The organism is Acinetobacter sp. BZX-2 (assembly GCF_055179795.1).
On sequence record NZ_CM143686.1, the window covers coordinates 1 to 57,671 of the forward strand.

The following is a 57,671-nucleotide window of genomic DNA, read 5'->3' on the forward strand; positions in this document are numbered from 1 at the left end:
ATGCTTTGGACGGACTGCTTAACTCGCTTGCGACAAGAGCTCTCTGATAATGTCTTTGCCATGTGGATTCGTCCTTTGGTTGCAGAAGAAGTAGCAGATACTTTAAGACTGTATGCACCTAATCCATATTGGACACGGTATATTCAAGAACATCATTTAGAATTGATTTCAATTCTTGCTGAACAATTGTCTGAAGGCCGTATTCGTAAAGTAGAAATACACGTCGATTCTCGACCTGGCGCTATACTTTCAGTGTCTGAGCAACCTGCGACTACAACGGCAGCATTAGATCATTCTGCACATCAACAAACGCCGCAAAGAGTTAAAAAAGAGAAAGAACCTGATGTTGTTACAGCAAAGAACATCAAAAAACGCCAACTGAACCCTTTATTTAATTTCGCTTTATTTGTTGAAGGTCGTTCAAACCAGATGGCAGCGGAAACTTGCCGAAAAGTTTTAACACAACTGGGTGAATCTCAACATAATCCACTGTTTTTATATGGTCCTACAGGTTTAGGTAAAACGCATTTAATGCAAGCGGTAGGCAATGCTTTATTACAAGCTAAGCCAAATGCACGTGTGATGTATATGACGGCTGAAAGCTTTGTCCAAGACTTTGTTAGTTCATTGCAAAAAGGTAAGGTTGAAGAGTTTAAAAAGAACTGTCGATCTTTAGATTTATTGTTGGTGGATGATATTCACTTATTGGCAGGTAAAGAAGCAAGTTTGGTGGAGTTTTTCTATACATTCAATGCTTTACTGGATGAATCAAAACAAATTATTTTAACATCAGACCGTTATCCAAAAGAATTAACAGAGTTAGATCCTCGTTTAGTATCACGTTTTTCGTGGGGATTATCTGTTGGGGTAGAACCTCCTGATATTGAAACTCGTATTGAAATTTTATTGAAAAAAGCAGAAAGCAGTGGCATCGATTTGCCACGCAATTGTGCTTTATTTATTGCGCAACAAGTGGTTGCCAATGTTCGTGAATTAGAAGGTGCATTGAATAAGGTTGTTGCTATTTCAAGATTTAAAGGTTCTGCAATTGATTTAGACGTGGTTCGTGAATCATTGAAAGATGTCTTGGCAATTCGTGCACGCACCATTAGCACGGAAAATATTCAGCGTGTGGTCAGTGAATACTTTAGAATCCCGTTAAAAGAATTGGTTGGTCCGAAACGGACACGTATTTATGCAAGACCTCGCCAACTGGCAATGGGTTTGGCTCGTGAATTAACGGGTGATAGCTTCCCTGAAATTGGTATGGCTTTTGGTGGACGAGACCACAGTACCGTGATGCATGCTTGTGAAAAAGTGCAAAGCTTACGTGATGAAGATCCAATTTTTAATGAGGATTATAAAAACCTCATGCGTTTGTTACAAAGCTAAATTTTGAACAAATTATACACTTGCAATGCGGCATAAACTGCCGCATAGTACGTCATTAAAAAAATTTATTATCCCCGTTTTAGTTAAATTTAGTTTAGAGGAATTCCACCGTGCGTTTGAAAATCGCGAAAGAGAGCTTACTCAATGTTTTATCCCATGTGGTTGGAGCAGTTGAACGTCGCCATACTTTAAATATTCTTTCAAACGTTAAAATTCAAGCTACGAATCAATTACTTACTATTACTGGTTCAGATTTGGAAGTGGAATTAGTTGCAAGTACAACGTTGTCTGATGGAGCCTGCTTACAGGCAGGGGAGACGACAGTTCCTGCACGTAAATTGGTCGATATTTGTAAATCACTGCCAACAGCGGCATTAATTGATTTGCAAATTACTGAAGATCAACGTTGTATTTTAAAATCTGGAAATAGCCGTTTTGTATTGGGTACTTTACCTGCCGAAGACTATCCATTATTGACCAATGAAAATAGTCAGGGTACTCAGGTTCAAGTGACAGAGCGTGAACTTAAACGTTTATTTGAAAAAACAGCATTTGCCATGGCTGTTCAAGATGTACGTTTTTATTTAACGGGAACATTGTTGGAAATTGATGCCAATCAATTACGTGCAGTGACGACAGATGGTCATCGCTTAGCACTTTGTGAAACCTTAGCATCTTCAACGACGACACAGCCTGTTCAAGCCATTGTTCCACGTAAAGCTGTAGGTGAATTACAGCGTTTATTGAGTATTGAAGACGAACAATTAACATTGCTTATTGGTCGTGAGTTATTGAATGTCACAATCCAAACGCATAGCAAAGATAAAGAACAAGCAGATATTACTGTTCGTTTCACGACAAAATTGATTGATGGCAAGTTCCCTGATTATCGCCGTGTCATTCCACGTGGTGGTGATAAAGTGGTTACCATTCCGCATGATGTATTCAAACAATCTTTGCAACGTGTTGCAATTTTAAGTAATGAAAAGCTACGTGGTGTTTTCCTTAATTTTAATGCAGATTCATTACAATTACGCGCCAATAACCCAGAACAAGATGAGGCGATTGAAGACTTAGCGATTCAATATGCAAGTGCGCCTCTAGAAATGTCTTTCAACGCACAGTATATTTTGGATGTATTGAGTGTCTTGGATGGGGACGATATGGCAATGACCATGTCAGAAGCAAACCAATCGGTGTTGGTACAAGATCCTACACAGCCAAATCAAACTTATGTTGTGATGCCAATGCGTGTTTAATTGATTGAATATTTAAATCTTTTGTTATGCATATCACGCGTTTAAACATACAACGTGTTCGAAACTTGAAAGCGGTTGCACTCCATGAGTTGCAACCGTTTAATGTTTTTTATGGACAAAATGGTTCAGGAAAAACCTCTATATTAGAAGCCATTCATTTATTGGCGACAGGACGTTCTTTTCGTACACATATCCCTAAAAATTACATTCAAAGCAATCAAACGGATGCAATTGTTTTTGCTCAATCAATCTCAGAAAAGATTGGTATGCAAAAAATGCAAAGTGGTGAACAGCTTATAAAAGTAAATGGTGATACTGTTGCAACACAGGGACAACTTGCAAAAATTTTGCCTTTACAACTGATTGATCCTTTAAGTACTGATATTATTGATCATGGTGCCAAGCCAAGAAGACAGTTATTAGATTGGCTCATGTTTCACGTGGAACCCGATTTTTACCATGCATGGCAATATTACTCACGTGCTCTTAAGCAGCGTAACAGTCTACTTAAAACACGACGTAATCTGAGCTTGATAGACTTGGAACCGTGGAACAAAATGCTGAGTGAATATGGTGAAATACTGCATTCTCAGCGTGTAGAAATCGTAGAACAATGGAAACAATATTTGCAGGAAGACTTAGTACAACTGTTGCCTCATTTAAGCATCGAAATGGAATATAGCGCAGGGTTCCACGTGGAACAAGGTTTGGCGAATGATTTGATTCAATACCATCAAAAAGATGTAGATCGGCGTTATACAGAATATGGGCCACATCGTGCTGACATCCGTTTAAAAACCCCAATGGGGGATGCTGATGTTGTGCTTTCTAGAGGGCAAAAAAAGTTATTAATAATGGCTTTAAAACTATCACAAATCGCGATGTTACACGCCTGTAATAAGGAAACTGTGGTATTATTAGATGATGTGACAGCAGAATTAGATTTAAGTGCACAGCAACGTTTAATTGAGCGATTGAGCCAACTTGGTAGTCAAGTTTTTATTACCACACTAGACCATGAATCAGTAAAAAAACATTTACATGATTTGTCTATTTCATACCAGTTATTCAATGTAGATCAAGGTCAAGTAAGTGTAGTTGTGCCATGATTTTAGATTTTAACCAATTTTGGAAAGACCTATTTTTCACTAGGGAGAAACCATGAGTTCAGAAGATCAAGCAGCTTCTCAAACAGAACAAACCACTGAAAAGGCTTATGATTCCTCTAGTATCAAAGTATTACGTGGTCTAGATGCAGTTCGTAAACGTCCAGGGATGTATATTGGTGATACAGATGATGGTTCAGGTCTACACCATATGGTATTTGAGGTGGTGGATAACGCCATTGATGAAGCCTTAGCTGGACATTGTGATGAAATTTTTGTGAATATTCACGAAGATGAATCTGTAAGTGTGACTGATAATGGCCGTGGAATTCCAACAGACATTCACCCTGAAGAAGGTGTATCTGCGGCTGAAGTTATTTTGACTATTTTGCATGCGGGCGGAAAGTTCGATGACAATAGTTATAAAGTTTCTGGTGGTTTACATGGTGTAGGTGTTTCTGTTGTTAATGCGCTTTCAAGTAAATTAGAGCTTACGATCCACCGTGCTGGACATATTCACCAACAAGAATATAAACACGGCGATCCTGTATATCCATTGAAAGTTATTGGTGATACAACCACAACAGGAACGACTGTACGTTTTTGGCCAAGTGCCGACACGTTTAGTCAAACGATTTTTAATGTTGATATTTTGGCACGTCGTTTACGTGAACTTTCATTCTTAAATGCCGGTGTACGTATTGTTTTGCGTGATGAGCGTGTTGCTTTAGAACATATCTTTGATTATGAAGGTGGTTTATCTGAATTTGTAAGATATATCAATCAGGGTAAAACTCACCTAAACGATATTTTTCATTTCACAACACAAGCAGATAACGGTATCGGTGTTGAAGTTGCATTGCAATGGAATGATACCTATCAAGAAAATGTACGTTGTTTTACCAATAATATTCCACAAAAAGATGGTGGTACACATTTAGCTGGTTTCCGTGCGGCATTAACCCGCGGTTTGAATAGCTACATGGAAAACGAAAATCTACTGAAAAAAGAGAAAGTCGCAGTCACAGGTGATGATGCACGTGAAGGCTTAACAGCGATTGTTTCAGTGAAAGTACCAGATCCTAAGTTTTCTTCACAAACGAAAGAAAAATTAGTATCGAGTGAGGTTAAACCTGCTGTTGAACAAGCAATGAATAAAGCATTTGCTGAATATCTTTTAGAGAATCCGCAAGCTGCCAAATCGATTGCTGGGAAAATTATTGATGCTGCACGTGCACGTGATGCGGCTCGTAAAGCACGTGAAATGACACGTCGTAAGAGTGCTTTAGATATTGCAGGTCTTCCAGGTAAATTGGCAGATTGTCAGGAAAAAGATCCAGCACTTTCTGAATTATACTTAGTCGAGGGTGACTCGGCGGGTGGTTCTGCAAAACAGGGTCGTAACCGTAAGATGCAAGCGATTCTTCCATTGAAAGGCAAAATCCTGAATGTGGAACGTGCTCGTTTTGATAAGATGATTTCATCGCAGGAAGTCGGAACACTCATCACAGCATTAGGTTGTGGTATTGGTCGTGAAGAATACAATCCCGATAAATTACGTTATCACAAAATCATTATCATGACCGATGCCGATGTTGATGGTTCGCATATTCGTACTTTATTGCTTACGTTCTTCTTCCGTCAAATGCCTGAACTTGTAGAGCGTGGTTACATTTATATTGCTCAACCACCTTTATACAAATTGAAGAAAGGTAAGCAAGAACAATATATTAAAGATAATGATGCACTTGAAACATATCTGATTTCAAATGCCATTGATGAATTGGAATTACATGTAAGTGCAGATGCACCAGCGATTCGTGGTGATGCATTAGCAAAAGTGATTGCAGATTATCAAACATCTCAGAAAAGTTTGGCTCGTTTAACGGTTCGTTATCCTGCAACATTGTTGGATGGTCTGATTAGTTTAGATGCTTATAAATTTGATCATAATCATGATGTAGATTATGTACAAGAATGGGGTGAAAAACTTCGTGCAGCAGTTGAAAATACTCAGCCAAGTCTACGTCCTGAATTAAGTTTAGAAGCTTTTGAAAAAGACAATGCTGATGGAAGTAAAGTTACGGTTTATTTCCCACGCATTACGATCTATGTACATAATTTGCCACATAGTTATTTATTGGATGCGGGATTATTGGCGTCGAATGAATATAAGCGTTTATTGCATAATTCGAAGAGTTGGTTCACTTTACTCGAAGAAGGTGCATATTTACAGAAAGGTGATCGTAAGATCAATGTTTCTACTTTCCACCAAGTATGGCAGCAGATTCTGACCGATTCTCGTCGTGGCATGATGATCCAACGCTATAAAGGTTTGGGTGAGATGAATGCTGAACAGCTTTGGGAAACCACAATGGATCCTGAAAACCGTAATATGCTACAAGTGACGATTGATGATGCAATTGAAGCAGATCGTATGTTCTCTTGTTTGATGGGAGATGATGTGGAACCACGTCGTGCTTTCATTGAAGAAAATGCACTGAATGCAGATATTGATGCTTAATTAAAATCCATTCAAGAAAAAGGGAAACGCTGAAAAGTGTTTCCCTTTTTATTTGGGTCAAATATTGAGTGGAAAACTCAGACATAAAAATACCAGTTCAATGAACTGGTATTTTTAGTATCAACTTATGGATGAAATAAGATTTAAATCTTATTCACCACCAAGTGAACATTCAAAGTTTGCTTTATCAACAGAACAACGTGCTTTTTTCAAAACAGACATCATTGATGCATCATAAATACCCATTTTGGTTAATTCAAGACGACCGTCACGCATTAACTTTTGGTATTTTAATTTATCTTCAGCAGATAGATTCATCTTGAATTTTGCAGGGATACCCGCTTCAAGACGATTAATCATTGCAAAACCTTTTGGTAAGTTTTTGATGAAATAATCACGAGATTTTTGACCAAAACCAGCAGAGAATTTTTCAGGGCGAATGACTAAATCAGCAGTTACTTGTAAAACTGGGAAGTTAAACATTGCACCATTGGTACCCAAACCTTTATAAATTTCTAATGGTTTATAGGCATAAGCAGGCGCACCAACCATATCCACTTGGCCGTTGTTGAATTTAGCGACAAAGTTGGTTACATCAGAAGGTACAGCTTGTGCACCAACGCGTTGTACCAAAATTTTCTGAGCATTGTCATAGCTCAACACAGCGAATTTTTTACCCGCTGCTTTTTCAATCGAGCTGATGCTTTTATCGCGAACAAAAATGAACGCTGAACCTAATGGAGCAATACCAGCAACTTCATATTTTTTACCACCTAGATTTGTGGTCATTTTCGCTGCATTACGAGAATCAAGCGCGAATGTAATTGCTTTCTGAGCAATAGCATTGCTTGGCACGCCACCGATAGAATCGATAGAGCCTGCAAATTTATTATACTGACGTGCACGCATAGCAGTCATGAATACGCCATCACATTTACCAGCTTTAAAATCATTATCAGCTACAGATTCATCTTGCTTTGGTAGCAAAACAACTTCTGTTCCCCAAGATTTAGCTGCAAGCGCCCATTCTTGAGCCATTTGAAATGATTCACCTGATTTACCAAGTAAATCAAATACGCAGATATTTACAGCAGCTTGAGTTGTTGCACTTACTCCAAAGATTGAAGTAGCAGCAATAGCGAGTGCAATTTTTTTCATTTTTCGTCCTTATCTATTTTGTTCATCACGAGGAACTTTCCATATGCGCAATATTAATCAGCTTTCTTTAAAAAAAATAGAGTATTTACTCCAAATATCGTTATTTTTTTGAAAAATATTGAGATATAGGTCTTCAATGTAAATCGAAAATTAAAAATTACATAGAAAAATCAAAAAATTAAGCAGAAGTTATTATATTTTATTTAAAAATGTTTAAATATTGAGCAAATGTGTAAGTGCATATATTTTCAGTTGCTGTTGTATTTTTAAACGACAGTGCGAAAAGGGTAACAATAAAAACAGCCGTTGTATTAAAAATAAGCTTGAATTTTGATGTTTTATTGATCAAAATAATGTGTGTAACTTTGTGGATAAGTGAAGGTTGTAGTTATTCGCAGCTTTATTTTTTGTGAAAAAAATACACTTTTTTGCCCTAATATTTAAATGAAAAGATGAAAACAATATTTAACTTTCAACGCCAAAAGCATGTTTATTGTTGAACTTATCCACAAAAAAACTTAGAAAATTTTTAAATTTTAAAAACAAAACTTTAATTTTTTGCATAAATTACCTAGAAAATGAATTGTGTAGTTAATTTAATATGTTCCACGCACCTCATTTTAAATCATAAATAAAAGTTATGTGTTGTTTTTTAATATAAATTACAGTCGGTTACGGAGTAACTGAGTCGCTATGTATTGATTTCAATATCGATTGATCAGATAGAAATAAATGTACTTGAGGTGCTTTGATCAACGGCTAAAATGATTTTTATTACTAATTTATTGTTATTTAATGCTATTTTAGCGTAACAACAGCTATATCAATTATGTAAGGTTTATGCAGTGCTTCAATATAATAAAAAGATAAGTATGAGCGTTGATTTAATGATCTAACTTTGAAAGTTATTGGAATATAAATTAGAAAACTCTTATTAAATTACTGTTTTAATTGTTAATTTAAAATAAAAAAATAGGTTGAAAATACAATAAAGCACTTCCAACCTATTTTTAAACGATTTTATTCAAATGAATTTTCTAATTCTTCAAGCTGCATCATCAGCTCAAGCATTTGTTCTTCTACTTGCTCTAATTTTGCTTTTAGATCAGTTTGTTCATTCATCAGCTTTAGTAAATCATCTTTACGGTTTGCTTCGTAAAGTGCAGTATCGGCCAACAAGCCCTCAATTTCGATTAAACGAGGCTGAATTTTATTGATTAAACCTTCATTTTTTTCAATATTTTTACGGATAGGGCGGCTTAAGTCACGTTGGCGAGCCAATTCTTTACGCTGAGCTTCTTTATCCAGTTTGGAAATCGTTGGTTTTACTTCAACTTGTGACTTGATTGGCGCAGCAGGTTTTTGCCCATTTTTGATCATATCGATACGTGCTTGACGTAACCATTCAGCATAAGCTGTTAAGTCACCATCAAATTCACGGCTTTGACTGTTATGCACTAAAATCAGTTCATCACAGACACTTGCGATTAATTGGCGTTCGTGAGAAACCAAAACCACAGCCCCTTGGAAATCGGTCAATGCCATCGTTAGTGCATGACGCATATCTAAATCTAAATGGTTGGTTGGTTCGTCGAGAATGAGTACATTAGGACGTTGCCATACAATTAAAGCCAATGCTAAACGTGCTCGTTCGCCACCAGAGAAGCTTTCGCTTGGTGTATCCATACGTTCACCACTAAAGCCAAAGCTACCTAGGAATGAGCGTAAGCTGGCTTCACTGATCTTTTTATCAGCAATTCGCGCTAACTGTAGCATTGGGCTGGCATTTCCATCCAATGCGTCCATTTGATGCTGTGCAAAGTAACCGATGTTTAATAATTCAGAATCTTTGCGCTGACCTTGTAAGAGTTTTAAATCACCGACCAATGATTTGATCAAAGTTGACTTACCTGCGCCATTCATACCCAATAAACCAATACGGCTATTGGGTGTGATCTGTAGATTAACATTAGTGACAATCAGCTTTTCACCATAGCCAATATCAGCACTTTCAAGCTCTAGTAATGGTGAACTCATTTTGGTCGGTTCACGGAAACTAAAAGTAAAAGGTGTATCCACATGCGCAGCAGAGAGCTCTTGCATGCGTTCAAGTTGTTTAATACGGCTCTGTGCTTGTTTGGCTTTGGTTGCTTGCGCTTTAAAGCGATCAATATACTTTTGTAAATGTGCTCGTGTTTCTAATTGTTTTTCATAAGCTTGTTGTTGCTGTGCTAAACGTTCGCTACGGGTACGTTCAAAAGTTGAATAGTTACCTGTATATAAAATCAATTCTTGATTTTCGATATGTAAAATATGGTCGGTAATCGCATCTAAGAAATCACGGTCATGTGAAATAAGTACCAAAGTACCTTCATACGCTTTTAACCAATCTTCTAACCATAAAATAGCATCTAAGTCTAAATGGTTGGTTGGTTCATCAAGAAGCAATAAGTCAGAACGGCTCATGAGTGTACGGGCAAGGTTTAAGCGCATACGCCAACCACCAGAGAAGCTCGATACATCTAATTGCGATTGATGCTCAAAAAAGCCTAAGCCAGCCATAAGTTGAGATGCTTTTGATGGCGCAGAATAACCATTAATTTCATCAAAACGACCATATAAATGAGCAAGCTCATCATCATTTAAATTTTCAGGATGATTAAGTTTATTTTGAATATCCCAAAATTCTTCATCGCCAGAAAGGACGAAATCAATGGCTTTCATATGTAGCGCTTTAATTTCTTGCGCCATATGCGCAACAGTCCAAACAGCAGGGCGTGTTAATGAACCACCATCGGATTCCATACCGCCAAGCAAGGCAGAAAAGAGGGTTGACTTACCTGCACCATTAACACCCGTTAAACCAATTTTCCAACCTGGATGAAGTTGCATAGACGCTTTTTGAAATAAAATACGTCCGCCACGGCGAATTGAAAGTTGGTCAAGCTGGATCATAGTGAATTAACTATTGAATATTTGGTGGGGTATTCTAAAGGAAAAATGGCAGAGTTCAAAAATTCTCAGTCAAACTAATATCAGTTAAAAATATTTAAATTTGATGAATGGATCAAATTTAGAAAAAGCACCAATCAATTAAAGCGTTTTTACAGGGAATGTAAGGGTGAGATTTTCACTAGGCTGATCGAAGTGTGATATTGTTTTAACAGTATTAAGTGTTTTATTTTTATCATTATTTATCCAATAAAAGAAAGCCATCACTGCGATGGCTTTCTCTATTTTATACCAAGCAATTAGTCAACAAATGTGACTTTAGCAATCGCTTTTTTACTGGCCTGAATAATTAAAGTGACGTTTTCTTTGACCATAAAGCCTGCATCAACAACTTCCCAATCAACTTTAACGGCTCCACGTGAAACAGCATCTTTAGATTGAGCTGAGTTTTTGGTTAGCCCTGCTGCACGCAAAATCGATACGATTGAAACCTCTCCACCATATTCACCACGAGAAATCGTCACTTCTGGTGTACCTTCTGGTAATTCACCTTCAGTAATTAAATTCCCCGCACCTTTGTGTGCATGTTCAGCTGCTTCAGCACCGTGGAAACGCTCAACCAACTCAAGTGCAAGAATTTTCTTAATGTCTTGAGGGTTACGACCTTCAGCCATTTCTTTTAATAGAACAGCAATGTCTTCAAGTGATTTGAAGCTTAATAATTCGAAATAGCGTTCAATCAAGCTGTCAGGCATAGACAATACTTTTTGGTACATTGCTCCAGGCGCATCGAATACACCAATATAATTGCCTAAAGATTTAGACATTTTATTGACGCCATCTAAACCTTCAAGAATAGGAACAGTAATACAGACTTGAGCTTCTTGGTCATAACGACCTTGCAGTGTTCGACCCATTAATAAATTAAAAGTTTGGTCAGTTCCACCAAGTTCTACATCGGCTTCAAGTGCAATCGAGTCATAACCCTGAACCAATGGATACAAAAACTCATGAATTGCAATTGGTTGGTGATTGTTATAACGCTTAGTAAAGTCATCGCGTTCTAACATACGAGCAACAGTTTGCTGTGAAGCCAATTGAATTAAATCAGCGGCGGTTTTTGTTGCAAACCATTCAGAGTTAAAGCGAACTTTGGTTTTATTTGGATCAAGAATTTTAAACACTTGTTCTTGATAAGTCTTGGCATTTTCTAAAACTTGTTCACGCGACAGTGGTGGACGAGTGGCACTTTTACCTGTTGGATCACCAATCATCGCCGTATAGTCACCAATCAAGAAAGTCACATCATGACCTAGGTCTTGAAAGACTTTTAATTTGTTGATTAAGACTGTGTGACCTAAATGCAAATCTGGTGCAGTTGGGTCAAAACCTGCTTTAATTTTTAAAGGGCGATTTTCTTTAAGTTTCTTTAACAGATCCTCTTCAGAAATAATCTCGTGTGTGCCTCGTTGAATGAGGGCAAGTTGTTCTTCCGCGGGCAGGAAATTTGACATCACAAAATCCAATACATCAGTTATCTCATTTGTGCGATATACTAACATTTTTTCAGCGAAATGCAGGCGAAGAATATCTCATGACAACAATCTATATTGGCGTAATGACTGGAACCAGCATGGACGGCGTCGATTTTGTTGCTGCTTCATTTGATCCTCTACACATTCATGCGACTTTGACTGTGCCATTTGATCCCGATTTACGAGATGAATTAATGGCATTGACCCTACCTGATGACAATGAAATTGATCGAATGGGTAAAGCAGATGTGTCGCTTGCAACGATGATTGGACATGGGATTAACCAACTGATTCAAGATAATCATTTAGATCGCAGTCAAATTAAAGCGATTGGTTCGCATGGGCAAACCATTCGACATCGTCCTGAACATGGTTTTACATTACAAATTGGTGATCCCAATATTATTACTGAAATGACTCAGATTCCTGTCATTTCAGATTTTCGTCGTCGAGATATGGCGGCAGGTGGGCAGGGAGCACCCTTAGTTCCAGCTTTTCATCAAGCGCTTTTTCAACATCCAACCATTCATCGCGTGATTCTCAATTTAGGCGGCATTGCCAATGTGAGTATGTTGCCAGCAGGAAATCCTCAAGCTGTTTATGGTTTTGACACTGGGCCTGCCAATATTTTAATGGATGCATGGTGTCAGCGTTATACAGGGCAACCTTATGATGAGAATGGCAATTGGGCGGCTTATGGACAACCGATTCGTTCATTATTAGAACGCTTGCAAGCACATGAATATTTTTCTAAAGAACCGCCGAAAAGTACAGGTCGTGAAGACTTTAATTTGGAATGGTTAGATGAACAAATTGCGGATTGGCGAAATGACCTTGAATATGATGAATTAGAAGATACGCCTGAAAATATTCAAGCAACATTAATGAAATTGACGACACGTGCAATTAAAAAAGCCATTTATCGTTCACCTTTAGATACAGGTGAGGTCTATGTCTGTGGTGGTGGTGCTTATAATTCACATTTACTTGAACAATTACGTTGGCGCTTACGTAAGCATAATTGGTCAGTACAAACAACTTCTGCATTAGGTTTAGCACCGACTTGGGTAGAAGCGACTGCTTTTGCTTGGTTGGCCATGTGTTTTGATCAAAAACTGAGTGGTAATTTACCTGCAGTAACTGGTGCGACTGGCGATCGTATTCTAGGTACGATTACCGTGGTTTAGTGCTCAAACGAATTTCCCTTAAATGAAGATATCATTTTTCATTTGAAAATAGGGGCGTGTTTTTATTTTTTAATGGGCTTGAAGATTGTTCTACAATATTCGGCCCTAAAACCTAGTGAAATGTCCTCATCTGCTGTTCATCAATACGTATTAAACTTACAAGATAGATAAAATTTCATCGAGACAAGAATGAATATAATTCCAAATATATTGACGCAACGCATCAAAACCTTTCAAAGAGAAAGTTTAACTTTTGATGTGATTGACTTAGGCCCTTTAGATGGGCAAATTTTTGTTTTATTGCATGGTTTTCCTGAAACCAATAAAAGCTGGCAGGAAACATCTGAAATTTTGAATCAGCAAGGCTACCGTACATTTGCGGTCAATCAACGTGGTTATAGTTTGGGTGCTCAGCCTCAGAAACGCCGTGACTATCGTAATTCTGCTTTGGTTGAGGATGTGAATGCTCTCTTGGACATTGTTCAACAACCTGTGTATTTGGTGGGGCATGATTGGGGCGCTGTCGTTGCATGGGAAGTCGCACAACGTTATCCGCACAAAGTAAAACACCTCATTACCATTTCAGTACCGCATAAAGCTGCTTTTATGAAAGCAATGTTGAGTAGCAATCAACTGTTGAAATCTTATTATATTGGTTTGTTCCAATTACCCAAAATTCCAGAATTTTTATTTGAAAAATTTCCTAAAATTGGTTTGGCACTTTTAAAAGATTCAGGCATGACCAGCAAGCAGCTAGAGGATTTTCAACAGGATATTGTTGCTGAAAAGCGTTTAAGTTCAGCTTTAAATTGGTATCGTGGTGTGCCTTTTAGTTCAAATAAAAATTTAACCCAGCCAGTTCAAGTACCAACTTTATTTATTTGGGGTAAGCATGACTCAGCGATTGGTGCTAAAGGTGTTGAACTGAATAAACATTATGTCAAAGCGCCTTACAAAGAAGTGATTATGGACGCAACCCATTGGATACCTGTGCAGAATGCAAAGGAATTAAGCCAATCTATTTTAGAAACCATTGCATGAGCTTAATGACCTAAAAGCTAAGCATATAAAAATGCCCTCAATATTGAGGGCATTTTCAAATATTTTTTGAGATTAGATTGAGAATGAAGACCCGCAACCACAGGTTGTTGTTGCATTTGGATTTTCAACAATAAAACGAGAACCTTCCAAACCTTCAATATAATCTACTTTTGAACCCACTAAATATTGGTAGCTTAAAGAGTCAACCAACATTTTGACATCGCCATTGATAAATTCTGCATCATCTTCATTGGTGCTTTCAGCAAAATTAAAACCGTAAGAAAAACCTGAACAGCCACCACCCGTTACATATACACGTAACATAAGATCTTGATTACCTTCGCTATCACGAAGTTGGCGAACTTTATTTGCAGCGTTGTCAGTCAGCTCTAATACTTGGGCATTCATGGTGATGTTCCTCAGTTTCAAATGGCTTAAATAAAAAGACCACATATTCAGTATAGCATACTCAATATATGGTCAGTGAATGAACTTTAAAGTAAATTCAGACTAAATCTATCGGATTTAGTACAGACTTATTTATAGTTCTCATCTTGTAATGCGCATTCAAAGTTTTTTGGATCATTTTTACAACGGAATTGCCAAAGAATTTTCATCATTGTTTTGTTGTAAATGCCTTGTTTGGTCAAACTGATGCGTGATTCACGCATTAATTTTTGATAACCAGGTTTATCTCCAGCAGGGACTTGCATCCAATATTTGGCTGGAATATCTGCTTTCATTTTACCAATAATGCTATTGGCACGTGGTAATTGAGATTTGACCCAATCACGAGATTTTTGACCATAGCCCGCAGGGAATTTATCTGGTCGGATGATGATATTACCTGTAACTTGTAACAGTGGGTAATTCACAATCGCGCCCTTAGTGCCCAAACCTTTATGTAATTCTAAAGGTTTAAATACTGCAGCAGGTGCGCCAATGATATCCACTTGGCCATTGTTAAACTTACTACTAAAATTTGTGACATCAGCACTTACAGCCTGAGCGCCGATTTGCTGAACCATGATTTTTTGAGCTTGGTCATAGTCGAGTACAGCAATCTTTTTACCCGCAGCTTTAGCGACGGTATTAATATTACGGTCATTGACCATCAGGAATGCATCGCCCACAGGAATGACGCCAACCACTTCATATTGACCACTGGTCATGTATTTTGCGAAATTTGGATTAGCTAAACCTTGCATCACTTTAACTGCTAAACCAAGATCTGGAATCGCACCAATTGCATCTAATGATCCTGTAAAACTGTTAAATTGGCGACCACGCATACCTGTGATACTGACCGCATCACATTTTCCTGCTTTAAAATCTTCGGCAATAACAGCTTCGTTACTGTTTACCTTTAACTCTAAATCTGCACCCCAGTTTTTAGCTGCAAGTTGGTAATCTTTCATTAGTGTAAAAACATCACCATTTTTACCAACTAAATCAAATACACACATGACTTGTTTTGCTTGAGTTGTTGAAGTAGCAACCAATAGACCAGCAGCAACAAAAAGCGCATTAGACCATTTCATTATTTTTTTCCTTTCCATGATCAATATTATTGATATTCATACTATCTAAATTTTTTAAATTAAATGATTTGATAGCTGAACTTTTTACATCAAAAGATTGAATTAATTGAGAACCAAAGAGGTGCTAAATCAGATTTAATCTATATATGAACAACTTATTTTTCAAAGCCACTATTCATGTTCGCGATGAATTGATGTTGTAAAAATGATCACTTGAAATAAGTTTGAGTACAATGACTTAAATGACAAAAATATAAGCTTAATTTAAAAAGTAACTAAGCAATGAAAAACATTATAAATCAAATACCTTTTATATAGCTTCAGTAAAAACATTACCTAAAAGACAAAAGAATCTGAGTATCTTCAGATTCTTTTTAAATTAATTCCTACCATTCTCTCTATTTTTACGATCATCACGCTTTTTTTCATGCTGCTTATCGTGACGTTGATGTTGCTGCCATTGTTTTTGATTGGCATTATGATTCCAACCAGAATTAGAATCAGGTTTTTTACCCCAAGCACCACGCTTAGGATGATCAAATTGCTGTTTTTTGGCTTGATCACGTTTTGTTTGTTGATATTCCCAATGCTGTTTTTTAATTTGGTATTGGCGTCGTTCTTGCTCTTTTCGAGCCTGTTGCAAACGATAAGCGCGTTCTTGTTCCCAGCGTTGACGATCGTCATAACGTCTATCGTATCTACGATCATAACGGTCATCATATCTACGGTTATTTGGATAAGCATAACCGCCGTTGGTTCGATAATCATAACCCCGAGCGTCGTAATGATCTTCTGGAAATACCACACAGCCTACAGCCATCAAAGATGTTATTAATGAAATAAATAATGCTTTTAGCGCCATGGTGATCTCCTTATCAAGAAAAGGAATAGCAAAAAAAATTCTGAGAAATAGCGAAATAGTCAATGACAACTGAGATAACTCAGCTTAGCGTATCTAAAATTAATATTTGTATATCGACTGCTAGATTTGTATAAGAATATGGTCAGCTAACTTATGATCATGTAGAAAATATGAAGAATCTGGATACTAGGGAAGGAAAATAAATGGGCGCTTTGCAACATAATCTTCAAGAGCTTATCGAAAAAGGGCAAGGGTCGGCGGGCAGAACCTTAGATCGTTTACCTGCATTTGCTCAAGAGTCTTTAGCTAAAATACTTGGCTATCCTTACCAGTATCCTCAATTAGATAGCTTCACTAAATGTTTAATGGCTGCTCAGTTAAAGCAAGGGAAGTCAGGATTTATTGGTGACGATGTAGAGCGTTCAAGAAAGCAATTTGAATCGCAAATGCAGTCGATTATTCATAAACCTACACATGTTCAATGTGTTGAAGATATTCGTTTACCACTACAAAGTGGCAGTATTTATGCACGCCATTATCACCCAGCCCCAAGTAAGAAACTTCCTATGGTTGTATTTTATCATGGGGGTGGCTTTGTTGTAGGAAGTGTAGATACGCATGATGAAGTTTGTCGATTGATTGCAATACATGCAAAAGTACAAGTTTTAAGTATTGAATATCCACTTGCACCAGAAGTTGGGCCTCGTGAACTGATTCAGTCTTGCGAAGATGCCTTGGCTTGGGTTTATCAAAATCGTCGTCAATTTAAAATTCTTAAAAACAGAATTGCGGTAGCTGGAGATAGTGCAGGAGGTAATATTAGTACAGTCGTGGCACAAAGAGCAGTAAATACGGCTTATGCTCCTCATGCACAATTTTTAATTTATCCAGCGGTAGACTTTAAAAGTCGCCATCCATCATTTTTTGCGTATAAAGATGGATTGGTTTTAACGGGTATTGATATTGATCATGTAACAGAGTTCTATGCAAATAAGTTCAACATTGCTTTAGATGATGTCATTATTTCGCCAACAAATGGTCATTTGAAAAAATTAGCACCGACCTTTTTGATTACAGCAGGTCATGATCTACTACACGATGAAGGTAAGATCTATGCATATAAATTACGCCAAAATGGTGTAAAAGTGCATTATCACGATTATGAAGATCAAACACATGGCTTTATCAACCTGACTCCTATTTCCAAAAAAGCCAAAAAAAATGTGATCGAAATGAGTAAAGAATTTCGTAAGTTTTGGGATAAGCAATAATCGTTATTTCTATTCTATAAAAAGCTTTAGTTTCACGTGAAACTAAAGCTTTTTATTTGACTAATTATTGATCAAATATGTGTGGTTGAAAAATACACAAATCCATTTGATCAATCTGCATCAAGTACATTGAAATATTTGAATCTGATTCATAAATAATAAATGGACTTATTTCAAAAACGAAGTGAAAGCACTTTAAAGAGAAAAGACTCTTTCCTGAATTGCTCAACAGAGATTCATTTGTTTTATTGACGAGCCTGCTCATGTTTACTAAATGGCTAACAATGTTATCTTTATTCTTGTTAAAAGCAGACTAATATAAGACATTATCAATTTTAAAATATTTTAGGAAAATACAATGATCAAAAAAATAGGATTCAGTCTTGCTTTGGTACTGTTGGCTAATCAAGCTTTTGCCAATACAGATATGCAAATTAAAACCAATTTAGGCAATATCAAAATAGAACTCTATGATGATAAAGCACCAGTTACGGTTAAAAACTTTAAAAGTTATGTAAATAGTCAATTTTATAATGGCACCATTTTCCATCGCGTCATTCCAGGCTTTATGATTCAGGGTGGCGGTTTTGATAGCAATATGAAAGAAAAAGCAACCCAACCTTCTATCGTGAATGAAGCAAGCAATGGCCTAAAGAATTCTAGAGGAACTTTGGCTATGGCACGTACCAATGATCCAAACTCAGCTTCTAGCCAATTCTTTATTAATGTTGCGAACAATGACTTTTTAAATAAGGCAGCTGGGAACCCTGGATACGCCGTGTTCGGTAAGGTTACTGAAGGCTTAGATATAGTCGATAAAATCGTGAATACACCGACTGGAACAGTGGGTATGTATCAAGACGTACCTAAACAAGCTGTAAAAATAATCAGCATTCAAACAGTCAATGTAAAAACAAAAAAATAATTAAAAAATAAAGCAGAAATATTTTCTTCATATTTCTGCTTTAATATTATGGGTTTATATATGTCTTAGTATAAAAATGAACCAAATTAGTGCATAAAAATACAACACTCAATAAAACAACCAGTTAAAAGCGCTTGCATGCCTAAGAAATTGCCCTATAATGAGCTCATCCCGACGCGATACAGCAAACGAACTTAGCTTAGAGGGTTAAGTTGTTAAATGTTTATTGCGTTTTATTTATCACTGATGAAGTGATAAATTACTCATTAAGAGAATATGAAGAACAACTTGTGTGGATTTTTACTGATTGATTGATCGAAAATATTTCATTGATTGAAAGGTTTAAATTACTCGAAGTTTATTTGAGAGAATTTGTCAGGAAATTGATGAGCCAGAATTGTGACCTTAAGTCACTAATGATTTTAACTGAAGAGTTTGATCATGGCTCAGATTGAACGCTGGCGGCAGGCTTAACACATGCAAGTCGAGCGGGGGATGTAGCTTCGGTTATATCTCTAGCGGCGGACGGGTGAGTAATGCTTAGGAATCTGCCATTTAGTGGGGGACAACATTCCGAAAGGAATGCTAATACCGCATACGTCCTACGGGAGAAAGCAGGGGATCTTCGGACCTTGCGCTAAATGATGAGCCTAAGTCGGATTAGCTAGTTGGTGGGGTAAAGGCCTACCAAGGCGACGATCTGTAGCGGGTCTGAGAGGATGATCCGCCACACTGGGACTGAGACACGGCCCAGACTCCTACGGGAGGCAGCAGTGGGGAATATTGGACAATGGGGGGAACCCTGATCCAGCCATGCCGCGTGTGTGAAGAAGGCCTTATGGTTGTAAAGCACTTTAAGCGAGGAGGAGGAGCTCTAGGCTAATATCCTAGATGCTTGGACGTTACTCGCAGAATAAGCACCGGCTAACTCTGTGCCAGCAGCCGCGGTAATACAGAGGGTGCGAGCGTTAATCGGATTTACTGGGCGTAAAGCGTACGTAGGCGGCTTTTTAAGTCGGATGTGAAATCCCTGAGCTTAACTTAGGAATTGCATTCGATACTGGGAAGCTAGAGTATGGGAGAGGATGGTAGAATTCCAGGTGTAGCGGTGAAATGCGTAGAGATCTGGAGGAATACCGATGGCGAAGGCAGCCATCTGGCCTAATACTGACGCTGAGGTACGAAAGCATGGGGAGCAAACAGGATTAGATACCCTGGTAGTCCATGCCGTAAACGATGTCTACTAGCCGTTGGGGCCTTTGAGGCTTTAGTGGCGCAGCTAACGCGATAAGTAGACCGCCTGGGGAGTACGGTCGCAAGACTAAAACTCAAATGAATTGACGGGGGCCCGCACAAGCGGTGGAGCATGTGGTTTAATTCGATGCAACGCGAAGAACCTTACCTGGTCTTGACATAGTAAGAACTTTCCAGAGATGGATTGGTGCCTTCGGGAACTTACATACAGGTGCTGCATGGCTGTCGTCAGCTCGTGTCGTGAGATGTTGGGTTAAGTCCCGCAACGAGCGCAACCCTTTTCCTTATTTGCCAGCACTTCGGGTGGGAACTTTAAGGATACTGCCAGTGACAAACTGGAGGAAGGCGGGGACGACGTCAAGTCATCATGGCCCTTACGACCAGGGCTACACACGTGCTACAATGGTCGGTACAAAGGGTTGCTACCTAGCGATAGGATGCTAATCTCAAAAAGCCGATCGTAGTCCGGATTGGAGTCTGCAACTCGACTCCATGAAGTCGGAATCGCTAGTAATCGCGGATCAGAATGCCGCGGTGAATACGTTCCCGGGCCTTGTACACACCGCCCGTCACACCATGGGAGTTTGTTGCACCAGAAGTAGGTAGTCTAACCTTAGGGAGGACGCTTACCACGGTGTGGCCGACGACTGGGGTGAAGTCGTAACAAGGTAGCCGTAGGGGAACCTGCGGCTGGATCACCTCCTTAACGAAAGATTGGTTATTGGTAAGAATCCACAACAAGTTGTTCTTCATTGATGTATCTGAGGGTCTGTAGCTCAGTTGGTTAGAGCACACGCTTGATAAGCGTGGGGTCACAAGTTCAAGTCTTGTCAGACCCACCAAGTCTACTGATTGAAATTGAAGAAATTCAAGATTACAGAGAAACAGATATATTAAGATCTTAAGCTGGGGACTTAGCTTAGTTGGTAGAGCGCCTGCTTTGCACGCAGGAGGTCAGGAGTTCGACTCTCCTAGTCTCCACCATACATTACGAAGTAATGTGAAAACGAAAGTTAAATCCTAAAGATAGTTTATAGAAATTAATGAATAAGAAGATCACATGGTCTTGATTTATTAACTTCTGTGATTTATCACAGTGAACTACTTGCTGACGAGGCGGTAGTGAATCATTAACAGAATAAATTTGAGTTGAAATAATTGTTTAACTCGTTTCAAGCAAATTAACAAGCAATTGTTAATGTTGAATGAAATGAGCACTAGCGATAAAACTGAATCAAGCGTTTTGGTATATGAATTAAATTGAAGCTGTACAGTGCTTAAGTGCACGAACAACAGATAGTAGCAATTAAGTTTGCAACGATAACACTCACTTGTATGTGTTAGCGACTGTTTGGGGTTGTATAGTCAAGTAATTAAGTGCATGTGGTGGATGCCTTGGCAGTCAGAGGCGAAGAAAGACGTAATAGCCTGCGATAAGCTTCGGGGAGGCGGCAAATATCCTGTGATCCGGAGATTTCTGAATGGGGAAACCCACTTACCATAAGGTAGGTATCGCATGATGAATACATAGTCATGCGAGGCGAACGAGGGGAAGTGAAACATCTCAGTACCCTTAGGAAAAGAAATCAATTGAGATTCCGTCAGTAGCGGCGAGCGAACGCGGATCAGCCCATTAAGTTATATGTGTATTAGCGGAACGCTCTGGGAAGTGCGACCGTAGAGGGTGATAGTCCCGTACACGAAAGTGCACATATAATGATGACGAGTAGGGCGAGGCACGTGAAACCTTGTCTGAATATGGGGGGACCATCCTCCAAGGCTAAATACTCCTGACTGACCGATAGTGAACCAGTACCGTGAGGGAAAGGCGAAAAGAACCCCTGTGAGGGGAGTGAAATAGATCCTGAAACCGCATGCATACAAGCAGTGGGAGCCGACTTGTTCGGTGACTGCGTACCTTTTGTATAATGGGTCAGCGACTTATATTCAGTAGCAAGGTTAACCGTATAGGGGAGCCGTAGAGAAATCGAGTCTTAATAGGGCGTTTAGTTGCTGGGTATAGACCCGAAACCGGGTGATCTATCCATGAGCAGGTTGAAGGTTGGGTAACACTAACTGGAGGACCGAACCCACTGTCGTTGAAAAGCCAGGGGATGACTTGTGGATAGGGGTGAAAGGCTAATCAAACTCGGTGATAGCTGGTTCTCCCCGAAAGCTATTTAGGTAGCGCCTCGGACGAATACCATAGGGGGTAGAGCACTGTTTCGGCTAGGGGGTCATCCCGACTTACCAAACCGATGCAAACTCCGAATACCTATGAGTACTATCCGGGAGACAGACTGCGGGTGCTAACGTCCGTAGTCAAGAGGAAAACAATCCAGACCGCCAGCTAAGGCCCCAAAATTATAGTTAAGTGGGAAACGATGTGGGAAGGCATAGACAGCTAGGAGGTTGGCTTAGAAGCAGCCACCCTTTAAAGAAAGCGTAATAGCTCACTAGTCGAGTCGGCCTGCGCGGAAGATGTAACGGGGCTAAAACTATATGCCGAAGCTGCGGATGTGCACTAAGTGCACGTGGTAGGGGAGCGTTCTGTAAGCCGATGAAGGTGTGTTGAGAAGCATGCTGGAGGTATCAGAAGTGCGAATGCTGACGTGAGTAACGACAAAACGGGTGAAAAACCCGTTCGCTGAAAGACCAAGGGTTCCAGTCCAACGTTAATCGGGGCTGGGTGAGTCGACCCCTAAGGCGAGGCCGAGAGGCGTAGTCGATGGGAAATTGGTTAATATTCCAATACTTCTGTGTAATGCGATGAGAGGACGGAGAAGGTTAAGTCAGCCTGGCGTTGGTTGTCCAGGTGAAAGGTTGTAGGCATGTATCTTAGGCAAATCCGGGGTACTCTATGCTGAGAACTGATAACAAGCTAGTTTACTAGCGAAGTGGCTGATACCAAGCTTCCAGGAAAAGTCTCTAAGCTTCAGTTACACAGGAATCGTACCCGAAACCGACACAGGTGGTCAGGTCGAGTAGACCAAAGCGCTTGAGAGAACTCTGCTGAAGGAACTAGGCAAAATGGTACCGTAACTTCGGGAGAAGGTACGCTGCTGACGGTGATAGGACTTGCTCCTTGAGCTATTGGCAGCCACAGAAACCAGGCCCCTGCAACTGTTTATTAAAAACATAGCACTCTGCAAACACGAAAGTGGACGTATAGGGTGTGATGCCTGCCCGGTGCTGGAAGGTTAATTGATGGGGTTAGCGTAAGCGAAGCTCTTGATCGAAGCCCCAGTAAACGGCGGCCGTAACTATAACGGTCCTAAGGTAGCGAAATTCCTTGTCGGGTAAGTTCCGACCTGCACGAATGGCATAATGATGGGGGCGCTGTCTCCAGCAGAGGCTCAGTGAAATCGAAATCGCCGTGAAGATGCGGTGTACCCGCGGCTAGACGGAAAGACCCCGTGAACCTTTACTGCAGCTTGACATTGAACTTTGATCTTACTTGTGTAGGATAGGTGGGAGGCTATGAAATTGGGACGCCAGTTCCAATGGAGCCATCCTTGAAATACCACCCTGGTAATATTGAGGTTCTAACTCTGTCCCGTTATCCGGGACGAGGACCATGTCTGGTGGGTAGTTTGACTGGGGCGGTCTCCTCCTAAAGAGTAACGGAGGAGTACGAAGGTGCGCTCAGCGTGGTCGGAAATCACGCGTAGAGTATAAAGGCAAAAGCGCGCTTAACTGCGAGACCCACAAGTCGAGCAGGTACGAAAGTAGGTCTTAGTGATCCGGTGGTTCTGTATGGAAGGGCCATCGCTCAACGGATAAAAGGTACTCTGGGGATAACAGGCTGATACCGCCCAAGAGTTCATATCGACGGCGGTGTTTGGCACCTCGATGTCGGCTCATCTCATCCTGGGGCTGAAGCAGGTCCCAAGGGTATGGCTGTTCGCCATTTAAAGAGGTACGCGAGCTGGGTTTAGAACGTCGTGAGACAGTTCGGTCCCTATCTACCGTGGGCGTTGGAAATTTGAGAGGATCTGCTCCTAGTACGAGAGGACCAGAGTGGACGAACCTCTGGTGTACCGGTTGTGACGCCAGTCGCATCGCCGGGTAGCTATGTTCGGAAGGGATAACCGCTGAAAGCATCTAAGCGGGAAGCCTACCTCAAGATAAGATTTCCCCGAGGCTTTATGCCTCCTAAAGAGCCGTTGAAGACTACGACGTTGATAGGTTGGATGTGGAAGTACGGTGACGTATGAAGCTGACCAATACTAATTGCTCGTGAGGCTTGACTATACAACACCCAAACAGTTGTATATAGAGCATCATTTGATTCATAAAAGATCAATCATACTTGATTTAGTTGTAAAGCTAGTTACAATACCCAACTCAAATGTTCTGTTAAACTCATTTGGTACCAAGTAAGGCATTTAAATAAGACCCGAACAAGTCCATAACAGTTTGCTGGCGACAATAGCAAGAGTGAACCACCTGATCCCTTCCCGAACTCAGAAGTGAAACCTCTTAGCGCTGATGGTAGTGTGGGGTTACCCATGTGAGAGTAAGTCATCGCCAGCTTTTAAATTCAAAACACCCCCAACTCGATAGTTGGGGGTGTTTTTTTTTGCTTGGGGGTTGTCGACAAAAGAATTATTTCGATGCAATATCTACACATCAGTCTTATTATATCTGGGTGAAAGGGGATCAAACTTTTTGATTGCTTATAGTTATATAAATCAATTAGTTAAATTAATATTATTCACCCATAAGCCCTTGGCCTTGTGCTTCAGCAATTAAACGTTCTGCTGATTCACGATTTTTTCTTAAACCTGGCATGCGAAATTCAGTATGACCATAGTCATGAATTCTTGTCCAACGCCCACCCCAAGTTAAACCAACTGACTCAGCAACGACACCATAAAGTTGGTAGCCTTTCCAAGCCCATGGATCTCGCTCAGAAATGACAACTTTTCCGTCTCTTTTAAAGGCAGTATCTGCAGCTAAACCAAATTGATGGTAACTTTGGTAGGCCTTTGCCAAAGTAGTGGCTGTATTACCAGATAATCGTGTTTGACGTTCAGGGCTACGATAGCCTTCTAAAAGTACCATTTCATAACCGTGTTGTTCTTTCATGATTTTAAAAACCATAAGTAAACGTTGTTTATAACTCGGATGCATTTTGTCCCATTTACGGTCAACCATAGTCGTATCAAAACTACTCCGCCGATCTCCAAACTCTTCATGGTCAATACTTGATGGACTAATCGTTGGAAATTGATGATTTTGATTAGAATCTTCTCTTTCCAATATTTGTGCTTGAACAATTGCTGCATCAATTAAGCTGTCTTCTACTGCAGGTGGTGGGCTCAAAACTTCACCATTCAGTAAAGAGTAAATTTGTGGATCAGTCTTTCTTAAATATTCTGCTTCAATCTGGGTAGGGTCGACTGGACGTGTAACAGCAAAAACTAGAATACTTGAAAGCAAAAAAAAACCTGCAATCAAGATCCACCATTGTTGTAAATGCCAATGGGTTTGCGTTTGTTTGGCTGAAGCTGCTTGATTCATTTGCTCGGCAAAATTTCGTGCAGAAACAAATTTCTTTTTACCTTGGGGGAGGAGTCGTTTAACGTAGTTTAGTGCTTTATTTCTAAGTTCATAAGACATTAAAAAAGCTAAACAAAACGCCAAAAAAATAAAGCATAAAATGATTAAAAAAATCATGGTTTATTTTCTATTTGTCGACGATCAATTGAAACCTTAACAGAACCTACGGGACTTATGTCTTCAAGCTCTTGGCTGGTAGTACTGATTTGTTTTTCTTCAGCCTTTGCAGCAGGTATTGTTTTTATTTTGGATTCAATAGCCCGCTCTTTTACAATCGGTTTAGTAACAGGAGGTTGTGTTGGTTTTAGGTTCTTCTTTTCCGATCCATTGATCTGCTCAAATGGTGATGTTTTGTTTAGGCTATTCGTATCTAGGTTTTTATTTTCATGTTTAAAAAGATTCTTTAGATCCTTTTCATTAACATGCTGTCTATACGTTATGGAATCATCATCTTCATGGTTCGGCTCAGAAGGAAAGCTATTCACTTTTTCTGATTCATTTTGGTGAAGTATTTCAGATGAATTTTCCTCCACTTTAATCGATTGGTTGGTGTTAAAGAATATTAAAAATAAAATAGAAGAAATAATAAAACCAATAAATAAACCAAGCAGAAAAACAATTGATTTGTTCAGGCTTTTTTTAGCTGGTTTATTTTGTAATATACGGATCGAGTTTTGTTTTTCTTGAGTCATAGTTTTACCTGATTAAGGCAAGTGAATTGTAATATGAGCTTGTTCGGCTGGTGTAGAAATTACATTATTAAATTTTGCCAAGGATGTGTTTTGATTTTTATTGAGTAATATTTTTAACCCTGAAAATGTAAGTAAAGCGAAAAGTAATAAGAAAAACAAAATCCAAGTAAAAGGCAACTCTTTGTGAATAATATTCTTAATTTGATCAGGTAAAGCCGAAAATGGAGAAAATGCAGTTTTCTTTCCTTTTAGAAAATCAATTTCATCACCAATACGTGCAACGAGATGATTTAAACTTTCAATTGACTCAATACGATATTTGCCTTGGAACCCAAGTAATAAGCAGTAATGATAAACCTCTAAAGAGGCTAATCGTTCTTTTCCACGACTACGTATTTTTTCTAAAAATTCAAAGAATCGATAGCCTGCTAATTGTGAACCAAAGATACTTAATTGTAATGGGCTAATTAACCACTGATTTTGAAGGTTAAAAAATGAAGAGTCTTGCTGTGTAACAATGGTTTCATCGAGTAAGGCACAATACGCATATTTTGCATCATGTATGTCTTCCGCAGAAAATTGAAGCTTTTTGGCTTGATTCTCAAAACGATTAAGTAAATCTAAAATTTTTTCTTTGAAATTTTCAGCGTTATCTGGAACATATTGGTTTCTTAATAGAAAAACGATATAAAAACCATCATGTAAAAGATCAACTAAATTAGTCGTTTGATTAATTTTAGATTGTTGTGGTAAAGAACCGATTCCAATTTGTCCATCATCAAACAGTGATGGGGCGATATTATTTTGACTCATTTATTATTCTCTATTTTATCCATTCATTACTGCAATTAGTTCGATACTGATATCTTGGAAACCAGCGGGAATATAAATACAAATCGTTTCTGAATCGAGCATACGTTGGTACATTTCATGGTGGGGTTCTATTTCAAAATAACTCACCCCTGAACGTACAGGAATTGCGGTCGGAATCTGCACCAAGTGATGAATTGGAATGGCGGGTAATGCAGCAACAACTCGTTGTTCCACATCTACCGTATTTCCAACTTTAAAGCGAAGCGGAACGATTTGGATGAGCTCGTGTGTTTGCATCATGCTGCTTGAAACAGCGATGTATAGACGTGTTTCCTTTGTGATTTTGTCTGTTTCCAAACTTCCAACCCAATAAGATGGACGAATTTCTTTGAGTGTAATACTGATATAACGACTGGAAATAATCGTATCTAATAATTCTCTTAGGATTTTATCTAGCTGGCTAAAACTATTTTGAAGATTATGGTGTTGGTATTGCGGTAAATTCTCTACCTCATAGGCAGTTGAAAATGTCAGCAAAGAGCCAGTTAAACGTAATAATTCAAAAAATAATTTTTCTGGATGGATTTGAGGATTTTGTAATAGATGATTCAATGTCGCATGAGCTGTATTTAATGCATTAACTAACCAAAAAGATACAATATCACCAGAACGGAATTCGATAAGTTTTTGCTCATTTTCACGATTATTTGATTGAATTGTCTGAATTTTTGCTCGAATAACGTTTAATGTCCGCTTGAGATTAGCCAGTAATGTTTCATTGGATTGAATATGCAAGATTGGTGGAATAAATTTTGAATCAATTTCAAAATGACCAGAACTTAGTCGTCTAATCTTACCAATGTTTAAATATAAAAAACCATTTAAATCCTGATTAGGCTCAGTTTGAGTATCAAATAGCTTAAACTCGGTACAACGTTTTAGAAGCGTAATTTCCGTAGGCGTCGCATCTGTATAGAGGTCGTGTATTTCGTTGAGATAAGAATGATAGCGGGTCGGTTGTTTATTTTGGTCATCTGAAAGATTTTTTCTGTTCGGTTGCAAAATAGGAAGTGCCAAGTAAATGAGCATTTCACCACGTAAATTTAATTCATCCAATAGAATGGGATTAGGAAGCAAATCTTTAGCTGGCGCTTGGTAGATTTCCCCATCTTGCCAAATCATATCAATTTGTTCTAATGCTAAAATATGTGTGCTCAGTTGCGTTTCGTCAAAGCGTATATTTTTAATACCATAAGGATAAGGAACAGTTGAACGAATTGTATGGTTTAATCGTTGTTCTTGATAAGTATCTTGTAGTTGGAAGTGTTGTGGTCTTAAAAATAAGCCTTCACCCCAAAGCACTTTTTCGGCTTTAAACATTAATGGTTACCATTCTGAAGATTCATTATTTTGATTTGACCCCAATAATTCTTGAATAGATTCAAGGGGATTTTCATTTTTAATCACTTGAGCAAGCCATTCATGTAATGGCATCTGACTCCATTTAATCGTTTTCTGTAGCATATAACTTACGGGGCTATGTGGTTCATTGGTTTGAAAATAATCAGCGATGTCTTGTAAAACTTGCATTGCTTGTTCACGATTTTGCACATGGCTTTGCGGTTGAGGCTGAAAAGATTTTGTTTGATTAATACTAGATGGATCCGTACTCGGAGTGATTGGAACAGATGGCGGTACAGTTACTTCGATATTCGATACACTCAAATTTGTACTAAATAAATCTGCTTTATAAATTTTTTTGAGATTCATTTGAATATCTTCAAGCTGAGAATCTATGGCTGCAAAGCTGGGTGCTTCAAGTTCCATCAGTGAATCTAAAACTTGCTTGATAATGTTCCAGTGTTCCAGTATCTCTTTAAAATATTGAAAATGTTGGTACTGAAAATCCCGAGATGTATTGAATAAAGCTTGATTGAATTGCTCTAATTCTAAAGAAGCTTCAACGCTTTCCGTATCTTCGGCTTGTTTACGTCGATTATTTTGTGTATGTAAAAGTTTTTCATATTGAGCTAGAGAATAAAAAGGCTGAATATTAATTAAGGGTACACTTTTGATCAGCTTTGGGAGTTGCGAGGTAAAACCTTGTAATAGACCTAAGCGTTGGTCGAGGTCATCATCTTCAATTTCAGGATGAATTTTCAGCCAAAATTGTTCTAACATTTTATGGCATAGTTCAAGTCCTTTTACTAAACCTTCGAAGCCATAAACATTAGACCAAGCTTCTGTTAACCATGTTAATAAACGGATATCTTTGGTTTTGGTGGTGAGTAATTGTACTGATTTTTCAGCAATAAACGACCAATCTGCTTGTTTATGTTCAGAAACCCAATCTCCCTGATCTAACAGCGGATCATCATGAATTCTTGCTTTCTTAATTTCATGAAATTCTGTAGAAAATGATAAATCTTCACCGCAAGGGGAGTCATTTGAAATTGGCTCAAGTAAAGCTTCTAAATTTATATCCATTTTTATGCTCATTAAAAATACTTATGCTTCTACAGCTTTTGATTTCTTCGCTGTTTTTTTCTTTACTTGCTTAGGTTCAGGATCCAAAAGATAGGTAATTTGATCGTCATTTACATCTATATGAATGGTTTTCGGTATTTTTTGTTCAGCTAATGCAACCAATATTTCCGTGGCTAAAGCAGGGAGAACAGAGGCATTTAAAATATTGTCAATGTTACGTGCACCACTATCAACTTCAATGCAACGACTCAGTATAAGTTCAATTAAATCATCATTATAAGTAACTTGAGTTTCATATTGATGCTTTAAACGGTCGGTGATTTTTCTTAATTTATGGTCAATAATCCGAACCAAAAGATCATCGTGCAAAGGGTAATAAGGAACGATTCGCATACGGCCAAGAAACGCAGGTTTAAACTGTTTATATAAGCTAGGTTTGAGTTGTTCAATCAACTGTTCTGCACTTGGCCACTCATCTAAAGGTTGGTTAATACAAGCTTGCATAATGGCTGTTGAACCAGTATTTGAAGTGAGTAATATGGTGGTATTTTTAAAGTCTATGATGCGTCCTTCGCCATCTTCAAGCATCCCTCTATCAAAAACTTGATAAAATAACTCTTGAACATCACTGTGTGCTTTTTCAATTTCATCCAATAAAACAACACTATATGGATTACGTCGAACAGCCTCAGTCAACACGCCGCCTTGCCCATAGCCGACATATCCAGGAGGTGCTCCTTTCAGAGATGAAACAGTATGAGCCTCTTGGTATTCAGACATATTAATCGTAATTAAATGTGATTCTCCACCATAGAGTTCATTGGCAAGTGCAAGTGCTGTTTCTGTTTTACCGACCCCACTTGGACCAACTAACATGAATACACCTTGGGGTTTATTGGGATCTTCTAAACGTGCTTTTGCTGTTTTAATACCTTGCACCAATTGATGTAACGCATAGTCTTGCCCCATTACACGTTGTTCAAGTTTATCTTCTAAACTTAAAACGTGTTTAATTTCATCATGAACCATTTTGCCGACTGGGATACCAGTCCAGTCGGAGATAATTTCATTGATAATCTGTGCATTTACTCGTTCAAAAACTAAAGCATCTTGATTTTGAAATGAAATTAATTGATCTCGAAGGGTGTGGATTTCTGTTTTTATTGATTGTTCATGAGCGTTTTCAAGATTTTCAAGTTCTTGAATTTTTTGTACTAAAGCGAGTTCTTTTTGCCATTGTTGTTCGGTATTTTTAATATCTCGATTAAGGGTTTCCAAAGATAAATTTAATAGCTCTAATCGATCTGTATGGATCGGATTGTAATGTTGTTCATTTTCTAAAATATTGAGTTCTAAAATTAAATTATGTTGCTGTGCTTTGAGTTGATCTAGTTTTACAGGTTGAGCATTCTGCGTGAGCGCGACTCGTGCTGCGGCAGTGTCTAAAACACTAATTGCCTTGTCAGGAAGTTGGCGTCCACTAATATAGCGGTGAGACGCGTGAACAGCTGTGATAATTGCTTCATCATCGATACGTAAATTGAAATGATTTTCCATGGCTGGAATCATGGCACGAAGCATATCAATCGCGACTTTTTCAGTTGGCTCTTCAACTTTAACCACTTGGAAACGACGGCTTAAAGCGGCATCTTTTTCAAAATATTGTTTATATTCAGCCCAAGTCGTTGCTGCAATTGTACGCAATTCGCCACGTGCGAGTGCTGGTTTTAAAAGATTTGCTGCATCATTTTGCCCAGCTTGTCCTCCTGCACCAATCATCGTATGCGCTTCATCTATAAAGAGAATAATCGGGTGAACGGATTGCTGTACTTCCTGAATAACCTGTTTTAAACGGTTTTCGAATTCGCCTTTGACGCTCGCCCCAGCTTGTAATAAACCCATATCGAGAGAATGAATTTGCACATTTTTTAAAGCATCAGGCACCTGATTTTGTGAAATCTTTAATGCTAATCCTTCTACCACAGCTGTCTTTCCGACCCCTGGTTCACCAGTCAAAATAGGATTGTTTTGACGACGTCGCATTAAAATATCGAGCATTAGACGAATTTCATACTCACGACCAATGACAGGATCGATTCCACCATCTAACGCTTTTTTTGTCAGGTTAATGGTAAATTGATCAAGAGCAGGTGTTTTTTGTAAAGAAGCTAGACGATCCACAGAGTTCAAATGTTGATCCAAATTTGGCTCAACATGGCTGTTTACAGGTGGAATATTTTCAGAACTTTTACTACAAATATCGAGAAACTTATGTTTCATCGTATCGATAGGAAATAGATCAAATAGCTTTGATGCACGGATAGCAATTTGATAAAGATCCGAGGAGATTAATAGCGCAACCAGTAAATGACTACTTCGAATTAACGGATTTTGTTCTGCTGAAGCTAAGAGCCATGCTTGTTCTAGCAGTCGAACGATAGATTTTGAAAAAATGGGAGTTCGAGTATTTCCTTTCGGCAATTGAGAAATACATTCCAATAAATCTGATAATAGAGCATCTTTGGAAATGTTGTATTTATTAAGTTAAATTTCAATATCATTAATGGGGTGTTGTTCTAGTAATTTGACAAAAAAATGCTCAATCTCAATTTCAAAATTGTGATGAGTTACACACAAGTTGGCAGATTGTTCTAGAGAAGTCCGCGAAGGAGTCGATAGTTTCTTAATTAAAACCTTTAAATCTGTCATCTTTAATCTCTCAGTAATATGTGTTTAATCACATGTACTTTAATTTGTATTTTAAATTAGTATATTAAAATCAAATACTTATTTATTTTGTTAAAATATATATTAAATATTTTACATAAAAAAAAAGATTTGTGAAGGTTGATGTTATTTAGATTTAATAAATAAAAAAAATATCCATATAAATTAGTAAATTATAATGAGAATTAAAAAACAAACTTGACATGGTTTTGATTCTTTAGTCTTATTATTAAAATTTTCTAAATTATAAACAGTTAAGATTTTTGAAAATTAAACTCTAATCTATCAAAGAAACGTAGCTATATTCAGAAAAGTGAATCAAGAAAATATTGAGGTTGGATTTTGAAAAAGTTAATTTTGTGTGGTTTCGTTTTCATGGCATCTGTTACAAGTTTGAGCCATGCTGGAGATGAAATAAAGCTTAAAAAGTCATGTTTAAAGGATTATCCAGAAGTGGTTGGTGAATCTAATCCTGAGCTTTTATCAATTTATTCACAACTTTGTGATAAAAAAAATAAAGATAATAAGAACAGCATTCTGATTTTAGCAGCACAGAAATTTCAACAAATGGGTAAAAATAATAAAGCAATCCAAGTAGTGAGTTATTTGGAAACACAGAACATACAAAGTAATGAGCTGACAGATGTGAAGCTTTTATCTGGTATTGGTTTGGCTCATGATGCATTGAATAAAATGAGAAATAACGAAATGCGTTATTTGTCAGAGGATGGGACTTACCCTGTTGCAAAAAGTCTTTCTGATGCAATCAAACAAGCAGCCCCATCAAGTGTTTTGATCGAGAAGCAACAAGAAGTAAGTACGACGACTGTGAAAACGAGTAAATCAACTCGGCCAGTTCGATCAACTCGTTCTACAAAATCCGTACGTAAAGTAGCAGTACCTGCAAAATCTAAAACGTCGGTGAAGTCTAAATCAACAACGAACTCAACCAATCAAAATCCATTTGGAAAATTATAAAGAATTAAAAATTCAACTCATACTTGGTCAAGGATAAAAAATGTCTAAACGTGAAAGTGTACAAAAGAAATTACAACGAATCAGACCACCACGCGTTCAACTTACCTATGATGTTGAAATTGGTGATGGTAAAGAAGTCAAAGAATTACCCTTTGTTGTCGGGGTGTTAGGTGATTTTTCTGCTGCATCTGAATTAGAAAAAACCAAGCTTAAAGATAAGAAATTTGTCAATGTGGATCTTGATAACATTGATGAAGTCATGGAGTCTTTGTCTCCTCGCGCTGCGTATCAAGTTGCCAATACATTGACTGAAGACGGTGGATATATGTCTGTCGATCTAACCTTCAAAGCAATGGAAGATTTTAGACCTGAGCAAGTTGTACAGCAAGTAGAACCTTTGAAAAAGCTGGTTGAGGCACGTGGGCGTTTAACCGATTTAAGAAATAAAATTTCGAATAGTGAACGTTTGGAGGATTTGCTAGATGAGGTATTACAAAATACAGATCAGATACGCAAATTAAGTGCTGAGGTGGGTTCTGAAAATGAATAATTTACAAACCAACTCAACCCCTAATGTTGTTGCCGAAGAAGTAAATTTACTGGATTCAATTGTTGAACGCAGTCGAATTGCAAGAAATGATGAAGAGCATGCCCGCGCTAGAAACTTAATTGGTGAATTAGCAAAAGAAGTCATGGCTGGAACAATTACTGTTTCAGAAAATATGTCTTTGTCTATTGATAAGCGGATTGCTGAAATAGATGCTTTGATTTCGACTCAACTGAGTAAAATCATGCATCATGAACAATTTCAGAAAATTGAATCGACTTGGCGTGGTTTACATTACTTTTGTCAGGAGTCTCCATCAAACCCTTTAATTAAAATTCGTATGTTAAATACGACAAAAAAAGAGTTGGTAAAAGATTTTCAAGGCGCAACTGATTTTGATCAAAGCACCTTGTTTAAGAAAATTTATGAAGAAGAATATGGTTCTTTTGGTGGTGCGCCATATGCAACTTTGATTGGTGATTTTGAGTTTGACCGTACACCATCTGATATGTACCTCTTAGAACAAATTTCACATGTCGCAGCTGCTTCACATGCACCTTTTATTTCTGCGGCAAGCAGTAATATGTTAGGACTAGAGTCTTTTACGGATATTGATCGCCCGCGTGATGTATCTAAAGTATTTGAAACTGCTGAATATGCGCAATGGCGTTCATTCCGTGAAAGTGATGATGCTCGTTATGTCGCTTTGACCATGCCACGTGTACTGGGACGTTTGCCTTATGATCCTAAAGAGGGTTGGTCAACCGAAGGCTTCAATTTTGTCGAAGAAGTTTCTGGTGAAAACCATGATGAATATCTATGGATGAATGCAGCTTACGCTTTTGGCACACGTCTAACCAATGCTTTTGATATGCATGGTTGGTGTGCTGCAATTCGTGGTGTAGAAGGTGGTGGCATGGTTGAAGGTTTACCAGTCCACACATTTAAGACCAATGATGGCGAAGTTGTATTTAAGTGTCCAACAGAAATCGCGATTACAGATCGTCGTGAAAAAGAACTCAGTGATTTAGGTTTTATTCCTCTAGTTCATTGTAAAAATACAGATTACGCTGCATTTTTTGGCGCGCAATCAACGCAAAAACCAAAAAAATATGACAGTGATACAGCAAATGCAAACTCATCATTGTCGAGTCAGATTCAATATATTATGGCTGTTTCTCGTATCGCTCATTACCTAAAAGCAATGATGCGAGATAAAGTTGGAAGTTTTGCTTCAGCTGGGAATGTAGAAGTATTCCTCAATGAATGGTTATCTCAGTATGTATTACTTGATGATGGCGCTTCTCAAGAAGCTAAAGCACAGTATCCACTTCGTGAAGCTTCTGTCAAAGTTGTAGAAAATCCTGCTGAGCCAGGGCACTACAAGTCTGTGGTTTTTTTAAGACCACATTTTCAGCTGGATGAGTTGTCGGTTTCTTTGCGACTCGTTACTGAGTTGCCTCAGTCCTCAAATTAAAATAGAGAACAGCTAAATAATAACTTTAAAAAAATAGGGTAATTCCAATGAAAGATATTTATGTTCACTTCCAAGGTAAATATAAAGTTGATGGTGAGTCTCGCGATTCTGAGCACAAGAATTGGTTAGAAGTTAATTCTTGGTCTCATAACATCCGTCAACCTAAGTCTGCAACTTCTTCAAGTGTTGGTGGTCATACTGCTGAACGTGTTGAGCATTCGGATATGGTTTTTGTTAAAGATTTGGATGCAACGAGTCCAAAACTTTGGGAAGCCTGCTCAGCAGGTTATACATTCGATGAAGTGCAAATTGATTTTTATCGTGCTAATGGCGATAAGCGTATCAAATATTTACAAATCAAGTTGAAGCATGTTTTGGTTTCAAGTGTAACTCCAGTGGTCAATGAAGAAGGTGTGCCAACGGAAGCATTTGGTTTGAAATATGCTGCAGTTGAGTGGACTTACAACCAACAAGATATTAATGGCTCTGCTAAAGGTGCCGTTACTAAGAAATGGTCTCTTTCAAATAATACTGCATCTTACGCTGCATAATTCTTTGCTGAGATGGATAGAGACGGTAGCGTTTCTATCCTTTTTAAATCATTAGAATTTAATTTATGAATTTAGATCAACTTTACCCATATGGATTTCGGTCTACGCTGTTTGATCGTCTAATTGTTGAAGATGATAAAGGTCTTTCAATTCATGAATTGAGGGAATCGATTGCTCGAGATTTAGAAGACTTACTCAATACACGGATCGCTAAACTTGATTTAGATATTGATGAATATGATTTGGCAAAGCAGTCGATTGTACAATTTGGAATCATTGATTTTGTTGGTTTATCCACTGCGAATCCGACCGATCGTCAAACGATTTGTCAGTCTATAGAGCAGTCAATCGTTTCACATGAACCACGCTTAAAACAAATAAAAGTTGAGATGCAATTGGATGAATTCAATGTTGGTTCCTTGTCTTTAAGTATCCAAGCTCTTTTTAATATCCACCCACTTTATGAACCTGTAATTTTTGATGCCTTACTTAAGCCAACGACACAGCAATATGTCATTTCTGCGCGATCTTAAAATAAAGTAGGTGTGCCGTGATAGAAGAACTTTTACCGTATTATGAAAAGCAGTTACAAGAATTTGGACAACAATCACGTGCATTTGCAGATAAATACCCAAAAATTGCACAAAGACTTTCATTAAATCAAGAACAAATTGATGATCCTCATATCGAACGTTTGATTCAGGCATTCTCATTAATTGCAGCACGTATCGATAAAAAATTAGCGGATAGCTACGATATTTTTACGCGTTCTTTATTTGAAGTCATGTTTCCTCAATATTTACGTCATTTCCCTGCTTGTTCAGTGGTCAGTTTGGAGGATATTGATAAACAAAAACAATTGACCGATGCGTATTTAATTCCTAAAGGAACGACTTTAAAGTCTCGAAGTATTAAAGGCGTTCAGTGTGAATTTAATACCAGTGCTGATGTAAAACTTTTACCAATTCAGTTGGGTGGTTTACGTTTTCAGACCAGTCCCAGTGCACATATTCATTTGAATCAAAATGCAACTTTAAGTTTAAAATTTGATTTATTTAATTCAGCACAAAAATATTTAGAAAATGAGAAATTACCCATTTATTTAGATGCAATCTCAAATTTCCCCCTCCAAGTTTTGGATCATATTTTTCATCAGGATAGCAGTTTTAGCCTTAAAGTTAAGCAGCAAGTGATTGAAATTAAAAATCCTTTTGAAGTAATGGGCTTTAGTGAACAAGAAAGTCTGTTGCCTATAGATCAGCATACTCATCATGCTTATCGATTACTGATGGAATTTTTTTGTTTTCCTGAGAAGTTTAGTTATCTAAACTTAAATTTAGCATTTTTAAAATATTTAAAGACTCCAGTTCAGCATTTTGAGGTTCAGATCCATTTAAAATTGAATTTGAATGATCAAGCTGTGATCCGAAATTATTCAGAATTGAATATTGCGAATTTTAAGTTATTCACGAGCCCTATTGTCAACTTATTTGAAAAGCAGGCGGAACCTCAAAAAATAAATCATAAAAACTTAGAATACCCATTAATTACAGATGCTCATCATCCTGAATTTTATCAAGTTTATTCTATACTTGATATGAATTTAATTCGTGAAAAAAGTAATCAAGATCAGGTGGTTTATCCTATTTTGCCATTTTTTGCGATGAGTCATTATCATGGAGAAGATGTTCAATTTTTTTATGCTTTGAATCCTACGATTTTAAAAAATCAATTTGTTGAAACAGGTTATTCGATTATTTCAAAACATCTTGAGCCACAAAGTATTAAATCGGATTTTGTTAGTTGTCGTTTGCTTTGTTCAAATCGTGATTTGCCGTACGAATCCTTTGCACAAAACAATAATATATTGACTTTGGGTGATAGTGGTATTGCCAGTCGACTATTGGTTTTGAAAAGACCAACAGAACCCTTTCAATTCCAACAAAATAAAAATGAACAATGGCGAATTATTTCCCATCTTTCACTAAACACATTGGCGCTAATGAAAGGTGATGCGGTAAGTCATATTAAGGAGTTATTGGAGCTCTATAATCTTCCAAAATCAAAGGAAAATCATCTGGTTATTGATGCCATTAAAACCATAGATTTTGAAATTATCCATAAGCTAGTCGAAGCAAAACCTTTTCCGATGTTTGTACGCGGTGTGAAAGTTTTGATGTGTGTCGATGCTCAAATATTTCGTGGCCATAGCTTATATATTTTCAGTGAATTAATTTCTCATATTTTAAACTTAAAAGTACAAATGAATAGTTTTGTCGATGTTTTTGTTAGAGATATCAACAGCAAACAGGAGTTATACCAATGCGTGCAGAACGTTGGTGGCAAGAAGCTTCTGTAATTGATGCGCTGTTTAAAACCCCAACAGCATTTGAATTTATTCAAACAACACGTCTTTTTAGGCATGCACCTCAAGCATCAGTTTTAAAAAATTGGTCTGATGATTTTCGTTTTGAAAGTTCTTTAAATTTGAACTTTCCAAAGAATGAAATCGAGTCATTGAATCAGGAAGATGAATGCATTCATTTGACTAATTTAGTGGTGGGGCTAACAGGTATGCAAGGTGTAATGCCTTATACCTATACCAATAAAATCAAACGATCTTCTCGTAAGCAACGTGTTGAAATCCAGAAATTCTTAGGATTGTTTAATCATAAATTAACGGCGCAATTTGTTGATGCAAGCTTGAGCTACAATTTGCCAGTGCGTTATGAAATCGAAAAAGAAAATAACTATCTAGAAATCTTGCATGCATTGAATGGTTATATTCAGACGCAGCACCAACAGCATGATTTAGATGACTATTTTGCCGAGTTTTCGGGGCTGATGCAGGGGCAAAATAATACTGCACATGCATTAAAAACAATGTTGAGTTGTGTATTTAATCAGTCTGTTGAAATAAAAGAATATGTTGTTGAAAAATTTAGTTTAGCAGAACAACAACAAACGATGCTCGGTGGCAAAAATCCATTTCTATTGGGCGTAAATACTTTTTGTGGCGAAACGATTCGACAAATTGATGGAAAAATTGAGATTCAAATTGGTCCACTGAAATACTCACAATATTTAGAGTTTTTACCAAAGCAAAGATTGAGCAATAAACTTAAAAATATTTTACAGAGTTGGTGTAGTCCAACTTTGCTTATCGATTTGCGTCTAATTCTTGCAAAAGAAGACATTCAACCTTTGCAACTGAGTTCAACAAATCGTATAGGTTTGGCCCGAGGAGCTTTTGTTATGCCAAAAATGCAGATTGATAATGATGAAACCTGTTATGCACTAATTGGAGTGTCATAAATGATCAAAATTATCTTAACAACATTTTTTGGTATTTTATTACTTGTGATTACAGGTATCGTCTTTTATTGGCGTGATATTAAGCATGATCCAAGTGGGCAAGATTTTTTAATATTTTTTGGGTTAATTCCACTTTCAATTACATTCTTGATTTTAATGCCGATGCTAATCAAAACATTTTACGAGCGTCATCAAGAGAAGAAAAAGCAAAAGAATGCTGAAGCTGAACAATCATTGGAAACGCAAGTCGACGCTGAGAAGCAAGTTGAAGGTCAGATTGATTGGGTTCAATTACAAGTATTTTCGGCAACTAGCCTAAGTGGATTGGCTGAAAATGAGGCGCATATAGATCTTCTTCAAAGCCCAATTAGTCCAGAACTTGATCAACAACTTTTTAATCATTTTAATTTACCAACGACTTCGTTTCGTATCGCAGAAATAGATGATGTCGTAAATAATGATGTTGAATTAGCAGTATTTTCTCCCCGTCGAAAACGGATCATTGCTTTGATCCTGCAACAACTTGAGCGAAATACTGATGTTTTATCTCAAATAGCAATGCATTTGAAAAATTCAGCTTTATTTTACGATGTTAAGTTGGCACATGAATACCGTATGCATCCAGCATGGATTAACCCAAATAGTGAACATCAGGATGAGGAAATTGAACAACAGATTGTTGCTGAGGCTGTGCCCAGATTAAACCGTTTAAATATTCATATCCTTTTAGCTGAAAATTTACTTCATTTTTGGGACGAAGCTTCTACTTCTGCAATGGTGAATGAATTTTTAACAGGGCTTGGGATTATTCCTCAGCACTTAGATACGCAATATCATTATTTGGGAGCGAAAACAGCTTATCAAGATTGGATTCAACGATTAAAACAAATCCAATATTTAGATGCGGAAGTCTCTTTCTTTATTGTCGCAGATTCTGAAATTGATCCAGAAACCATTGCCGATGCAGCATGGGGATTGGAAAAATATATTCCATCTGAATATGCCAGTTCATGTTGTATGACCAATGCAAATGTCGAATTACAGAATTTAGCTGTGAGTAAATACATTCGAATCGCATTAAATTCAGATCAAGCAGTTAAAACATTAAAAGCTTTGAATTTAGAAAAGGCACCTCAGTTCGCCCAAGATGAACCATTTGTCTTGATTCTAGACGACCCAACCGAGACTCAATTGGCGAAAAAATTAAAGCTAAATTTTGCAGAAAGCATGATTGAAGAACAGCATTATCTTTATAGCGTAAGTTGCATAGGGCAGACCCAGACGCTATCCAAAATTTTTGGATTTATGCTGGGTTTACATTTTAAAGATGAGCTGTACGGCTATGTATATAGTGTTGAACATCAACAGACCCAAGTGATTGTTGGGACCGAATTTGCATAAGAATATATGCAGAGAAATGACATATAAATACAGAAAGAAATAGAGAAAATGATACATACAATTTTAGGTTATGTTTGGCAATATGTAACAAATCCCAAGGCGGTTATTGCGCTTTCAATTCTTGTCGCCTTAATTTCATCCTATAGTGTTGTTCCTCGCCATATTTTTATCATTATGGTTGCAGCTTATGTACTAGGGTTAATCATTTATGCAATTTTTTGGTTTATTCAACGTAGGAAGCATACCAGTCAAGGTGAAGCTTTGGTTGAGGCGATTCAGCAAGACAATACGGCTGAATATGGGAAGCAGAAAGACAAAGAAGAATTACAACTGATTAATCAGCAGATGAAAGATTCAATTCAATTGATTCGGAAGTCTAAATTGGGAGATAAAAGGGGCAGTGCAGCACTGTACGAGTTGCCTTGGTATATGGTGATTGGAAACCCTGCTGCAGGAAAAAGTTCGGCAATTTATCACTCCGGTTTGAAATTTCCTTTTGAAGAGTCACATCAGAAAATTGTATCTTCTGGACTGAGTGGGACTCGAAATTGCGATTGGTTTTTTTCAACGGAAGGGGTTTTACTGGATACTGCTGGACGATATTCAGTTTATTCAGAAGATCATTCAGAATGGCTTGGTTTTTTAGATATTTTGAAGAAAAATCGTTCGAAAGCGCCGATTAATGGTCTGATTGTCATAGTGAGCGTAGCTGAGCTTGTCAGTCAAAGCCCTGAAAAATCAATTAAATTAGCCAAGAGTTTACGCGCACGTATTCAAGACTTAACTGAGCGATTAGAAATTTTTGCACCTGTTTATTTGGTGTTTTCTAAAATGGATTTGATCGCAGGTTTTACTGAGTTTTTTGAGTGCTATGAGGCTGCTGAATTTGATCAGGTTTGGGGTGCAACACTGCCTTATGATGCTGAATCATCACAAAATGCTGTTGAGCATTTCGAAAAACATTACAGTATTTTATACGATGGTTTAAAAGGCGTAAGTACAACACATTTGAGTCGCCGTCATGCACAAAATATTTCTCCTAGTGTGATGACTTTCCCTTTGGAATTTAAAACTTTAAAACCTGTTTTAAAAACATTTATAGGGACTTTATTTGAAGAAAACCCATACCAGTTTAAACCGGTATTCCGTGGTTTTTATTTCACCAGTGCTTTACAAGAAGGCGTAATTGAAAGCCCAATGACGGAACAAATCGTTGAGGATTTCCAATTAGCAAAAATACCGAATAGTGAGCATGGTGTTCCACAAAATTCGATTTCCCAAAATCATGGTTATTTTTTGAAAGGGTTATTTTCAGAAGTTATTTTAAAAGACAAAAATCTAGTTAAACAACATATTAATCCAACAACCAAACGCAGACGTTATTTAGGTTTTATTGCTGCTTTGTTGGGTGTGTCCATTATTCTTGGGCTGTGGGTTTGGTCATATCGAAATAATCAACAGCTCATTGCAGATGTGCAAGCCGATTTAAATAAAGTCGTGCAAATGGAACAAGTTTCAGGCCAAGAACTAGCAACACAGATAGATGCTTTGTTGATTTTGCAACAACGTTTAGAGCAATTGGATGATTTTGATCAGCATCGCCCTTTGAAGTTTTCTTTTGGTTTATATCAAGGGAATGAGTTAAAAGAAAAACTAAAAACTGAGTATTTAAAAGGCATAAAACAAATTGTTTTAACCCCAAGTCAGCAAAATATTGCTCAATATTTACAACGAGTTAAAAATAATGAGCAAACATTGAAACAAAATCATGTCAATGTAGAAATTAAACAAACATCTTCAACACAAATAGCATCTGAACCTTTAGATACAAACCCGCAAGACGCCTACAACGCTTTGAAGGCTTACTTGATGATGAGTAACCCTCAGTACATGGATGCAAGTCATTTAAGTGACCAAGTCACACGTTTTTGGCGTTCGTGGTTGGATGCCAATCGTGGGCAAATGCCACGTGGAGAAATGATTCAAAAAGCTGAGAAAATCTTGAGTTATTCAATGAGTCTAGCCAATGATAAAACTTTCCCTGTTTTAGAATCTGATGCGCAGTTAGTCGACCAAACCCGCCAAGTGTTATTGTCTGTGGTTCGTGGTATGCCTGCACGTGATCGTGTGTATAACGAAATTAAGATGCGTGCTGCGGTAAGATTCCCTGCTGTAACCGTTGTGCAAATTGTAGGAGAGACGAATCGTAGTGTGATGTTGGGTGGTTATGCGTTACCGGGTGTATTTACGCAAAAGGCATGGGATGAATATGTGGATAAAGCGATTGAAGATGCTGCAAATAAACCAACCGATACCAAAGATTGGGTGTTGAATAGCACACAATCTGATGATTTAACTTTTAGTGGTAGTCCAGATCAAATCCGAAAACAATTAACGCAATTGTATAAGCAAGAATACATTGCTGAATGGAAAAAATTCATCAATGCAACACATTATGCGAAAGGAGCTGATTTTGTTCAGCAAACTAAAATAATGGATGTATTGGGCGAACCACAAAATTCACCTATTCGTACTTATATAGATCGTGTTGCCAAAGAAACCAGCTGGGATAATCCTGTTGTACAGGCGGAACTCGCTGCACCACAAACAGGTTTTGTTGCTTGGTTTAAACGTAAAGTTTTAGGGCAGGGCAAATCAGAGGATATACAGCGCGCTTCAAATCAGGCTCAAGGTCAAATTTCTCAGCAGTTCCAAATATTCTATCAATTGGTACGTAAGCGTGATGACTTACAAAATCAGTCACTTTTGGATGACTATTTTCAAAACATGGCGCAAGTGAGAAGTAAATTAAATGATTTACGTAGTGCCGGAGACTTTGGTCCAAATGCTTTGGCATTAGCTAAACTGACCATTAACGATCAAACTTCTGTATTTAATACCACGCAAAAAGTTGTAGATGAAAAACTTATCGTTGGTTTAAATGAACTTGATCAGCAGATGGTTCAAAAGCTTTTGGTCAGCCCATTAACACAATCTTTTGATAGTTTGTTAACGCCTGCTCAGGATGAAATAAATAAGCTGTGGGCTTTGCAGGCATACCAACCCTTTAACCAAACTTTATCGCAAAAAGTACCGTTTAATTCATCAGGTACGATCCAAGCGACAAGTAATGAAATCAGTCAAATCTTTGGTGACAATGGCAGTATTTCTAAATTTGTAAAAGAGACACTAGATCCATTTGTAATCCGCCGTGGTTATACCTTGTCATCAAAAACTTGGAAAAATATGGGTATTGGTTTAAACCCAGAATTTGTGACCAATTTTGAACAGTACACAACTCCGATTAATGGGGTCGCATCAGGAAATGCATCAGGCGCGCCAGCAGCGACAAATCAGTCCAACTTCCAATTTTATCCAATCCCAAACAATAATCTATTGTCATACACCCTTGATATCGATGGGCAACGTCTTGTTTATGAAAATGGCGTTCAGCAATGGGTGAATTTTTTATGGCCAAATACAAATGCAATTCCTGGAGCAAGAATCACTGCGATTGATTTGGAAGGTCAAACGCATACCATTTTTGAAGAGCCTGGTGAATACGGAATTAATAAACTGATTGATAGAGCACAACGTAAACAGTTGAATGGTAGCTACGAAATGACCTGGGTCAGTCAACAAAATCCATCCATGTTTGTAAAACTACAATTTCGTTTAATTAGTGGAAATACGTCCAATCCAATCGGATCGAATCGTAGCTATGTTGGTTTGAAATTGGTTGAACGTGTAACGAGTCCGAAAGCAGCACTGGTCGTTGCAGCGCAACAGGCATCAGCTACAGCAAACCCGCCAATGACGACACCTTCATCACCAGCAGTAACGTCAAATACTGGTCAAGTTAAACAGCAGACGACAGGATCTACAACGAATTCTGCGGCTTCAGTTGGAGGCCCAGCGACTCCCACAACAACACCGATAAGCCCTACAGCTACATCGACTGGAAGAGGGACTGCACAGTGATTAAATGGAACAGTTTTGTGCGAGGGATAACCGTATGCAAACGATAAAATCTACACCTCTGTATTATGGAAAATGCCCAGCACGTGGCGATTTTTTAAAGACCAAAGGTCAATATTCCCTGATTCAAGTGATCGATCAATGGATTACAGAAGCTTTGGAAATCGCGATGCGAGATCCAAATTTTAATGAATCTTATCGATCACTTGCCTCTTTAGATTTCTTTATTGCAAACCCTAAAGAGCAGATGTTTCTTGTTGCAAATATGATTGCCAGTGAGGACAGTTCAGGACGCCAATTTCCAATGGTATTGAGCCATTTACTTGAAATTGAAAATCCTTATCAAAACTTACTTTACGCACCTTATAAATATAAGCCTGTGTTGATTGATTTATTTCAAAAAAACAGAGTATTTCGCACCATCAATGATCCTGAAATCCTTATTTCCAAATTGGGGGGAATGGATAGTGAAATACACGTTTTATCTGAAATAAAGGCCCAAGATTTCTTTGAAAATCACACCATGTATTCCTTTGCCCAGATTATGAAAATTACCCCATATGAATTGGCGCAAAGCATTCTTGCTTTAGGATTACTACTACAGCCGGTACTTAAACATGGCACCAGTAAATTATCTAAAGTGTTGATTCTACCTATTAATAATCACAGTTATTGTTATGAAATTTCTGCATTTTGGGTCAGTTTGATAGGACGCTTTTTAGGGAAAAACAATACAGAGATTTTGATCGGAATATTACACCATGATTCACCTATCTTATTGTTTGGATTTCAAGGTGCGGATATTACGGCATTAAGTAATATTTTCACGCAAAATATGCAAAATGAACATTGGGTTTCATTGGTTCAGCCGCAATGGGTTGATGCTTATTTAGAACAAAATGCAGGTTTAGCGGCATTAGAACAGGCTTTATGTGAGCGTCAGTTGAGTTTATCTCAAGGCATGAAATTGTTTAGACAAACATTTATAGAAGAATAAAAATGAAAAAAGGAAAACAAGGGTTAATTAAAAAACTGGTTATTATTTCTAGTTTATTTTGTGCATTACATCTTTACGCTGTCCCAATTGTTGTTGAGGGTGTAGTGCCCAATCATATGGCTAAGCAAGCAATTTTAGAAAAACTTCGAGCTGTCTATGGCGCAGACCAAGTGGTCGATAAGATTCAAATTCGTCCTGTATCTGCACCGAATGGTTGGAGTGAATCGGTAACACGAGTCATCACACCTGATCTAAAGAAGATTAGCCAAGGTAAATTATCTGTACGCGGGACTCAAGTGGATTTAACTGGGAAAATGGGCGCGCAAGCAGAAATTCAACCCACAACTGTTTTATTCCAATCATTGGTTCAACCGCCTTATCGCTTTAATTCACAAATTACAGTCAATGCTGCTGAACAAACGGTGATTGATAATACATTGAAAAATAGGATTATTGAATTTGAATCAGGCAAAGCAGTACTGACGCTAGTGGGTACGCAAATTTTAGATGAGATGGTTGTCGCTTTAAATAAAGTACAAAACAAGAATATTAAAATTGTTGGACATACAGATAGTCAAGGTGATCCGCAAAAGAATCAGTCATTGAGCTTACAACGTGCTGAAGCAGTCAAACAATATCTAATTGCCAAAAGTATTGCAGCGACACGTTTAACGACTGAAGGGCTTGGTGCGACAAAGCCCGTAGCAGACAATGCTACAGAAGAAGGTCGTAAAAAGAATCGTCGTATCGAGTTTGATGTTCTATAAGCTTGATTTGACTCAATAACAACATAGAAAAGACATAAAGGAAATAATCATGGCACTGCCTTATATCACTTTAGGTTCACCAACGACAGGTGGTGGAAAAATAATCTCAGCAGATTCATCATTTATCATAGATGGTAAAGCCATAGCATGTGTTGGGGACAAAGCAACATGTCCAAAACATCAATGTATTGCAACTATTCTCGCTGGTGATAATCATATGATTATTATGGGAAAACCTGCTGCACAACATAATTCACCGTTGTCTTGTGGATGTAAATGTATAGGCGATCAGCATTTAGTGGTTGGGGATAATGGTGGTGGGGCAAGGGCATCCTCTCAAGTATTACGTCAGCCTGTAGCCAGTAGTTTTGTAAAAAATAATTCGGAAGAATATGGGCATCAGTTTCAATTAAAAGATCAATTAACTGGTGAGCCTTTGGTAAATGTTTGTTATGAAATTATTAAAAATGGCGAAGCAATTCATGGTACGACGGATGAGAATGGCTGTACAGAATTAGTAACAGATGTATGTGAGCTTGAAATAGAAATTAATATAATCAGCCAAGGAAATGAAGATGGAAAACAATTCTGTTGCAAACGCTAAGGCAATGTTAAGTATTAAATATGGCAAAACAGCCATTAAAATAGATACTAAAAGATTACTCACCTCAGGTGAAATTGCTCTTGCTCAATTAATTTTTGGGAACTCTATTGATTATAGCAAGATATTTATTCGACGAGGTGGATTAGGTGGAATACCTGATGCTACGAAAAATGCAATGACACCTTTTGGTGAAATTCATTTACCTGAAGAAAGTTATTTAAAAATAAAAGATTTTTCTTTATCTAAAGAAGCTAGTGATAAAATTTGGTTTATTCATGAAATGACGCATGTATGGCAGCATCAGTTAGGTTTCAATAACTTTGGTACAGGAATTATAATTGGTCTTAAAGGTGGATATACTTTAGAATCCAAAGCCTATGATTATGATTTATTGTACAATGACCAAAATAAAAAATTCTCAGAATTTAATATGGAACAACAAGGTGAAATTGTTTCACATTATTTTGATGCTGTTTATTTATCAAATGTAAACCATGATTTACCAAAACAGCATGCAAACAATAAAAACCAATTAACAGCTCTAAAAAAAGTTCTTATTCCTTTTTTTAATAATCCAACAGATAAAAATCTTTTACCTAATAATTATGGAAAAATATTTTGGCATACGCCAAAATAAATCTATTAATTTGGAAATGATAATGAAATTTTATATCTTTATATTATTTTTTGTGTTGAGCCTTAATACTTATGCGACCTCTAAGAAGTACAAAGGTGGTGAGGTTGATATTGTCATTAAACATAAAAAAGTTTGTTTTTATTTGAAAAATGATAGTCTTAAAGGTCAATATGAATTAAATATTTTTCAAAAAGAAAGTTTTGATAAAATATTTCACTATTCAAATACGTTTGAAAAAATGTATCCTGATCAAAGTCAATGTATTGCAGTAAATGAAAATCTTTTTAAACCCAAAACTATTTACACTGTTATTCTTGATACGGGGTATACAAATTTTGGAAAAGATTTTTGCGTATTGAAGGTGAAAAATAAAAATAATATAGCTAATTATGATGGTAAACGTTGTGTTGAATCAAAGTTTTCTTTAAGTGAATTATTTTTTAATTTTTTGAAAAGTTTATAACAGCTAGCAACATAATTCACCTTTGAGTTGAGGATGTAAATGTATTGGGGATCAGCACTTGGTGGTTGGGGATAATAATGGCGGTTTAAGGGGGATTCATTGGTAGTGAATAGAGATAATTGGAAAAATAGGCAACATCAAGATATTTTAAAAGCATATAGTGATAAAATATCAGAGGTAATTAAATAATGGTAAAAAATATTTTTATTTTTATATTAATTTTTATCTCTGGTTGTGCTGTAAATGATCCTGAAATTAAATTGGAATTAAGTGATAAATATTTAAAATTTATTTTTAAGGATAAAAAAACAATTCTAGATTATGAGATTTTGGATATGGAGGATTATAATTATCAGAATGGTTCTTACAGAAAAATTTTAGAGAATAAAGATGTTAATGAAGAATTTTTAGAATTAATTGTCATTAAAAAGAGCAATTCAGAGTTGGTAAGTAACCATGCATATATTTTCTCGAGTGGAATAAGTGGTGAGAAAAATCAACCAGGAGTGATTCTTAAAAGCATTGTTTTCTGTTTTAAAAACAATACTGTTATAACTCAAGATAAATTAGAAAGTGATGAAATTTTTATACTGAGATGCAAAGGGCTTATATAAACCTTTGAGCTTTTTTGATACTTATTAAAAAAGCTCAAAGGTAAATTTCAGTTGCCAACAGGATGAATATTAAAATTTTCTATAGCATATTTTTTTTTGTAATAGGGTATTGTTACGCTTCGCCAGAAGAAAAATTATTTGTTTCAGTGAAAGGTGGAAACATTTGTTTATTTACTAAAGGAAATTATAAAAATATTTTTGATAACCAAATATTATTTTATATGGGTGAAGTTATTTCTAATGAGAAATTTAAAAGTTCATATAGTAAGACATATGTAAATCTTAAAAATATGCCAATTCAGGAAAGCGATTGTATCTTAGTTGATGTTAAAAATTTTAAGAGTAAAGTACCTTATTATTTATACTTAGAATCTGATAGATCATATTCTCAAAGGGTTTGTATGGATAGAAAGCAGAATAAGATAGTTCTTACAGAGGTGAAAAATGTTTTTAATTGTGGAAAAGAAGAATACGACTATTCAGGTAAAAGTTGGTGGCGTATATTTTTATCATGGTTTGGATTTGATTGATTATGATAGCTGAACTGCTGAATCCAAATGTTTTTTTATCCATGAGATGACCTATGTATGGCAATATCAAATGGGTATAGTAAGTTGGTTCTATAAAAGACAGAGTAGATGAATATTAAAAATTTTATTTTATTGTTTATTATCAGGAGAATTAAATGCTAATTCTCCTAGAAAGTCCCCCTTATTTGCCTTACTGAAAAACAATAATTTATGTGTTTTTACTCAAGATGATAAGGCAGAGCTTGGTTATCAGAATAGGGCATATATATACGACAAATTTGGATGAGAAGGCTTCTCGTTCAAATGATTATGAAAAAATTTATTATAATATTAAAGTCCCTATAAGTGTGGAAGATTGTGTGCTTATACCTTTAGTTAGTTTCGAAAGAGATAAGCCACACGATATTTTTATTGAATTGGATAAAACATACTCAATGAGAGTTTGTATAAGTAAAGAAAATCAGATTTACAAGGTAGATCAATCGCAGAAGTGTTCACATGAATTATATGATTTTAAAAATGATAATAATAAATCATTTTTTCTAAAGTTATTACGAGTATAAAAGAATATGTTTTAGATTTATTTGCTCGAATTTTTTCCACTCAAAATCCAAAATATGAAAAGAATCTTTCTCTTCATACTTAGTAGTCATATCATTCTAAGCATAGGCTGGTACTTAACCTTTGACTTATGACTTGTAAGTTAAATTGTCTGATAGTGAAGAATTATGCTTATTTACGGAAGACAAAATGCATATAGAGCTAGTAAGATAATTCACCGTTATCTTGTGGATGTAAATGTATTGGCGTTCAGCATTTAGTGGTTGGGGGTAATTAGGAAAAACTTAAACCCATAGATAAAAAGAAACCCCGTCATCCTGACGGGGTTTCTTTGTATTGGTTAGTTAGATTTGACTCCTGTCTAATCTCACGTTCCTGATGCTCAGACCGATTATTGTTGTTTTTTGTCTGGGAAACTTCCTGTTCCCTATGTAGTTAGAATAAGGAAGTTTCGAGTCGTATAAAAGAAGAAAAAGTAAATAGTTGTTGTAAGCTAGAACGTACAAAGTACATTCAGAATTTAGGTATTGGCGTATTGAATCAGCTTATTAACAACTGATTTAACGGTTTTATTATCAAACTCATTACCTTCAAAGGTCTCAGTTTTATTACGTTGTCCAATATCTCGAATCTCAATCACCGCATTTGAATCAATCATACCAATAGCAGTACAGACTTGTTTGATTTGGTCTATAGAACGTGACCCGTTTGATCCACCATAACTGACAAATGCGGCGGGTTTGCTTTGCCATTCCTTATACACATAATCAATCGCATTTTTAAGCACAGGACTATAACCATGATTATATTCAGGTGTGATAAAGATAAAGGCATCTCCTGAAGCAACTTTTTGAGCCCATTCTTGTTGTTTTGGTTGATCGTAGATACCCGATGCAGGAGGGTTTTTTCCCGCAAAGAAAGGTAAGTCCCATTCTTTTAGGTCAACAATTTCAACATTTAAAGTACTAAATTCTAATTTTTGGATTTCTTTAAGTAGCCAGTCCGCGACTTTAATTGCAACACGTCCTTCACGAATACTACCGACAATGATTTGAATATTCATAGCTTATTGCTCAATGATTTTATTTTAATCATTATGAATAAATCATTTCATCGATATCGTAGTGATTTGTATATCTTTTATCTAAAAATGATCAAGTTTTTAATTTTTTCCAGTCTCTTATGGTGTTTAAATAGATCATCTTTGTGGTTGATCCTAACCATTTTTTCAATTTTAATGACTAAAAATTGTTGTGGTCTGAATATGAAAAATGATCTTGCCTTGATTATGGCTTTACCGAATGAATCAAAAGGTTTATTTGAGCAAGCACAGATTGCCGTTCATTATAGTGGTATTGGCAAAATTAATGCTGCATTTACGGCTTACGATGTTATTCAAAAAACAGGCTGTAAAACGATTTTGAATTTGGGTACGGCAGGCAGTTCTTTCTTTAATGCACATGAATTAGTCGAAGTTAAAACCTTTGTGCAAAGAGATATGGACGTTTCACCTCTTGGCTTTGAGGTGGGTGTAACACCAATGGATGTTCATTTTCCGCATGAAATTCAGCTTGAACCGTATTTTACAGATCTTCCGCAAGGGATTTGTGGCACAGGTGATAATTTTGAAACAGGGCAGCCTAAAGTAAATTGTAACTTGGTCGATATGGAAGGTTATGCTTTGGCCAAAGTATGCAAAAAGTTAGATGTGCGTTTGATTTCGATTAAATATATTACAGATGGTGCAAATGATACTGCGCATTTAGATTGGGAAGAAAATTTATTATTGGGTGCGCAGAAGTTATTAAAATTATATCAATCTATTTAGATATTGATGAATAAAAATCTTGGCGACCATAGGGCACTATGGTCGTTTGCCAAAATAACCAATAACCTGAGTTATTGAATTACTCTTTACGTGGGATTACACCGTATAAAATCATATGTACTGTATGTTCAATTGCACGTTGGTACATACTTTTATTGCGCAAAGTTTTTCCTGTGACCATTTCTAATTGAGTACTAAAATCAGCGTAGTTCTGAGTTAAACCCCAAATATTGATAATCAATAATTCTGCATCAATTTTATCTGATATTTTCCCTTGTTCTTGCCAGTTTAAAATCACTTTAGCTTTACGCTTAAATAGTTTTTTAAGTGGTCCTTTTAAAATAGGTAAAATATGCGGTGCACCTTGAATAATTTCTAATGCAAAAAGTTTTGAAGCTTTAGGCTGCACACGAGAAATTTCAATTTTTGTCATGAGGTAATGCGCTAGAGCCTCAGCAGGTTCTAGTTCAGCTTCTAAGGATTGTAAAGGCGCAAGCCATTTCTGCATGACGGTCGTCAATACTTCGACATACAAAGCCTCTTTATTTTCATAATAATAGAAAATATTGGATTTATGCATATCTGCTAATTGTGCAATTTCATCCAAACTTGCACCATTGAAACCATATACAGAAAATACATCTAGTGCAGCATTGAGTAATTGCTGCCGTTTCTGAGCACTCTTCTTTTGTTCCATCGCAACTTTGAACTAAATAAATGATTCATAAATTGTACGGTAAAATGTTTGATTTGTGCACAGAAAGCAGCATTATTTTGAAATATTTGTGATAATTTATGATGAAGTATTACTAATAAGTCGATTCTTGGTTTTTTTAATTGTTTTGCACTAAACTGGCGCAGAATAATTGATTAAATTCTGTCGTTTAAAACGCATTATTTTAACTTTGTGACAGTTTGAATATCTATTTCACTTTTAAGCTGAAATAAAATAGTCGTCGTGGTTCATTATAATCGTGCTGTATTGAAGTTAATAATAACTATTCTTATTTATAAAATTAAAATCCTTTAATTTCACTCTTAAATAGAAATTAAAGGATTTGTGCAAGTGACTATTTTTATCATACGTATTAGTTTTGAACTTAGGTTGCAAGTACAGCTGTTAAGACTTGTTGTTCAAGTTCAGCAAAAGTGCTTCCTTTTTGACGTGGGCGTGGCAGGTCAATTGCAAATTGCTGAGCAATATGTCCTTGATCAAGTAGAATGATACGATCTGCCAATTGCACCGCTTCACTAACATCATGTGTCACTAAAATGGTGGTAAAGCCTTGTTCTAACCATAGTTTTTCAATCAAATTTTGCATATCTAAGCGGGTCAATGCATCCAATGCACCGAGTGGCTCATCCAATAATAATATTCGTGGAGTATGTGATAAGGCTCGTGCTAAAGCCGCACGTTGTCGTTGTCCACCTGAAAGTTGGGAAGGCCATAATTTAGATTTTTCCTTTAACCCCACTTTTTCTAACAACTGTTTAGCTTTAGTAAGCTGATCTTTTTTTAACCCAAGCTGCGCATTGTGCAGAATACTTTTCCACGGCAGTAAACGAGGGTCTTGGAACATCACTCGGATATCATCGGAAGTAATGCCTTCACGGAAATTGCGCAAGGATTTAAATTTAATTTCACCGTAACTCGCTTGTTCTAAATCTGCAATTAAGCGAAGTAGGGTGCTTTTACCACAACCACTACGGCCGACAATCGCAACAAATTCTCCAGCTTCAATATTTAAATCTAAATCTTCTAATACTTTGACATCACCATAGTATTTATAAAGTTGTTCTATAGAAATTTCTGCGCCAACTTGAGTTTGATCATTGCTTTGAGATTCTGCTACAGGAATCAGATCATTTGCATATTGGCTAATGCTTAAGTCAGTCATGGTCTACTCCTATTTTTGATAACCTGCGTGCCAGCGCAGTAAATATTTTTCTAAGTATTGTGCAAGTACATCTGCCAATTTGCCCAAAAGGGCATAGAGCAAAATCCCCACTAAAACGATATCTGTTTGTAGAAATTCACGTGCATTCATGGTCATATAACCAATACCAGACTGAGCAGAAATGGTTTCAGCTACGATTAACAATACCCAAACCAAGCCCAATGAAAAACGTAAACCGATTAAAATGGAAGGCATCGCACCCGGTAAAATAATTTCTTTGTACAATTGCCAACGGCTAAGTCCATAACTTTTACCCATTTCAATCAGTTGAGGATCTACAGAGCGGATACCATGATAAGTATTGATATAGATTGGGAAAAATACGCCTATAGCGACTAGAAATAACTTTGCTGATTCATCGATACCAAACCATAAAATCACTAAAGGAATGAGTGCCAAAGCTGGAATATTGCGAATCATTTGTAAGGTTGTATCCAATAGATTCGAGGCGACTTTAGATGAACCATTTAAAAGTCCAAGTAATAAACCTAAACCACCACCTACCCATAAGCCCAACAAAGCTCGTCCTGCACTGACTTTGACATGTTGCCAAAGTTCACCGCTCAGTAGTAATGTCCAAAATGCAGCAACAACAGCTGAAGGTGCTGGTAAAACACGACTTTCTAATAGACCACTTTTAGATGCAATTTGCCAAACAACAATCAGTAAAATTGGAACAATCCACGGCAGCAAACGCTGCCCGAATTGTTTTGTTCCACGTGAAACTAGATTGCCTTTGGAGGTGTTTATATTTTTTAGTGTTGCATTCATGCCGACTCCTTAAGCGGAGCTTTGTGTTCTTCAGGCGTATAGTTGTTGGCAACAATTTCACCAAATGGGCCTGTTAAATTGGGTTGAGCTAATTTTTTTCGCGTTTCGAGTGGGAGTAAAGGGAAGACCAATTCTGCAAAACGAATAGACTCTTCCAAATGTGGATAGCCCGAGAAAATAAAGGTGTTAATTCCTAAATCAGCATACTCTTGGATACGGTCTGCAACGGTTTGAGGGTCACCCACCAACGCTGTACCCGCACCACCACGGACTAGACCGACACCTGCCCAAAGGTTAGGTGATACTTCCAGTTTACTGCGATCTCCATTATGTAACTCAGCCATGCGGCGTTGACCGACTGAATCCATTTGCTTAAATTTCTTTTGTGCTGCGGCAATCGTGTCATCATCGACATATTGAATCAGTTCATTGGCTGCTTGCCATGCTTGCTCATTGGTTTCACGTACAATCACATGCAAACGAATACCATAATTGAGCTGACGACCTTTGGCATCGGCCTTGGCTTTTACCACAGCAATCTTTTCTTTGACTGCTACAGGCGGTTCTCCCCAAGTTAAATAGGTATCCACTTGGTCAGCAGCTAGCTCAATCGCATCATCAGACGAACCACCGAACCACAAAGGTGGATAAGGTTGTTGCACAGGTGGGTAAAGCAGTTTGGCATCATCGACGCTTAATCGCTCACCATGAAAAGTAAAAGATTCACCTGTATGCGAACGCTTTAAAATCTCACGCCAAATGGTGGTGTATTCCGCAGCTGTTTGATAACGTGTTGAATGATCTTCATATATACCATCGCCTTTCAGTTCTTGCTCATCGCCACCTGTGACAAGATTTAAGAGCACACGGCCATTCGATAAACGATCAAAAGTCGCTGCCATACGTGCTGCCAGCGCAGGGGTTGTTACACCCGGGCGTAATGCAACTAAAAACTTCAGATTTTGGGTTGCATCAATTAAGCTCGCCGCGGTAATCCATGGGTCTTCACATGAGCGACCCGTTGGAATGAGTACACCTTCATAACCTAGATTATCCACGGCTACAGCAATCTGCTTCATATAAGCATGATCGACTTGGCGAGCACCTTTACTGGTACCTAAATAACGACTGTCACCGTGAGTGGGAATAAACCAGAAAATTTTCATTTCATTCAATCCTGAGAAAGTATTTAAATATTATTTGCCTGTCCAAACGGCTTGTTTAATGTTGATGCTGTTTGGAATGATTTTAAGTTCACTAAAACGATCAGCCAGTTGTTGTTGATCTGCGATGACTTTTGCGGTCAGGGCTGCTGCACCAGAAGGTCTTGGACGACGGTCAATAAAAACTTGGCTGACCTGAGGTTTTAAACCTGTACTTTGCCCAATCGATTGCGCTGTTTCAGGTCGATGCGCTTGTACCCATTTATCGGCGACATTCAGCTGTTGAATAATACTTTTCACTGCTTGAGGGTGCTGTTTGACAAATTCAGGTGAAGCCAAATAGAAGGTGTAATTTGGACTAAGACCTTTACCAGAGGCCAAAACACGAGCCTGATCTTCAACTTGCGCCGAAGCAAAATAAGGATCCCAAATGGCCCAAGCATCTACAGCACCTTTTTGAAATGCAGCACGCGCATCGGCAGGAGTAAGCCAAATCGGTTGAATATCAGACCATTGCAAACCTGCTTTACGGACGGCTTGCACCAATAAATAATGCGCACTTGAGCCTTTTTGTAAGGCAATACGTTTACCTTTGAGTTGACTCAATTGAGTGAGTTGCGAGTTTTTAGGAACGAGAATGGCTGAAGCCAATGGTTTCGCTGCTTCGTAAGCAATGTAATACAGCGGCTTATTGGCTGCTTGCGCATAAACGGGCGGTGTATCACCTGTAACGCCAACATCCACAGAACCGACAGCAAGCGCTTCTAAAATTTGTGGGCCAGCTGGAAATTCATTCCAAGAAATCTTGGCATTTGGAAATTCTTTTTCATACAGCTTTTGCTGTTTGGCGATCGCAAAATTAATCGAGCTTTTTTGAAAACCTATACGTAATTGTTTTACACTCGGATCTACCGCCCAAACAGCTGTAGAACCTAACATTGCACAAGCGATAAACATGGCGGTCATGCCATGACCCTTTGCGTTGAACCATGTTAGTGTTTTGTGTTGTGCAATGTTTGGAGTCATTTTTGTTTCCTCATCTAATCGGGTTGTTTTACGTACTTTTTAATTTGCCAAAATGGCTGCTTGAATATTGATTTTGTTTGGAATTAACTTTTGTTGATAAAACGCATCGGCAACGTATTGCTGTTCTTTAGCAACTTGATTGGAAATAGGTTGAACACCAAAACCCATGCGTGAAATCGATGTATTGAGGACATCTAAAGGTAAACCTGTTGGTTTCTCTAAGAGTTTTGCAGCATCTGCTTGGTGTTGGGAAACCCATTGTGTCGTAGTATTTAATTCATTCACCACGGCTTTTAAAAGATCAGGATGTTGTTCTGCAAATTTACGGTCAGCTAAATAAAATTGATGATTACTGACAAGATTTTCACCTGTGGCTAAAACTTTAGCACCCAGCTGTTTTTCTGCTGATGCAAAGAATGGATCCCAAATCACCCATGCATCGACTGCGCCCTTTTCAAACGCTGCACGTGCATCGGCGGGTGGTAAATACACCACTTGAATATCCTCAAGTTTTAAATGATTCGCCTCTAAAACTTTGAGTAAAAGATAATGAACATTCGAACCTTTATTCAGTACGATACGTTTACCTTTTAAATCTTGTACGGATTGAATTGCTGAATCTTTAGGAACAATCAATGCTTCTGCTTTAGGTGCAGCAGGTTGGTTGGCGATATAAACCAAATTTGAATTGGCCGCTTGAGCAAAAATCGGTGGTGCTTCACCTGCCTCACCAAACGATACACTTCCCACATTTAAGCCTTCTAGCAATTGAGGTCCAGCAGGAAATTCGACCCATTTAATATTGACGCCTTTTTGTTTCAGTGCTTTGTCTAAATCACCACGTTCTTTGATAATCGGCAGCAAGCCGTATTTTTGATAGCCAATATTTAAAGTCGTGGCTTCTTGTTGTTTCGCGCAACCAGAGAGCAACATGATCGTGGCAAGGCTAGCACTGAGAAGGGTGACTTTTTTCCATGAAGGTTGAAATAAACTAGCCATGAGTCATGTTGCTCCTAAACTTTAAACAATGAAAAGTGAATGAATATCAGCTTAGAGGGCTTTGTAATTTCCAAAAAATAAGTTTTAGATGATTGTTAATGAAAAAAAAAGATAAAATTAAAACTGTGAAACTTATTTAAAATTGTGCAATAGAAAATATAGACTCGCTGAAATTAAAAAACCATAACACATTGAAATTCATATATTAAATAATT

44 protein-coding genes, 2 tRNA genes, 3 rRNA genes and 1 pseudogene are annotated in these 57,671 nt (G+C 37.4%); 31 read left to right on the forward strand and 19 right to left on the reverse strand.

The features are described from left to right. From dnaA to gyrB, 4 genes are all read left to right on the forward strand, one after another. Nucleotides 1-1,392 (forward strand): chromosomal replication initiator protein DnaA, encoded by a 1,392-nt coding sequence (gene dnaA, locus ACY45D_RS00005; protein WP_463107904.1) that lies wholly within the window; start codon nt 1-3, stop codon nt 1,390-1,392. A gap of 110 nt (nt 1,393-1,502) precedes the next feature. Then, entirely contained in the window at nt 1,503-2,651 is a 1,149-nt protein-coding gene (gene dnaN / locus ACY45D_RS00010; RefSeq protein ID WP_463107905.1) for a DNA polymerase III subunit beta, read from the forward strand. 26 nt (nt 2,652-2,677) lie between these two features. After that, a complete protein-coding gene (gene recF, locus ACY45D_RS00015) occupies nt 2,678-3,760 on the forward strand; it encodes a DNA replication/repair protein RecF (protein ID WP_463107906.1) in 1,083 nt (360 codons plus the stop codon). Nucleotides 3,761-3,812: 52 nt separating this feature from the next. Continuing rightward, nucleotides 3,813-6,281: a DNA topoisomerase (ATP-hydrolyzing) subunit B gene (gene gyrB, locus ACY45D_RS00020; protein WP_463107907.1), complete on the forward strand. Its 2,469-nt coding sequence runs from the start codon at nt 3,813-3,815 to the stop codon at nt 6,279-6,281. A 150-nt stretch (nt 6,282-6,431) separates the two neighbouring features. On the opposite strand, the gene ACY45D_RS00025 is transcribed toward gyrB, so the two are convergent. From ACY45D_RS00025 to tyrS, 3 genes are all read right to left on the reverse strand, one after another. Beyond that, entirely contained in the window at nt 6,432-7,439 is a 1,008-nt protein-coding gene (locus ACY45D_RS00025) for a putative solute-binding protein (RefSeq protein ID WP_463107908.1), read from the reverse strand. A gap of 1,020 nt (nt 7,440-8,459) precedes the next feature. Beyond that, complete coding sequence (locus ACY45D_RS00030) at nt 8,460-10,394, reverse strand: ATP-binding cassette domain-containing protein (RefSeq protein WP_463107909.1); 1,935 nt, start codon at nt 10,392-10,394, stop codon at nt 8,460-8,462. A gap of 296 nt (nt 10,395-10,690) precedes the next feature. Beyond that, nucleotides 10,691-11,905, reverse strand: coding sequence for a tyrosine--tRNA ligase (tyrS, locus tag ACY45D_RS00035; protein ID WP_463107910.1), 1,215 nt, complete (start codon nt 11,903-11,905; stop codon nt 10,691-10,693). 80 nt (nt 11,906-11,985) lie between these two features. Between tyrS and ACY45D_RS00040 the strand changes: the two genes are divergently transcribed. Together ACY45D_RS00040 and ACY45D_RS00045 are read left to right on the forward strand one after the other, a co-directional pair. After that, entirely contained in the window at nt 11,986-13,113 is a 1,128-nt protein-coding gene (locus ACY45D_RS00040; RefSeq protein ID WP_463107911.1) for an anhydro-N-acetylmuramic acid kinase, read from the forward strand. Between the two features lie 189 nt (nt 13,114-13,302). Beyond that, on the forward strand, nt 13,303-14,154 hold the full coding sequence (locus ACY45D_RS00045; protein ID WP_463107912.1) for an alpha/beta fold hydrolase: 852 nt from the start codon (nt 13,303-13,305) through the stop codon (nt 14,152-14,154). Nucleotides 14,155-14,226: 72 nt separating this feature from the next. Here ACY45D_RS00045 and erpA read toward each other — a convergent pair whose 3' ends face one another. From erpA to ACY45D_RS00060, 3 genes are all read right to left on the reverse strand, one after another. Then, nucleotides 14,227-14,562 (reverse strand): iron-sulfur cluster insertion protein ErpA, encoded by a 336-nt coding sequence (gene erpA, locus ACY45D_RS00050; protein ID WP_463107913.1) that lies wholly within the window; start codon nt 14,560-14,562, stop codon nt 14,227-14,229. A gap of 128 nt (nt 14,563-14,690) precedes the next feature. Next, nucleotides 14,691-15,695 (reverse strand): putative solute-binding protein, encoded by a 1,005-nt coding sequence (locus ACY45D_RS00055; protein WP_463107914.1) that lies wholly within the window; start codon nt 15,693-15,695, stop codon nt 14,691-14,693. Between the two features lie 379 nt (nt 15,696-16,074). After that, nucleotides 16,075-16,557 (reverse strand): hypothetical protein, encoded by a 483-nt coding sequence (locus ACY45D_RS00060; protein ID WP_463107915.1) that lies wholly within the window; start codon nt 16,555-16,557, stop codon nt 16,075-16,077. A gap of 203 nt (nt 16,558-16,760) precedes the next feature. Between ACY45D_RS00060 and ACY45D_RS00065 the strand changes: the two genes are divergently transcribed. From ACY45D_RS00065 to rrf, 7 genes are all read left to right on the forward strand, one after another. Next, entirely contained in the window at nt 16,761-17,828 is a 1,068-nt protein-coding gene (locus ACY45D_RS00065) for an alpha/beta hydrolase (RefSeq protein WP_463107916.1), read from the forward strand. A gap of 358 nt (nt 17,829-18,186) precedes the next feature. Then, on the forward strand, nt 18,187-18,753 hold the full coding sequence (locus ACY45D_RS00070) for a peptidylprolyl isomerase (protein WP_463107917.1): 567 nt from the start codon (nt 18,187-18,189) through the stop codon (nt 18,751-18,753). A gap of 423 nt (nt 18,754-19,176) precedes the next feature. Beyond that, a 16S ribosomal RNA gene (locus ACY45D_RS00075) occupies nt 19,177-20,713 on the forward strand. Between the two features lie 59 nt (nt 20,714-20,772). Next, nucleotides 20,773-20,849 (forward strand) — tRNA-Ile (locus tag ACY45D_RS00080). Nucleotides 20,850-20,915: 66 nt separating this feature from the next. Then, nucleotides 20,916-20,991: transfer RNA gene (locus ACY45D_RS00085), tRNA-Ala, on the forward strand. A gap of 379 nt (nt 20,992-21,370) precedes the next feature. Beyond that, nucleotides 21,371-24,261 (forward strand): 23S ribosomal RNA (locus tag ACY45D_RS00090). A 167-nt stretch (nt 24,262-24,428) separates the two neighbouring features. Beyond that, nucleotides 24,429-24,543 (forward strand): 5S ribosomal RNA (gene rrf / locus ACY45D_RS00095). The 16S, 23S and 5S rRNA genes sit together here with 2 tRNA genes alongside, the layout of an rRNA operon. A 177-nt stretch (nt 24,544-24,720) precedes the next feature. Here rrf and ACY45D_RS00100 read toward each other — a convergent pair. The 6 genes and pseudogenes from ACY45D_RS00100 to tssH all read right to left on the reverse strand — a co-directional run bounded on the left by ACY45D_RS00100 (nt 24,721) and on the right by tssH (nt 32,273). Then, a complete protein-coding gene (locus ACY45D_RS00100) occupies nt 24,721-25,689 on the reverse strand; it encodes a M15 family metallopeptidase (protein WP_463107918.1) in 969 nt (322 codons plus the stop codon). Then, entirely contained in the window at nt 25,686-26,264 is a 579-nt protein-coding gene (locus ACY45D_RS00105; protein WP_463107919.1) for a hypothetical protein, read from the reverse strand. Before ACY45D_RS00105 ends, ACY45D_RS00100 begins: the two co-directional genes overlap by 4 nt. 12 nt (nt 26,265-26,276) lie before the next feature. Then, nucleotides 26,277-27,077 (reverse strand): type IVB secretion system protein IcmH/DotU, encoded by an 801-nt coding sequence (gene icmH / locus ACY45D_RS00110; RefSeq protein ID WP_463107920.1) that lies wholly within the window; start codon nt 27,075-27,077, stop codon nt 26,277-26,279. 15 nt (nt 27,078-27,092) lie between these two features. Next, complete coding sequence (gene tssK, locus ACY45D_RS00115; RefSeq protein ID WP_463107921.1) at nt 27,093-28,457, reverse strand: type VI secretion system baseplate subunit TssK; 1,365 nt, start codon at nt 28,455-28,457, stop codon at nt 27,093-27,095. A gap of 6 nt (nt 28,458-28,463) precedes the next feature. Next, the gene (gene tssA, locus ACY45D_RS00120; protein WP_463107922.1) at nt 28,464-29,564 is read right to left on the reverse strand and encodes a type VI secretion system protein TssA; all 1,101 of its coding nucleotides are present in this window, start codon (nt 29,562-29,564) and stop codon (nt 28,464-28,466) included. Between the two features lie 21 nt (nt 29,565-29,585). After that, nucleotides 29,586-32,273 (reverse strand): annotated as a pseudogene (tssH, locus tag ACY45D_RS00125) (type VI secretion system ATPase TssH). 393 nt (nt 32,274-32,666) lie between these two features. Between tssH and ACY45D_RS00130 the strand changes: the two are divergent. The 17 genes from ACY45D_RS00130 to ACY45D_RS00210 all read left to right on the forward strand — a co-directional run bounded on the left by ACY45D_RS00130 (nt 32,667) and on the right by ACY45D_RS00210 (nt 49,713). Continuing rightward, nucleotides 32,667-33,269 carry a hypothetical protein gene (locus ACY45D_RS00130; protein ID WP_463107923.1) on the forward strand — a complete coding sequence of 201 codons (603 nt, stop codon included), beginning with the start codon at nt 32,667-32,669 and terminating at the stop codon, nt 33,267-33,269. A 40-nt stretch (nt 33,270-33,309) separates the two neighbouring features. Further along, nucleotides 33,310-33,819, forward strand: coding sequence for a type VI secretion system contractile sheath small subunit (tssB, locus tag ACY45D_RS00135; protein ID WP_463107924.1), 510 nt, complete (start codon nt 33,310-33,312; stop codon nt 33,817-33,819). After that, nucleotides 33,812-35,293, forward strand: coding sequence for a type VI secretion system contractile sheath large subunit (gene tssC / locus ACY45D_RS00140; RefSeq protein ID WP_463107925.1), 1,482 nt, complete (start codon nt 33,812-33,814; stop codon nt 35,291-35,293). The genes tssB and tssC overlap by 8 nt, the downstream gene beginning before the upstream one ends. A gap of 47 nt (nt 35,294-35,340) precedes the next feature. Continuing rightward, complete coding sequence (locus ACY45D_RS00145; protein ID WP_089606293.1) at nt 35,341-35,844, forward strand: Hcp family type VI secretion system effector; 504 nt, start codon at nt 35,341-35,343, stop codon at nt 35,842-35,844. Nucleotides 35,845-35,909: 65 nt separating this feature from the next. Beyond that, on the forward strand, nt 35,910-36,377 hold the full coding sequence (gene tssE, locus ACY45D_RS00150) for a type VI secretion system baseplate subunit TssE (protein ID WP_463107926.1): 468 nt from the start codon (nt 35,910-35,912) through the stop codon (nt 36,375-36,377). 17 nt (nt 36,378-36,394) lie between these two features. Further along, complete coding sequence (gene tssF / locus ACY45D_RS00155) at nt 36,395-38,203, forward strand: type VI secretion system baseplate subunit TssF (protein ID WP_463107927.1); 1,809 nt, start codon at nt 36,395-36,397, stop codon at nt 38,201-38,203. After that, nucleotides 38,167-39,159, forward strand: a complete 993-nt coding sequence (gene tssG / locus ACY45D_RS00160; RefSeq protein WP_463107928.1) for a type VI secretion system baseplate subunit TssG — start codon at nt 38,167-38,169, stop codon at nt 39,157-39,159. The genes tssF and tssG overlap by 37 nt, the downstream gene beginning before the upstream one ends. Continuing rightward, a complete protein-coding gene (locus ACY45D_RS00165) occupies nt 39,160-40,560 on the forward strand; it encodes a hypothetical protein (RefSeq protein WP_463107929.1) in 1,401 nt (466 codons plus the stop codon). It abuts the gene before it with no gap. 51 nt (nt 40,561-40,611) lie between these two features. Further along, the gene (gene tssM, locus ACY45D_RS00170) at nt 40,612-44,541 is read left to right on the forward strand and encodes a type VI secretion system membrane subunit TssM (protein ID WP_463109383.1); all 3,930 of its coding nucleotides are present in this window, start codon (nt 40,612-40,614) and stop codon (nt 44,539-44,541) included. Nucleotides 44,542-44,575: 34 nt separating this feature from the next. Continuing rightward, complete coding sequence (tagF, locus tag ACY45D_RS00175; protein ID WP_463107930.1) at nt 44,576-45,535, forward strand: type VI secretion system-associated protein TagF; 960 nt, start codon at nt 44,576-44,578, stop codon at nt 45,533-45,535. A gap of 2 nt (nt 45,536-45,537) precedes the next feature. Continuing rightward, nucleotides 45,538-46,302 (forward strand): OmpA family protein, encoded by a 765-nt coding sequence (locus ACY45D_RS00180; RefSeq protein WP_463107931.1) that lies wholly within the window; start codon nt 45,538-45,540, stop codon nt 46,300-46,302. Nucleotides 46,303-46,351: 49 nt separating this feature from the next. Further along, complete coding sequence (locus tag ACY45D_RS00185) at nt 46,352-46,906, forward strand: PAAR domain-containing protein (protein WP_463107932.1); 555 nt, start codon at nt 46,352-46,354, stop codon at nt 46,904-46,906. Next, nucleotides 46,878-47,543: a zinc protease gene (locus tag ACY45D_RS00190; RefSeq protein ID WP_463107933.1), complete on the forward strand. Its 666-nt coding sequence runs from the start codon at nt 46,878-46,880 to the stop codon at nt 47,541-47,543. The genes ACY45D_RS00185 and ACY45D_RS00190 overlap by 29 nt, the downstream gene beginning before the upstream one ends. A 22-nt stretch (nt 47,544-47,565) precedes the next feature. Then, entirely contained in the window at nt 47,566-48,006 is a 441-nt protein-coding gene (locus tag ACY45D_RS00195; protein ID WP_463107934.1) for an NF045616 family extracytoplasmic (lipo)protein, read from the forward strand. Nucleotides 48,007-48,194: 188 nt separating this feature from the next. Continuing rightward, nucleotides 48,195-48,620, forward strand: a complete 426-nt coding sequence (locus tag ACY45D_RS00200; protein WP_463107935.1) for a hypothetical protein — start codon at nt 48,195-48,197, stop codon at nt 48,618-48,620. A gap of 62 nt (nt 48,621-48,682) precedes the next feature. Next, entirely contained in the window at nt 48,683-49,150 is a 468-nt protein-coding gene (locus tag ACY45D_RS00205) for an NF045616 family extracytoplasmic (lipo)protein (protein ID WP_463107936.1), read from the forward strand. Between the two features lie 227 nt (nt 49,151-49,377). After that, nucleotides 49,378-49,713, forward strand: a complete 336-nt coding sequence (locus tag ACY45D_RS00210) for an NF045616 family extracytoplasmic (lipo)protein (protein WP_463109384.1) — start codon at nt 49,378-49,380, stop codon at nt 49,711-49,713. Between the two features lie 518 nt (nt 49,714-50,231). On the opposite strand, the gene ACY45D_RS00215 is transcribed toward ACY45D_RS00210, so the two are convergent. After that, nucleotides 50,232-50,774, reverse strand: a complete 543-nt coding sequence (locus ACY45D_RS00215; protein WP_463107937.1) for an NADPH-dependent FMN reductase — start codon at nt 50,772-50,774, stop codon at nt 50,232-50,234. Nucleotides 50,775-50,975: 201 nt separating this feature from the next. Here ACY45D_RS00215 and ACY45D_RS00220 point away from each other — a divergent pair, with 201 nt between their 5' ends. Beyond that, nucleotides 50,976-51,539: a 5'-methylthioadenosine/S-adenosylhomocysteine nucleosidase family protein gene (locus ACY45D_RS00220; RefSeq protein ID WP_463107938.1), complete on the forward strand. Its 564-nt coding sequence runs from the start codon at nt 50,976-50,978 to the stop codon at nt 51,537-51,539. Between the two features lie 79 nt (nt 51,540-51,618). Here the strand turns inward: ACY45D_RS00220 and ACY45D_RS00225 are convergent, their stop codons facing one another. The 6 genes from ACY45D_RS00225 to ACY45D_RS00250 all read right to left on the reverse strand — a co-directional run bounded on the left by ACY45D_RS00225 (nt 51,619) and on the right by ACY45D_RS00250 (nt 57,456). Next, nucleotides 51,619-52,236, reverse strand: coding sequence for a TetR/AcrR family transcriptional regulator (locus tag ACY45D_RS00225; RefSeq protein ID WP_120384640.1), 618 nt, complete (start codon nt 52,234-52,236; stop codon nt 51,619-51,621). 403 nt (nt 52,237-52,639) lie between these two features. Further along, on the reverse strand, nt 52,640-53,437 hold the full coding sequence (locus ACY45D_RS00230; RefSeq protein ID WP_463107939.1) for an ATP-binding cassette domain-containing protein: 798 nt from the start codon (nt 53,435-53,437) through the stop codon (nt 52,640-52,642). A gap of 9 nt (nt 53,438-53,446) precedes the next feature. Further along, complete coding sequence (gene ssuC, locus ACY45D_RS00235; RefSeq protein ID WP_463107940.1) at nt 53,447-54,268, reverse strand: aliphatic sulfonate ABC transporter permease SsuC; 822 nt, start codon at nt 54,266-54,268, stop codon at nt 53,447-53,449. Beyond that, nucleotides 54,265-55,434, reverse strand: coding sequence for an FMNH2-dependent alkanesulfonate monooxygenase (gene ssuD, locus ACY45D_RS00240; protein ID WP_463107941.1), 1,170 nt, complete (start codon nt 55,432-55,434; stop codon nt 54,265-54,267). Before ssuD ends, ssuC begins: the two co-directional genes overlap by 4 nt. Nucleotides 55,435-55,464: 30 nt before the next feature. Continuing rightward, complete coding sequence (locus ACY45D_RS00245) at nt 55,465-56,397, reverse strand: sulfonate ABC transporter substrate-binding protein (RefSeq protein ID WP_463109385.1); 933 nt, start codon at nt 56,395-56,397, stop codon at nt 55,465-55,467. 99 nt (nt 56,398-56,496) lie between these two features. Continuing rightward, nucleotides 56,497-57,456 carry a sulfonate ABC transporter substrate-binding protein gene (locus ACY45D_RS00250; protein ID WP_463107942.1) on the reverse strand — a complete coding sequence of 320 codons (960 nt, stop codon included), beginning with the start codon at nt 57,454-57,456 and terminating at the stop codon, nt 56,497-56,499. Between the last annotated feature and the right edge of the window lie 215 nt (nt 57,457-57,671).

What these genes read in the sequence shown, in the direction of transcription:
- tssG (WP_463107928.1), top strand. Translation starts at nt 38,167, where the DNA reads ATGCGTGCAGAACGTTGGTGGCAAGAAGCTTCTGTAATTGATGCGCTG.
- ACY45D_RS00165 (WP_463107929.1), top strand. Translation starts at nt 39,160, where the DNA reads ATGATCAAAATTATCTTAACAACATTTTTTGGTATTTTATTACTTGTG.
- ACY45D_RS00245 (WP_463109385.1), bottom strand. Translation starts at nt 56,397, where the DNA reads ATGACCGCCATGTTTATCGCTTGTGCAATGTTAGGTTCTACAGCTGTT.
- ssuC (WP_463107940.1), bottom strand. Translation starts at nt 54,268, where the DNA reads ATGAATGCAACACTAAAAAATATAAACACCTCCAAAGGCAATCTAGTT.
- ACY45D_RS00025 (WP_463107908.1), bottom strand. Translation starts at nt 7,439, where the DNA reads ATGAAAAAAATTGCACTCGCTATTGCTGCTACTTCAATCTTTGGAGTA.
- ACY45D_RS00205 (WP_463107936.1), top strand. Translation starts at nt 48,683, where the DNA reads ATGAATATTAAAATTTTCTATAGCATATTTTTTTTTGTAATAGGGTAT.
- ACY45D_RS00190 (WP_463107933.1), top strand. Translation starts at nt 46,878, where the DNA reads ATGGAAAACAATTCTGTTGCAAACGCTAAGGCAATGTTAAGTATTAAA.
- ACY45D_RS00060 (WP_463107915.1), bottom strand. Translation starts at nt 16,557, where the DNA reads ATGGCGCTAAAAGCATTATTTATTTCATTAATAACATCTTTGATGGCT.
- ACY45D_RS00130 (WP_463107923.1), top strand. Translation starts at nt 32,667, where the DNA reads ATGGCATCTGTTACAAGTTTGAGCCATGCTGGAGATGAAATAAAGCTT.
- tagF (WP_463107930.1), top strand. Translation starts at nt 44,576, where the DNA reads ATGCAAACGATAAAATCTACACCTCTGTATTATGGAAAATGCCCAGCA.
- ACY45D_RS00030 (WP_463107909.1), bottom strand. Translation starts at nt 10,394, where the DNA reads ATGATCCAGCTTGACCAACTTTCAATTCGCCGTGGCGGACGTATTTTA.
- dnaA (WP_463107904.1), top strand. Translation starts at nt 1, where the DNA reads ATGCTTTGGACGGACTGCTTAACTCGCTTGCGACAAGAGCTCTCTGAT.
- tssB (WP_463107924.1), top strand. Translation starts at nt 33,310, where the DNA reads ATGTCTAAACGTGAAAGTGTACAAAAGAAATTACAACGAATCAGACCA.
- ACY45D_RS00195 (WP_463107934.1), top strand. Translation starts at nt 47,566, where the DNA reads ATGAAATTTTATATCTTTATATTATTTTTTGTGTTGAGCCTTAATACT.
- icmH (WP_463107920.1), bottom strand. Translation starts at nt 27,077, where the DNA reads ATGAGTCAAAATAATATCGCCCCATCACTGTTTGATGATGGACAAATT.
- gyrB (WP_463107907.1), top strand. Translation starts at nt 3,813, where the DNA reads ATGAGTTCAGAAGATCAAGCAGCTTCTCAAACAGAACAAACCACTGAA.
- ACY45D_RS00070 (WP_463107917.1), top strand. Translation starts at nt 18,187, where the DNA reads ATGATCAAAAAAATAGGATTCAGTCTTGCTTTGGTACTGTTGGCTAAT.
- ACY45D_RS00185 (WP_463107932.1), top strand. Translation starts at nt 46,352, where the DNA reads ATGGCACTGCCTTATATCACTTTAGGTTCACCAACGACAGGTGGTGGA.
- ACY45D_RS00180 (WP_463107931.1), top strand. Translation starts at nt 45,538, where the DNA reads ATGAAAAAAGGAAAACAAGGGTTAATTAAAAAACTGGTTATTATTTCT.
- ACY45D_RS00040 (WP_463107911.1), top strand. Translation starts at nt 11,986, where the DNA reads ATGACAACAATCTATATTGGCGTAATGACTGGAACCAGCATGGACGGC.
- ACY45D_RS00065 (WP_463107916.1), top strand. Translation starts at nt 16,761, where the DNA reads ATGGGCGCTTTGCAACATAATCTTCAAGAGCTTATCGAAAAAGGGCAA.
- ACY45D_RS00250 (WP_463107942.1), bottom strand. Translation starts at nt 57,456, where the DNA reads ATGGCTAGTTTATTTCAACCTTCATGGAAAAAAGTCACCCTTCTCAGT.
- ACY45D_RS00055 (WP_463107914.1), bottom strand. Translation starts at nt 15,695, where the DNA reads ATGAAATGGTCTAATGCGCTTTTTGTTGCTGCTGGTCTATTGGTTGCT.
- ACY45D_RS00230 (WP_463107939.1), bottom strand. Translation starts at nt 53,437, where the DNA reads ATGACTGACTTAAGCATTAGCCAATATGCAAATGATCTGATTCCTGTA.
- tyrS (WP_463107910.1), bottom strand. Translation starts at nt 11,905, where the DNA reads ATGTCAAATTTCCTGCCCGCGGAAGAACAACTTGCCCTCATTCAACGA.
- erpA (WP_463107913.1), bottom strand. Translation starts at nt 14,562, where the DNA reads ATGAATGCCCAAGTATTAGAGCTGACTGACAACGCTGCAAATAAAGTT.
- ACY45D_RS00215 (WP_463107937.1), bottom strand. Translation starts at nt 50,774, where the DNA reads ATGAATATTCAAATCATTGTCGGTAGTATTCGTGAAGGACGTGTTGCA.
- ACY45D_RS00220 (WP_463107938.1), top strand. Translation starts at nt 50,976, where the DNA reads ATGAAAAATGATCTTGCCTTGATTATGGCTTTACCGAATGAATCAAAA.
- ACY45D_RS00045 (WP_463107912.1), top strand. Translation starts at nt 13,303, where the DNA reads ATGAATATAATTCCAAATATATTGACGCAACGCATCAAAACCTTTCAA.
- ACY45D_RS00105 (WP_463107919.1), bottom strand. Translation starts at nt 26,264, where the DNA reads ATGACTCAAGAAAAACAAAACTCGATCCGTATATTACAAAATAAACCA.
- ACY45D_RS00200 (WP_463107935.1), top strand. Translation starts at nt 48,195, where the DNA reads ATGGTAAAAAATATTTTTATTTTTATATTAATTTTTATCTCTGGTTGT.
- tssK (WP_463107921.1), bottom strand. Translation starts at nt 28,457, where the DNA reads ATGTTTAAAGCCGAAAAAGTGCTTTGGGGTGAAGGCTTATTTTTAAGA.
- ssuD (WP_463107941.1), bottom strand. Translation starts at nt 55,434, where the DNA reads ATGAAAATTTTCTGGTTTATTCCCACTCACGGTGACAGTCGTTATTTA.
- ACY45D_RS00210 (WP_463109384.1), top strand. Translation starts at nt 49,378, where the DNA reads ATGATAAGGCAGAGCTTGGTTATCAGAATAGGGCATATATATACGACA.
- ACY45D_RS00145 (WP_089606293.1), top strand. Translation starts at nt 35,341, where the DNA reads ATGAAAGATATTTATGTTCACTTCCAAGGTAAATATAAAGTTGATGGT.
- recF (WP_463107906.1), top strand. Translation starts at nt 2,678, where the DNA reads ATGCATATCACGCGTTTAAACATACAACGTGTTCGAAACTTGAAAGCG.
- tssC (WP_463107925.1), top strand. Translation starts at nt 33,812, where the DNA reads ATGAATAATTTACAAACCAACTCAACCCCTAATGTTGTTGCCGAAGAA.
- tssA (WP_463107922.1), bottom strand. Translation starts at nt 29,564, where the DNA reads ATGGATATAAATTTAGAAGCTTTACTTGAGCCAATTTCAAATGACTCC.
- ACY45D_RS00100 (WP_463107918.1), bottom strand. Translation starts at nt 25,689, where the DNA reads ATGATTTTTTTAATCATTTTATGCTTTATTTTTTTGGCGTTTTGTTTA.
- ACY45D_RS00225 (WP_120384640.1), bottom strand. Translation starts at nt 52,236, where the DNA reads ATGGAACAAAAGAAGAGTGCTCAGAAACGGCAGCAATTACTCAATGCT.
- tssE (WP_463107926.1), top strand. Translation starts at nt 35,910, where the DNA reads ATGAATTTAGATCAACTTTACCCATATGGATTTCGGTCTACGCTGTTT.